The 56,883-nt window shown below is 69.9% G+C and carries 54 protein-coding genes (2 of these 54 only partly in view); 45 read left to right on the forward strand and 9 right to left on the reverse strand.

All coding sequences use genetic code 11. The features are described 5' to 3' along the window. Window positions 1–347, forward strand: the 3' portion of a protein-coding gene (locus C516_RS0110370; protein ID WP_018718319.1) for a DUF4442 domain-containing protein. Its footprint begins 145 nt before the window's first position; the window shows 347 of its 492 coding nt (coding positions 146–492); its start codon lies off the left edge, out of view; it ends in the stop codon at window positions 345–347. Further along, on the forward strand, window positions 329–1,393 hold the full coding sequence (locus C516_RS0110375) for a patatin-like phospholipase domain-containing protein (RefSeq protein ID WP_026321099.1): 1,065 nt from the start codon (window positions 329–331) through the stop codon (window positions 1,391–1,393). The genes C516_RS0110370 and C516_RS0110375 overlap by 19 nt, the downstream gene beginning before the upstream one ends. Window position 1,394: 1 nt before the next feature. Here the strand turns inward: C516_RS0110375 and dapE are convergent, their stop codons facing one another. The 5 genes from dapE to map all read right to left on the reverse strand — a co-directional run bounded on the left by dapE (window position 1,395) and on the right by map (window position 7,230). Next, a complete protein-coding gene (gene dapE / locus C516_RS0110380; RefSeq protein ID WP_018718321.1) occupies window positions 1,395–2,531 on the reverse strand; it encodes a succinyl-diaminopimelate desuccinylase in 1,137 nt (378 codons plus the stop codon). A 1-nt stretch (window position 2,532) separates the two neighbouring features. Then, a complete protein-coding gene (locus tag C516_RS0110385; protein ID WP_018718322.1) occupies window positions 2,533–2,871 on the reverse strand; it encodes an arsenate reductase in 339 nt (112 codons plus the stop codon). Beyond that, window positions 2,868–3,686, reverse strand: coding sequence for a 2,3,4,5-tetrahydropyridine-2,6-dicarboxylate N-succinyltransferase (gene dapD / locus C516_RS0110390; RefSeq protein WP_018718323.1), 819 nt, complete (start codon window positions 3,684–3,686; stop codon window positions 2,868–2,870). The genes C516_RS0110385 and dapD overlap by 4 nt, the downstream gene beginning before the upstream one ends. A 73-nt stretch (window positions 3,687–3,759) precedes the next feature. Continuing rightward, on the reverse strand, window positions 3,760–6,459 hold the full coding sequence (glnD, locus tag C516_RS0110395) for a [protein-PII] uridylyltransferase (RefSeq protein ID WP_018718324.1): 2,700 nt from the start codon (window positions 6,457–6,459) through the stop codon (window positions 3,760–3,762). A 3-nt stretch (window positions 6,460–6,462) separates the two neighbouring features. Next, window positions 6,463–7,230: a type I methionyl aminopeptidase gene (gene map, locus C516_RS0110400; RefSeq protein WP_018718325.1), complete on the reverse strand. Its 768-nt coding sequence runs from the start codon at window positions 7,228–7,230 to the stop codon at window positions 6,463–6,465. 337 nt (window positions 7,231–7,567) lie between these two features. Here map and rpsB point away from each other — a divergent pair, with 337 nt between their 5' ends. From rpsB to truD, 25 genes are all read left to right on the forward strand, one after another. Next, a complete protein-coding gene (gene rpsB, locus C516_RS0110405) occupies window positions 7,568–8,353 on the forward strand; it encodes a 30S ribosomal protein S2 (RefSeq protein WP_026321100.1) in 786 nt (261 codons plus the stop codon). A gap of 68 nt (window positions 8,354–8,421) precedes the next feature. Then, on the forward strand, window positions 8,422–9,300 hold the full coding sequence (gene tsf / locus C516_RS0110410) for a translation elongation factor Ts (RefSeq protein WP_018718327.1): 879 nt from the start codon (window positions 8,422–8,424) through the stop codon (window positions 9,298–9,300). A 53-nt stretch (window positions 9,301–9,353) separates the two neighbouring features. Next, complete coding sequence (gene pyrH / locus C516_RS0110415; RefSeq protein ID WP_018718328.1) at window positions 9,354–10,073, forward strand: UMP kinase; 720 nt, start codon at window positions 9,354–9,356, stop codon at window positions 10,071–10,073. A gap of 4 nt (window positions 10,074–10,077) precedes the next feature. Next, entirely contained in the window at window positions 10,078–10,635 is a 558-nt protein-coding gene (gene frr, locus C516_RS0110420; protein WP_018718329.1) for a ribosome recycling factor, read from the forward strand. 115 nt (window positions 10,636–10,750) lie between these two features. Continuing rightward, complete coding sequence (gene uppS / locus C516_RS0110425; RefSeq protein ID WP_018718330.1) at window positions 10,751–11,527, forward strand: polyprenyl diphosphate synthase; 777 nt, start codon at window positions 10,751–10,753, stop codon at window positions 11,525–11,527. Continuing rightward, a complete protein-coding gene (locus C516_RS19290) occupies window positions 11,520–12,368 on the forward strand; it encodes a phosphatidate cytidylyltransferase (protein ID WP_040409460.1) in 849 nt (282 codons plus the stop codon). Before uppS ends, C516_RS19290 begins: the two co-directional genes overlap by 8 nt. After that, complete coding sequence (locus C516_RS0110435) at window positions 12,361–13,548, forward strand: 1-deoxy-D-xylulose-5-phosphate reductoisomerase (protein WP_018718332.1); 1,188 nt, start codon at window positions 12,361–12,363, stop codon at window positions 13,546–13,548. Before C516_RS19290 ends, C516_RS0110435 begins: the two co-directional genes overlap by 8 nt. Continuing rightward, window positions 13,545–14,912, forward strand: coding sequence for an RIP metalloprotease RseP (gene rseP, locus C516_RS0110440; RefSeq protein ID WP_018718333.1), 1,368 nt, complete (start codon window positions 13,545–13,547; stop codon window positions 14,910–14,912). The genes C516_RS0110435 and rseP overlap by 4 nt, the downstream gene beginning before the upstream one ends. A gap of 18 nt (window positions 14,913–14,930) precedes the next feature. After that, entirely contained in the window at window positions 14,931–17,207 is a 2,277-nt protein-coding gene (gene bamA, locus C516_RS0110445) for an outer membrane protein assembly factor BamA (RefSeq protein ID WP_018718334.1), read from the forward strand. 13 nt (window positions 17,208–17,220) lie between these two features. Continuing rightward, window positions 17,221–17,760 carry an OmpH/Skp family outer membrane protein gene (locus C516_RS0110450; RefSeq protein ID WP_018718335.1) on the forward strand — a complete coding sequence of 180 codons (540 nt, stop codon included), beginning with the start codon at window positions 17,221–17,223 and terminating at the stop codon, window positions 17,758–17,760. Between the two features lie 42 nt (window positions 17,761–17,802). Next, window positions 17,803–18,837 (forward strand): UDP-3-O-(3-hydroxymyristoyl)glucosamine N-acyltransferase, encoded by a 1,035-nt coding sequence (gene lpxD, locus C516_RS0110455; RefSeq protein ID WP_018718336.1) that lies wholly within the window; start codon window positions 17,803–17,805, stop codon window positions 18,835–18,837. Further along, window positions 18,834–19,295, forward strand: a complete 462-nt coding sequence (fabZ, locus tag C516_RS0110460) for a 3-hydroxyacyl-ACP dehydratase FabZ (protein ID WP_018718337.1) — start codon at window positions 18,834–18,836, stop codon at window positions 19,293–19,295. Before lpxD ends, fabZ begins: the two co-directional genes overlap by 4 nt. After that, window positions 19,292–20,062: an acyl-ACP--UDP-N-acetylglucosamine O-acyltransferase gene (lpxA, locus tag C516_RS0110465; RefSeq protein WP_018718338.1), complete on the forward strand. Its 771-nt coding sequence runs from the start codon at window positions 19,292–19,294 to the stop codon at window positions 20,060–20,062. The genes fabZ and lpxA overlap by 4 nt, the downstream gene beginning before the upstream one ends. Window positions 20,063–20,070: 8 nt before the next feature. Beyond that, on the forward strand, window positions 20,071–21,210 hold the full coding sequence (gene lpxB / locus C516_RS0110470; RefSeq protein WP_040409461.1) for a lipid-A-disaccharide synthase: 1,140 nt from the start codon (window positions 20,071–20,073) through the stop codon (window positions 21,208–21,210). Then, the gene (locus tag C516_RS0110475; protein ID WP_018718340.1) at window positions 21,207–21,836 is read left to right on the forward strand and encodes a ribonuclease HII; all 630 of its coding nucleotides are present in this window, start codon (window positions 21,207–21,209) and stop codon (window positions 21,834–21,836) included. The genes lpxB and C516_RS0110475 overlap by 4 nt, the downstream gene beginning before the upstream one ends. Before the next feature lie 48 nt (window positions 21,837–21,884). Continuing rightward, on the forward strand, window positions 21,885–25,421 hold the full coding sequence (gene dnaE, locus C516_RS0110480; RefSeq protein ID WP_018718341.1) for a DNA polymerase III subunit alpha: 3,537 nt from the start codon (window positions 21,885–21,887) through the stop codon (window positions 25,419–25,421). Between the two features lie 111 nt (window positions 25,422–25,532). Next, entirely contained in the window at window positions 25,533–26,489 is a 957-nt protein-coding gene (locus C516_RS0110485) for an acetyl-CoA carboxylase carboxyltransferase subunit alpha (RefSeq protein WP_018718342.1), read from the forward strand. Window positions 26,490–26,493: 4 nt separating this feature from the next. Then, the gene (tilS, locus tag C516_RS19295; RefSeq protein ID WP_018718343.1) at window positions 26,494–27,792 is read left to right on the forward strand and encodes a tRNA lysidine(34) synthetase TilS; all 1,299 of its coding nucleotides are present in this window, start codon (window positions 26,494–26,496) and stop codon (window positions 27,790–27,792) included. 542 nt (window positions 27,793–28,334) lie between these two features. Further along, window positions 28,335–30,002: a CTP synthase gene (locus C516_RS0110500; protein ID WP_018718344.1), complete on the forward strand. Its 1,668-nt coding sequence runs from the start codon at window positions 28,335–28,337 to the stop codon at window positions 30,000–30,002. A 3-nt stretch (window positions 30,003–30,005) separates the two neighbouring features. Next, window positions 30,006–30,851, forward strand: coding sequence for a 3-deoxy-8-phosphooctulonate synthase (kdsA, locus tag C516_RS0110505; protein WP_018718345.1), 846 nt, complete (start codon window positions 30,006–30,008; stop codon window positions 30,849–30,851). 42 nt (window positions 30,852–30,893) lie between these two features. Next, window positions 30,894–32,186 (forward strand): phosphopyruvate hydratase, encoded by a 1,293-nt coding sequence (gene eno / locus C516_RS0110510; RefSeq protein ID WP_018718346.1) that lies wholly within the window; start codon window positions 30,894–30,896, stop codon window positions 32,184–32,186. A gap of 14 nt (window positions 32,187–32,200) precedes the next feature. Further along, window positions 32,201–32,479 (forward strand): cell division protein FtsB, encoded by a 279-nt coding sequence (ftsB, locus tag C516_RS0110515; RefSeq protein ID WP_425386807.1) that lies wholly within the window; start codon window positions 32,201–32,203, stop codon window positions 32,477–32,479. A gap of 111 nt (window positions 32,480–32,590) precedes the next feature. Continuing rightward, complete coding sequence (ispD, locus tag C516_RS0110520) at window positions 32,591–33,307, forward strand: 2-C-methyl-D-erythritol 4-phosphate cytidylyltransferase (RefSeq protein WP_245558763.1); 717 nt, start codon at window positions 32,591–32,593, stop codon at window positions 33,305–33,307. Then, window positions 33,304–33,789, forward strand: coding sequence for a 2-C-methyl-D-erythritol 2,4-cyclodiphosphate synthase (gene ispF / locus C516_RS0110525; RefSeq protein WP_018718349.1), 486 nt, complete (start codon window positions 33,304–33,306; stop codon window positions 33,787–33,789). Before ispD ends, ispF begins: the two co-directional genes overlap by 4 nt. After that, complete coding sequence (truD, locus tag C516_RS0110530; RefSeq protein WP_018718350.1) at window positions 33,779–34,849, forward strand: tRNA pseudouridine(13) synthase TruD; 1,071 nt, start codon at window positions 33,779–33,781, stop codon at window positions 34,847–34,849. Before ispF ends, truD begins: the two co-directional genes overlap by 11 nt. A 21-nt stretch (window positions 34,850–34,870) precedes the next feature. Here the strand turns inward: truD and cysB are convergent, their stop codons facing one another. Then, window positions 34,871–35,851, reverse strand: a complete 981-nt coding sequence (gene cysB / locus C516_RS0110535) for an HTH-type transcriptional regulator CysB (protein WP_018718351.1) — start codon at window positions 35,849–35,851, stop codon at window positions 34,871–34,873. 109 nt (window positions 35,852–35,960) lie between these two features. Between cysB and cobA the strand changes: the two genes are divergently transcribed. Continuing rightward, window positions 35,961–36,800 carry a uroporphyrinogen-III C-methyltransferase gene (cobA, locus tag C516_RS0110540; RefSeq protein ID WP_018718352.1) on the forward strand — a complete coding sequence of 280 codons (840 nt, stop codon included), beginning with the start codon at window positions 35,961–35,963 and terminating at the stop codon, window positions 36,798–36,800. Between the two features lie 42 nt (window positions 36,801–36,842). On the opposite strand, the gene C516_RS0110545 is transcribed toward cobA, so the two are convergent. Beyond that, window positions 36,843–37,526 (reverse strand): Bax inhibitor-1/YccA family protein, encoded by a 684-nt coding sequence (locus C516_RS0110545; RefSeq protein ID WP_018718353.1) that lies wholly within the window; start codon window positions 37,524–37,526, stop codon window positions 36,843–36,845. 142 nt (window positions 37,527–37,668) lie between these two features. Between C516_RS0110545 and C516_RS0110550 the strand changes: the two genes are divergently transcribed. The 6 genes from C516_RS0110550 to lysS all read left to right on the forward strand — a co-directional run bounded on the left by C516_RS0110550 (window position 37,669) and on the right by lysS (window position 46,722). Next, the gene (locus C516_RS0110550) at window positions 37,669–38,619 is read left to right on the forward strand and encodes a 5'-nucleotidase (RefSeq protein WP_018718354.1); all 951 of its coding nucleotides are present in this window, start codon (window positions 37,669–37,671) and stop codon (window positions 38,617–38,619) included. A 50-nt stretch (window positions 38,620–38,669) separates the two neighbouring features. Then, window positions 38,670–39,278: a bifunctional phosphoserine phosphatase/homoserine phosphotransferase ThrH gene (gene thrH, locus C516_RS0110555; protein ID WP_018718355.1), complete on the forward strand. Its 609-nt coding sequence runs from the start codon at window positions 38,670–38,672 to the stop codon at window positions 39,276–39,278. Between the two features lie 18 nt (window positions 39,279–39,296). Then, entirely contained in the window at window positions 39,297–39,869 is a 573-nt protein-coding gene (locus C516_RS0110560; RefSeq protein ID WP_018718356.1) for a metallophosphoesterase family protein, read from the forward strand. Continuing rightward, a complete protein-coding gene (gene hrpA / locus C516_RS0110565; protein ID WP_018718357.1) occupies window positions 39,866–43,783 on the forward strand; it encodes an ATP-dependent RNA helicase HrpA in 3,918 nt (1,305 codons plus the stop codon). The genes C516_RS0110560 and hrpA overlap by 4 nt, the downstream gene beginning before the upstream one ends. Before the next feature lie 92 nt (window positions 43,784–43,875). Beyond that, window positions 43,876–44,974 (forward strand): peptide chain release factor 2 gene (gene prfB, locus C516_RS0110570; protein ID WP_156831205.1). Its coding sequence is split into 2 segments (ribosomal slippage): window positions 43,876–43,950 and window positions 43,952–44,974, totalling 1,098 coding nucleotides; the frame shifts between segments, so codons are not numbered across the junction. 236 nt (window positions 44,975–45,210) lie between these two features. Further along, window positions 45,211–46,722 (forward strand): lysine--tRNA ligase, encoded by a 1,512-nt coding sequence (gene lysS / locus C516_RS0110575; protein ID WP_018718359.1) that lies wholly within the window; start codon window positions 45,211–45,213, stop codon window positions 46,720–46,722. Between the two features lie 10 nt (window positions 46,723–46,732). On the opposite strand, the gene ygfZ is transcribed toward lysS, so the two are convergent. Continuing rightward, entirely contained in the window at window positions 46,733–47,764 is a 1,032-nt protein-coding gene (gene ygfZ / locus C516_RS0110580) for a CAF17-like 4Fe-4S cluster assembly/insertion protein YgfZ (protein WP_018718360.1), read from the reverse strand. Between the two features lie 105 nt (window positions 47,765–47,869). Between ygfZ and C516_RS0110585 the strand changes: the two genes are divergently transcribed. The 7 genes from C516_RS0110585 (at window position 47,870) to C516_RS0110615 (ending at window position 52,502) form a co-directional block, all read left to right on the forward strand. Continuing rightward, entirely contained in the window at window positions 47,870–48,061 is a 192-nt protein-coding gene (locus C516_RS0110585) for a DUF1674 domain-containing protein (RefSeq protein WP_018718361.1), read from the forward strand. 353 nt (window positions 48,062–48,414) lie between these two features. Continuing rightward, window positions 48,415–48,798: a succinate dehydrogenase, cytochrome b556 subunit gene (gene sdhC / locus C516_RS0110590; protein ID WP_018718362.1), complete on the forward strand. Its 384-nt coding sequence runs from the start codon at window positions 48,415–48,417 to the stop codon at window positions 48,796–48,798. A gap of 23 nt (window positions 48,799–48,821) precedes the next feature. Continuing rightward, window positions 48,822–49,202 (forward strand): succinate dehydrogenase, hydrophobic membrane anchor protein, encoded by a 381-nt coding sequence (gene sdhD, locus C516_RS0110595; RefSeq protein WP_018718363.1) that lies wholly within the window; start codon window positions 48,822–48,824, stop codon window positions 49,200–49,202. Window positions 49,203–49,205: 3 nt separating this feature from the next. Then, complete coding sequence (gene sdhA / locus C516_RS0110600; RefSeq protein ID WP_018718364.1) at window positions 49,206–50,999, forward strand: succinate dehydrogenase flavoprotein subunit; 1,794 nt, start codon at window positions 49,206–49,208, stop codon at window positions 50,997–50,999. A 58-nt stretch (window positions 51,000–51,057) separates the two neighbouring features. Next, on the forward strand, window positions 51,058–51,834 hold the full coding sequence (locus C516_RS0110605) for a succinate dehydrogenase iron-sulfur subunit (protein ID WP_018718365.1): 777 nt from the start codon (window positions 51,058–51,060) through the stop codon (window positions 51,832–51,834). Window positions 51,835–51,844: 10 nt separating this feature from the next. Then, window positions 51,845–52,084 carry an FAD assembly factor SdhE gene (locus tag C516_RS0110610; protein ID WP_026321106.1) on the forward strand — a complete coding sequence of 80 codons (240 nt, stop codon included), beginning with the start codon at window positions 51,845–51,847 and terminating at the stop codon, window positions 52,082–52,084. Continuing rightward, complete coding sequence (locus C516_RS0110615) at window positions 52,038–52,502, forward strand: hypothetical protein (RefSeq protein WP_018718367.1); 465 nt, start codon at window positions 52,038–52,040, stop codon at window positions 52,500–52,502. Before C516_RS0110610 ends, C516_RS0110615 begins: the two co-directional genes overlap by 47 nt. On the opposite strand, the gene nadB is transcribed toward C516_RS0110615, so the two are convergent. Beyond that, window positions 52,483–54,081, reverse strand: a complete 1,599-nt coding sequence (gene nadB / locus C516_RS0110620; RefSeq protein ID WP_018718368.1) for an L-aspartate oxidase — start codon at window positions 54,079–54,081, stop codon at window positions 52,483–52,485. The two genes, C516_RS0110615 and nadB, sit on opposite strands and share 20 nt — an antisense overlap. A 223-nt stretch (window positions 54,082–54,304) precedes the next feature. On the opposite strand from nadB, the gene rpoE reads away from it, so the two are divergent. The 4 genes in view from rpoE to C516_RS20530 are tightly spaced (each overlapping or abutting the next) and all read left to right on the forward strand, a layout consistent with a single transcriptional unit that may run on beyond the window. Next, window positions 54,305–54,904 (forward strand): RNA polymerase sigma factor RpoE, encoded by a 600-nt coding sequence (rpoE, locus tag C516_RS0110625; RefSeq protein WP_018718369.1) that lies wholly within the window; start codon window positions 54,305–54,307, stop codon window positions 54,902–54,904. Then, window positions 54,897–55,535: a sigma-E factor negative regulatory protein gene (locus tag C516_RS20525; RefSeq protein WP_018718370.1), complete on the forward strand. Its 639-nt coding sequence runs from the start codon at window positions 54,897–54,899 to the stop codon at window positions 55,533–55,535. Before rpoE ends, C516_RS20525 begins: the two co-directional genes overlap by 8 nt. Beyond that, window positions 55,519–56,538 carry a MucB/RseB C-terminal domain-containing protein gene (locus C516_RS0110635; RefSeq protein ID WP_084594172.1) on the forward strand — a complete coding sequence of 340 codons (1,020 nt, stop codon included), beginning with the start codon at window positions 55,519–55,521 and terminating at the stop codon, window positions 56,536–56,538. The genes C516_RS20525 and C516_RS0110635 overlap by 17 nt, the downstream gene beginning before the upstream one ends. Continuing rightward, on the forward strand, window positions 56,535–56,883 hold the 5' portion of the coding sequence (locus C516_RS20530; RefSeq protein WP_018718372.1) for a SoxR reducing system RseC family protein. 128 nt of this gene lie beyond the right edge of the window; only the first 349 of its 477 coding nucleotides appear in the window; its start codon is at window positions 56,535–56,537; its stop codon lies beyond the right edge, outside the window. Before C516_RS0110635 ends, C516_RS20530 begins: the two co-directional genes overlap by 4 nt.

The following is a 56,883-nucleotide window of genomic DNA, read 5'->3' on the forward strand; positions in this document are numbered from 1 at the left end:
TTGGAACGCACTTCGGCGGCAGCCTGTTCGCGATGACGGATCCGTTCTACATGCTGCTGCTCCTGCACAGCCTGGGGTCGCGCTACTGGGTCTGGGACCGGAGCGCGCGGATCGACTACCGGCGCCCCGGCCGGGGGACGGTGACCGCGCGATTCGAGCTCGACGAGGCCCGGCTGGAGGCCATTCGCGCCGCCACGGCGGGCGGTGACAAGCATCTGGAGCGCTTTGAGGTGACGATTCGCGATGGTAACGGCGAGGTCGTGGCGGTGGTCGAGCGAACGCTCTACATCCGCCTCAAGCCGGACCATCGGCCCCGGGGAGGTGACGGATGGCTGAGCCGATGCTGAGGGTGATCGCGGGCGCCGCGGCGCGACGTCGGCTGCACGAGCACGGCCTCCGCGCCGCGGACGTGAGCGGGGTTACCGCGGCCTCCGGCGGCCCGAAGTGGCTGGGCATCTACGGCCTGGACGTGGCGGTGTTCACCGAATTCCTGGCCGGGGAGGGGACGCCGGTAACCCTGCTGGGGGCGTCGTCCGGGGCCTGGCGGGTGGCCTGCGCGGCGCTGCCGGACGCCCGTGAGGCGTTCGCTCGTTTCGAGCGCGCCTATCGTGGGCAGCGCTACCCCGCACGGCCGTCTCCGGCCTTCGTCACCGACATGGCCTGCCGTACCCTGTCGGCGGTGTTCGAGGGGGAGCGCGCGGGGGCCGCACTCGGCCATCCCCGGTTCCGGGTCAATCTGGTGGCCGGGCGCCTGCGCGGCATGGCGCCCGATTCGCCGTCGCGGCGTCATCGTTTGCGCCTCGGCGGCGCGGCGCTGGCGAACCTCGTGCGCCGCAACGCCCTCGGGGCCTTTGTCGAGCGCGTGGTCTTCCATGGCGGCGGCGATGGCGCCGCCGCGCGGTTCGATGACAGCCTGCCGACGCGCTACGTGCCGCTGACGCCGGAGAACGCAGACGCGGCCCTGCTCGCGTCCGGCTCCATCCCCGGGGTGATGCTGCCGGTGACGGACGTGCCCGGGGCCGGGCCGGGGGTATACTACGACGGTGGCCTGACGGACTACCACTTCGACGGCGGCTTCGATCCCGGGCCGGGACTGGTGCTGCAGCCGCACTTCTATCCACATCTGGTCCCGGGGTGGTTCGACAAGCCGCTGCGCTGGCGCCGTAACCGGGGGGCGCGCGCCTCGCGAACGGTGTTACTGGCGCCGGGCGACGCCTACCTGTCGCGACTTTACGGCGGCCGGGTGCCGGACCGGCGGGACTTCCTGAAGCTGCCGGACTATGAGCGCGAGCGGCACTGGTTCCGCGCCGTGGCCGAGAGCGAGCGACTGGCCGACGAGTTCCGCGAGCTGGTGGCGAGCGGCCGGATCGCGGAGCGCGTCGAGCCGCTGTGAGTCAGTGCCCGGGCACGAGCAGCCGCACGAGGATGCCCTCGTAGATGGCGGATAGGGCCTCCAGGTCCTCGCTGGCCACGTGCTCGTCGATCTGGTGGATGCTGCGGTTGAGTGGTCCCAGCTCGACGATCTGGGCGCCGGTCGGGGCGATGAAACGCCCGTCCGAGGTGCCGCCGGCGGTTGACGGGGTGGTCGCCCGCCCCGTCACCGCCTCGATAGCGTCCGTGGTGGCGGCGAGCAGGGGACCGGGCTCGGTCAGGAACGGCCGCGCGGAGAGCACCCACTCCAGCGCGAAGTCGATGCCGTGGTCGCCGAGGATGGCCTCGGTACGGTAGCGCAGGTCCGCTTCCGTGACCTCGTTGGAGAAGCGGAAGTTGAAGTCCACGTGAAGCTGGCCGGGAATCACGTTGGTCGCACCTGTGCCACCGCGGATGTTGGAGACTTGGAAGCTGGTGGCGGGGAAGCTGTCGTTGCCCTGGTCCCACTGCGTGTCCGCGAGCGCCGCGAGCGCCGGCGCGAATGCGTGGATCGGGTTGCGCGCGCGCTGGGGGTAGGCCACGTGGCCCTGAGTGCCGCGGACGGTGAGGTGGCCGTGGAGGCTGCCCCGGCGGCCGATCTTGATGGTGTCGGCCAGCAAGGACTCGGAGCTTGGCTCGCCGACCAGGCAGTAGTCGATGCGCTCGGCCTGCTCGCCGAGGTACTCGACCACGCGGCGGGTGCCATTGATGCCCGGGCCTTCCTCGTCGCTGGTGATCAGCAGCGCCACGCTGCCCGCATGTTCCGGGTGATGGGCGATGAAGCGCTCCACCGCTGTGACGAAGGCCGCCACACTGCCCTTCATGTCCGCGGCGCCGCGGCCGTAGAGCAGGCCTTCGTGCAGGGTCGGCTCGAACGGCGGGCTCGACCAGTCCGCCTCCGGGCCGGTGGGCACGACGTCGGTGTGCCCGGCGAAGACGAACAGCGGCGCGGCGTTGCCGCGGCGCGCCCAGAGGTTGGTGACTTCGCCGAAGACCAGGCGCTCGCAGGCGAAGCCGAGTGGGTCGAGCCGCTCGACGAGCAGGTCCTGGCAGCCGGCGTCCTCGGGGGTCACCGAGGCCCGGCGGATGAGCTCGCAGGTGAGTTCCAGGGTCTCCGACATCTCAGCCCAGTGCCTCGTAGTCATCCTGTCGATAGCCGACCAGCACGCCGCCGTCGTGCTCCAGCACGGGACGCTTGATCAGCGTGGGGTGGGCGGCCATCAGCTCGATGGCACGCCCGCGGTCCAGGCCTTCCCGGTCCACGGCGGGGTGTTCCCGCCAGGTGGTGCTGCGGCGGTTGAGCAGGCGCTCCCAGCCGACGGCGTCGGCCCAGCGGGCCAGGGCGGGGGTGTCGACGCCGTCCTCGCGGAGGTCGCGGAAGGTGAACGCCACCCCCAGCGTCTCCAGGTGGCGGCGCGCCCGGCGACAGGTGTCGCAGCTCTTCAGCCCGTGGAGGATCACGGCCGCAGGAGCTCGTTGATGCCGACCTTCTCGCGGGTGCCGGCGTCCACCTGCTTGATGATGACCGCGCAGTAGAGGCTGTGGCTGCCGTCATCCGCGGGGAGGCTGCCCGGCACCACCACCGCGCCCCGGGGCACGCGCCCGTAGAGGACCTCGCCGGTCTCGCGGTTGTAGATCTTGGTGCTCTGGCCGATGAACACGCCCATGGAGATCACCGCCCCTTCCTCGACGATCACGCCCTCGACGATCTCCGAGCGTGCGCCGATGAACACGTTGTCTTCGACGATCGTGGGGTTGGCCTGCAGCGGCTCGAGCACGCCGCCGATGCCGGCACCGCCCGAGAGGTGGACGCCCCGGCCGATCTGCGCGCATGAACCCACGGTGGCCCAGGTGTCGACCATGGTGCCCTCGCCGACGTAGGCGCCGATGTTGACGTAGGAGGGCATGAGTACGGCGCCGGGGGCGATGTAGGCGCCGCGGCGCGCGATCGCCGGCGGGACGACGCGCACGCCGGAGTCGCGCAGCTCGGTGCTGTTGTAGTCGGCGTACTTGAGGGGGACCTTGTCGAAGTAGTTGGTCACGCCGCTGCGCATGACCTGGTTGTCGTTGAGCCGGAACGACAGCAGCACGGCCTTCTTGAGCCACTCGTTGACCTGCCAGTCGTCCCCCACCTTCTCGGCGACGCGGGCCTCGCCGCGGTCGAGCATCATCAGTGCGCGATCCACCGCCGCGCGCAGCTCCGGCGCGCCGGAATCGGGGCGGATGTCGGCGCGGTTCTCGAACGCCGCCTCGATGGTGGACTTGAGCTGCTCCATTGTGCCTCCTCGTTGAATCGGGTTCGGGCCGTGCGCGACGCGCACGACCGGGATCGGAAACCGGCCCGTCGGACTAGACGCCGTCCGCGCGGGCCATGATATCGGTGTCGTCGTCGACGATCTCCAGCAGCGCGGCGCGCAGCGCCTGCTGCTCCGCGGTGGTGAGCGGTGCATTGTTCGGGCCGGTGATGAAGAACACGTCCTCGGCGCGCTCGCCGATGGTGCTGATCTTGGCGTTCTGCACCCGGATGCCGCAGCGGGCGAAGGTGTAGCCCACCTGGGCGAGCAGGCCGGGCTGGTCACCGGTGATCAGTTCCATCGCCGTGCGCTCGTTGTGCTGCTCCTCGGAGAAGTTGACCTGGCTCTCGGTGCTGAAGTGGCGTAGCCGCCGCGGCAGTGTCCGTGCCGAGGGCTCCGGCAGCCGGTCCGGGGTGGCCAGGCTGTCGGCGACGCGGCCGGCGATCTCCGCGCCCCGGTCGTGGCCGCTGATGGGATGGCCGTCGTCCTCCAGGACCAGATAGCTGTCCAGGGTGTAGCCGTTCTCCGTGGTGATGATCCGCGCATCCTGGATGTTGAGCCGCAGCTGGTCCAGCGTCGAGACCGTGAGCGCGAAGATGTTGTCGCGGTCGCGGGTGTAGACGAACACCTCCGTGCCGCCGCGGGGGCTCTCCGGGTCGATGAGCACCAGCGGGGCGTCCTCGCCGCGGTGGGCGTGGATGGCGGCGGTATGCCAGGCGATCTCCTCGGCGCTGTAGCGCAGGAAGTAGTCCGGCGTGAAGTGCCGCCAGATCGAGCGCACGGTCATGTGGTGCAGGCCCTGCTCGCGCAGCCGCCGACGTGCCTGTTGCTGGGTCTCTCGCACCAGCTCGTCGCCGTCGATAGGGTTGCCGAGGCCCCGGCGAATGGCGCGCTTGGTGAGCTCGTAGAGCTCGCGCAGCAGCGCCTCGCGCCAGGAGTTCCACAGCTTGGGGTCGGTGCCGCGGATGTCGGCCACGGTGAGCAGGTAGAGGTAGTCCAGACGGCGCTGATCGCCCACCTGCCGGGCGAACTCGTTGATTACCTGCGGGTCGGAGATGTCCTTGCGCTGGGCGGTCATGGACATCAGCAGGTGCTGGCGCACGAGCCAGCCCACGAGTCGGCTGTCGTAGCGCGACAGCCCGTGGTGGATGCAGAACTCGTAGGCCTCGCGCTCACCGAGCTCGGAGTGGTCGCCGCCGCGGCCCTTGGCGATGTCATGGAACAGCCCGGCGAGGTAGAGCAGCTCCGGCTTGGCGAGCCGGCCGGCGAGCCGGCTGCAGAACGGGAACTCGTGGGCGAACTCCGGCACGAACAGCCGCCGGAGGTTGCGCACGACCATGAGGATGTGGGTATCCACGGTGTAGACGTGGAAGAGGTCGTACTGCATGCGCCCGGTGATGCGCCCGAACGCCGGGATGTAACGGCCGAGGACCCCGTAGCTGTGCATGCGCCGCAGCTCGTGGGTGATGCCGCGGGGCTGGCGCATGATCTCCATGAACAGGCTGCGCGCGCGGAGGTCGTTGCGGAAGCGCTCGTCGATGCGGTCGCGGTGCTCGCGGATCAGCCGGATGGTGGCCGCGCGCACGCCCTTGATCTGCGGGTTCTGCTGCAGCAGCAGGAAGACCTCCAGGAGCGCGAACGGGTAGCGACGGAACACGCTCGGGTGGGTGACCTCGAGGAAGCCGCGCTTGACCTGGAAACGCTTGTTCAGCAGCCGCGGCGGCTCGTCCACGTCGGCGTAGAGGATCGCCTCCTGGTAGAGCTGGAGGAGCATCTCGTTGAGGCGGTTCAGCCGCATGATGGTGCGGTAGTAGCGCTGCATGAACTGCTCGACCGCCAGGGTGTGCTCGGCGTCCTTGTAGCCGAACTGCTCGGCCAGCCGGAGCTGGTAGTCGAACAGGATCCGGTCCTCGCGCCGGCCGGCGAGCACGTGCAGGGCGAAGCGCACGTCCCAGAGGAAGTGCTGGCCCTGCATCAGGTCCGCGTACTCCTCCTCGGTGAGGAAGTCCTTGCGCACCAGGTCGTAGAGGGTGTCGGCGTTGAGGTGGCGCTTCGCCACCCAGCCGACCATGTGGATGTCCCGCAGCCCGCCGGGGCTCTCCTTGACGTTGGGCTCCAGGTTGTAGGCGGTGTCGTGGTATTTCTGGTGCCGGTTGTTCTGCTCCTGCCACTTGGCCTCGAAGAACAGCCGGCTCGGCCAGATGTGTGCCGGGCTGGTGGCCTCTTCCATGGCCTCGTAGAGTCCGCGGTTGCCCGAGAGCAGGCGCGACTCGATGAGGTTGGTGGCGATCGTGATGTCTGCGGCGGCATTGGCCACGCACTCGGCGACGGTGCGCACGCTGTGGCCGACCTCCAGGCCGATGTCCCAGAGCGTAGTCACCAAGTCCTGGATGGCACTGTCGAAGCGCGCCGTGTCCTCGGTCTCCGGCAGGAGCACGAGCAGGTCGGTGTCCGAGCCGGGGTGGAGCTCGCCGCGCCCGTACCCGCCCACGGCGATCAGCGCGGCCTCGCTGCCGAGCGTGCCCATGGTGCGGTCCCACACCCGGCTGACCAGGCAGTCCACCACCTGCGCGCGCAGGGGCACGAGTTCCGCAGCCGGCGTGCCCTCCAGGAAGCGCGCCTCCATGGTGAGGTCCGCATCCGCCAGGGCCCGGCGGAGCAGGGGCACGGGGGCACTACCGCGGATCAGGGCGGTGTCCAGCGCCTCGATGTCGAGGAGCTGGCGGTCGTTGCGCACGGCCTCGGGCGTGATCACGGATCAGTCCTGGTAGGCGTCGCTGTGCGTGAGGATCTCGTAGCCGTCCGGCGTGACCAGGATGGTGTGCTCCCACTGCGCGGACAGGCTGTGGTCCTTGGTCACCGCGGTCCAGCCGTCCTTGAGGATGCGGCTGTCCCGGCGGCCGATATTGATCATCGGCTCGATGGTGAATGTCATCCCCTCGGCGAGCTCCATGCCCGTGCCGGGGCGGCCGTAGTGGAGCACCTGCGGGTCCTCGTGGAAGCCGCGGCCGATACCGTGACCGCAGAACTCGCGCACCACCGAGCAGCCCTCGTCCTCGGCCAGGGTCTGGATGGCGTGACCGATATCCCCCAGGCGCGCGCCCGGGCGCACTTGCTCGATGCCCGTCCACATGCAGCGCCAGGCGAGCTCGCTGATACGCCGTCCCTGGATCGTGGGCTCGCCGACGTAGAACATGCGGCTGGTGTCGCCGTGGTAGCCGTCCTTGATGACGGTGACGTCGATGTTGAGGATGTCGCCGCGCTTGAGCTTCTTCGGCCCCGGGATACCGTGGCAGATAACGTGGTTGACGGACGTGCAAACGGACTTCGGGAAGCCGCGGTAGTTCAGCGGCGCCGGGATGGCGTCCTGCTCGCTGACGATGTGGTCGTGGCAGATGCGGTCGAGCTCCTCGGTGGTCACGCCCGGGCGTACATGGGGTGTGACGACGTCGAGCACCTCTGCGGCCAGCCGGCCGGCGACGCGCATCTTCTCGATCTCTTCGGCTGTCTTAATGGTTACGGTCATTCGGAACCCTGGTGGCGTGGGCGGGTTGTCTGCGGGCGGCGACATGACGGCCCGGGCGGGCCCTCGTGGTGGCGCCGGCGGCCCGTCGTGGCGGGCCGCGCGAGCGTCCGTAGCATGACACTCGATCCTCGCTATGGTATAAATCGCGCGCTTCCAAGGCAACGGCGGCCCATGCCGGGTACCGCCTGCACGGGAGTTTTTACGTCGCCAGCGTGCGGCGGACAGCAATACCACACATGCACCGGCACATGCGGCCGGGTGTCCTGTGCCCGTCGGGGGCAGGATTGCCGCGTGAGGGTGCATGGAGGCTCAACCCGTAATCAGGAGCTGAAAGACAATGGCTAACGTAACCATGCGCGAGATGCTCGAGGCCGGCGTGCACTTCGGGCACCAGACCCGCTACTGGGATCCGAAGATGTCCCGCTACATCTTCGGCGAGCGCAACAAGATCCACATCGTCAACCTCGAGAAGACGCTGCCGCTCTACCAGGACGCGCTGAACTACATGGGTCGCCTCGCGGCCAATGGGGGGCGCATCCTGTTCGTGGGCACCAAACGCTCCGCGCGTGAGGCCGTCCGCGAGGAGGCGCAGCGCTGCAACATGCCGTTCGTGAACCACCGCTGGCTCGGCGGCATGCTCACCAACTTCCGCACCGTCAAGCGCTCCATCCGCCGCTTCAAGGATCTCCAGCAGCAGGAGAAGGACGGCACCTTCGACAAGCTCGGCAAGCGCGAGGTTCTCTCGCTGACGCGCGAGCGCGATAAGCTCGAGCGTGGCTTTGGCGGCATCGTCGACATGGACGCGCTGCCGGATGCGCTGTTCGTCATCGATGTCGGCTACGAGAACATCGCCATCAAGGAGGCGAAGAAGCTCGGTATCCCGGTCGTCGGCGTGGTGGACACCAATAACTCCCCGCGCGAGGTGGACTACGTCATCCCCGGCAACGACGATGCCTTCCGCGCTATCCGCCTGTACCTGCGTGGTGCCGCCGACGCGATCAACGATGCGCGCATGGCCACCGCCCAGCCGGCGAGCGGCGACGACGAGTTCGTCGAGGTGCGCGAGAATGCGGCCGCCGCGGCGGAGACCGGCGAGGATCAGCCGGCCCAGGGCGCCGAATAACATTGCGCGGGCCCGCCCGGCGACGGGCGGGCTACCTGTCTACCGAATACCGAATAGGGGAGTTACCCATGGCGATTTCCGCTCAACTCGTCAAGGACCTGCGCGAGCGCACGGGCGCGGGCATGATGGAGTGCAAGAAGGCCCTGGTCGAGGCCGAGGGCGACATCGAGGCCGCCGTCGAGGTGATGCGCAAGCGCGGCCTCGCCAAGGCCGACAAGAAGGCTGGCCGCGTGGCCGCCGAGGGCGCGATCATTATCGCCCAGAGCGACGATGCCCGCCGCGGCGCGATCGTGGAGATCAACTGCGAGACCGACTTCGTCGCTGCCGGCGACGATTTCAAGGGCTTCGCCGACGAGGTGGCCCAGCGCGTGCTCGAGGATGCCCCCGAGGACCTCGATGGATTGATGGCGCTCAAGCTCGCCAGCGGCGACGACGTCGAGACCGCGCAGAAGGCGCTCATCGCCAAGATCGGCGAGAACGTCCAGGTCCGCCGCTTCGCGCGCTACGAGACCTCCGGCGTGCTCGCGAGCTACCTCCATGGCAGCCGCATCGGCGTGATGGTCGAGCTCGAGGGTGGCGACGAGGACCTCGCCCGTGACCTGTGCATGCACATTGCGGCGAGCAATCCGGTTCACGTCACGCCCGACGAGGTCGACGAGGCGCTGGTCGCCAAGGAGCGCGACATCCTCGTCGAGCAGGCGAAGGATTCCGGCAAGCCCGCCGAGATCGTGGAGAAGATGGTCGAGGGCCGCCTGCGCAAGTGGCTCGGCGAGATCACCCTCGTGGGCCAGCCCTTCGTGAAGGATCCGGACCAGACCGTCGGCAAGCTGCTCGAGTCCAAGGGGGCCCGCGTGGTCCACTTCACCCGCTTCGAGGTGGGCGAGGGCAAGGAGAAGAAGCAGGAGAACTTCGCGGAAGAGGTTGCCGCCCAGGTCAAGGGTTCCTGAGGGCTGCTCGCCGGCGCGCGCGAAGACCCACCCCCCGTCAAGGAGCCCCGATCATGAGCGAGCTACGATACCGCCGCATACTGGTCAAGATCAGCGGTGAAGGCCTACTCGGCAACGAGTCCTACGGCATCGACCCGAAGGTCACGGAGAGGCTGGCCACCGAGATCAAGGAGCTCATCGCCCGGGGCGTACAGGTCGCCCTGGTGATCGGAGGGGGCAATATCTTCCGCGGCGCCGGTCTGGCCGCTGCCGGCATGGACCGCGTGACCGGCGACCACATGGGGATGCTGGCCACCGTGATGAATGCCCTCGCGCTCCAGGACGCACTGGAGCGCGGCGGGGTGTTCTCGCGGGTGATGTCCGCGATCAAGATCAACCAGGTCTGCGAGGACTACATCCGGCGGCGCGCGATCCGGCACCTGGAGAAGGGCCGGGTGGTGATCTTCGCCGCCGGCACCGGCAACCCGTTTTTCACCACCGACTCGGCGGCGAGCCTCCGGGCGGTGGAGATCAACGCGGACATCATGCTCAAGGCGACCAAGGTGGACGGGGTGTACTCCGCCGACCCGGTGGAGGAGCCCTCCGCCATCCGCTACCGCCGCCTCACCTACGATGAGGTCATCGAGCGCAAGCTCAATGTCATGGACGCCACGGCCATCGTGATGTGCCGTGACCAGAGCATGCCCATCATGGTGTTCGACATCACGCGTGCCGGCGCCCTCGCCGACGCGGTCGAGGGCCGCGACATTGGCACGATCGTCGAAAGGGGATAGGACCATGATCGACGAGATCCGGAAAGACGCCGACCAGCGCATGGCCAAGAGCGTCGAGAACCTCAACCACGACTTCCACAAGATACGCACCGGCCGTGCCCACACCAGCCTGCTCGACCACGTGACGGTCTCCTATTACGGTGCGCAGGTGCCGCTCAACCAGGTGGCGAACATCACCGCGAGCGACGCGCGCACGCTGGTGGTCACGCCCTACGAGAAGAACATGATCCAGCCGGTGGAGAAGGCGATCATGGAGTCCGATCTCGGGCTCACGCCGAACTCCGCCGGAGCGGTTATCCGTATCCCGCTGCCGCCGCTGACCGAGGAGCGGCGCAAGGACCTCATCAAGATCGTCCGCGGCGAGGCCGAGCAGGCCCGCGTGGCGATCCGCAATATCCGCCGCGACGCGAACGCCGATCTCAAGTCCCTCGCCAAGGAGAAGGAGATCACCGACGACGATCGCAAGCACGGCGAGGATGAGATCCAGAAGGTCACCGACCGGCGTATTGCGGAGGTGGACGATCTGCTGCGCGACAAGGAAGCGGAGCTCATGGAGATCTGATCCCCGGCTCGGGCGTCCCCGCCGATGCGGGCGACAGGATGCGGCGGCGGCCTCCGGCTGGCCGCCTTCCGCCGTTGCGGCGGCGCCGGCCGTCTTCCCGACCCGTGGAGAGACAATGACAGCGGCAGACCGCGAATCCCACAAGCCGGGCTCCGACGACGACGGGGCGAAACCGCGGCACATGGCCGTCATCATGGACGGCAACGGGCGATGGGCCGCAGGCCGCGGACGCCCACGCCACCAGGGGCACCGTGCCGGTGCCGAGGCCGCCCGCCGCACCGTGGAGTACTGCCTGGACCACGGTGTTCCCTGCCTGACCCTGTTCGCCTTCAGCGGCGAGAACTGGCGCCGCCCGCCGGGTGAGGTGCGCATGCTCATGGAGCTGTTCCTGCGCGCGCTGGAGCGCGAGACCGACCGGCTCGCCGAGAATGGCGTGCGCCTGCGCTTCATCGGCGACCACGAGCGCCTCGCCGGGGCGCTGCGTGAGCGCATGGCCGAGGCGGAACGTCGTACGGCGGGCAATGACGCACTGGCCGTGAACGTTGCCGTGGGCTACGGCGGCCGGTGGGACATCGCGCGGGCCGCGCGCCGGCTCGCCGCGCGGGTGGCCGAGGGCGCCCTGACGGTCGACGCCGTCGACGAACGGGCGCTCGCCGGGGAACTTTGCCTCGCCGACCTCCCAGAGCCGGACCTGTTCATTCGCACCGGCGGTGAGCGGCGTATCAGCAACTTCCTCGTCTGGCAGCTCGCCTATACCGAGCTCTACTTCTGTGACGTGCTCTGGCCGGACTTCGGCGCGGACGCCCTCGACGAGGCGCTGGCCTGGTACCGCGGCCGGCAGCGGCGTTTCGGCATGACCGCCGAGCAGCTGGGGTCATCCGGCCGTGCTTAGGACGCGCGTGCTTACCGCCGTGATCCTGGCCCCTCTGGTCGTTTGGCTGGTGTGGGGTGCGCCGTCCTGGGTGCTCGGGACGGCAGTGGTTGCGGTCATGGCCGCCGCCGGCTGGGAGTGGTCCCGGTTCGCCGGCCTCACGGCGTGCCGCGGGCGGGCGGTGTACACGCTCGCCTGCGCGCTCGCCTGCGGGCTCGCATGGGCGGCAGCCGCCGTGGTGCCCCGCGGTGGCGTCCTTGCCGGTATCACCCTGGGGTGGTGGGTGCTGCCGGTTGCACGGCTCGCCGTGTTCGCGCGCAGCCGCGGCCGGCTACCCGCTCACGACGGTTTCGACGGCCTCGCCGGCGTGGCCACGCTGGCGGCGGCGAGCGGCGCGATCATGGTGGTCGCGATGCAGGCGCCGGCCGCGCCCGTCTGGCTCACGGCCCTGCTGGTCCTGGTCTGGGGCGGCGACATCGGCGGCTATTTCGCGGGGCGCCGGTGGGGGCGCCGGCGGCTCGCCCCGACAATCAGCCCCGGGAAGACCTGGGCCGGCGTCGGCGGCGGGATGGCGCTGGGGCTGGCGGCCGCGGCGGTCGTCGCGGTCCTGGGCGATTGGATCCCCGGCGATGGCTGGCTGCCGCTCTCGCCCTGGCTCGCGGTGGCCGGGGTGGCGACCATCGCCCTGAGCATCGTCGGTGACCTCTTCGAGAGCATGCTCAAGCGCCAGCGCGGCCTGAAGGATAGCGGTCAGATGCTGCCGGGGCACGGCGGGCTGCTCGACCGCATCGACGCGCTCCTCGCGGCTGCCCCGGTAGTGGCGGTGACGGCCTTTGCGCTCGGGGGAGGCGTGCATGCGTGAGGTCATCGTCCTCGGCGCGACCGGTTCCATCGGCACCAGCGTGCTCGATGTCGTTGACCGTCATCCGGCGCGATTCCGGGTGCATACACTGACTGCCTCGCGCAATGTCGAGGCGATGGCAGCGCTGTGCCGGCACCATCGCCCCGAGGTTGCCGTTATGGCCGATCCAAAGGCGGCGCGGGCGCTGTCGCGGTTGCTGGGCGACGGCCCCGGCGCGCCGGCCGTGCGCGCCGGAGAGGCGGGCCTAGTGGCGGCGGTCCGGGACGGCCCGGCGGATACGGTGGTCTCGGCGATCGTCGGTGCCGCGGGGCTCGCGTCCACGATGGCCGCGGTCGAGCGGGGTTGCCGGGTGCTGCTCGCCAACAAGGAGTCCCTGGTGGTCGCCGGTCCGCTGCTGCTGGAGGCGGCACGCCGGGGGGGTGCCGAGCTGCTGCCGGTGGACAGCGAGCACAACGCCATCTACCAGTGCCTGCCGCCGTCGTACGGTCGCGACGGTGTCACGGGAAGTGGGGTGCGGCGGGTGCTGCTCACCGCCTCCGGCGGACCGTTCCGCACCCGGGCTCCGGAGAGCCTGTCGCGGGTCACGCCGGAGGAGGCCTGCGCCCATCCCAACTGGGACATGGGGCGCAAGATCTCGGTGGATTCGGCGACCATGATGAACAAGGGCCTGGAGTACATCGAGGCCTGTCTGCTCTTCGGCCTGGAACCGTCGGCGGTGGAAGTGGTCATTCACCCACAGAGCGTCGTGCACTCGCTCGTGGAGTACGTCGACGGCTCCGTGCTGGCACAGCTCGGCAATCCGGACATGCGCACCCCGATCGCGCACGCCCTGGCGGCGCCCGAGCGGATCGCCGCGGGGGTCGCACCGCTGGATCTCTTCGCCGTCGCCCGGCTGGAGTTCGAGCGGCCGGACCCCGCGCGCTTTCCCTGCCTAGGCCTGGCGGTGGCGGCGTTGCGGGAGGGCGGTACGGCACCAGCGGTGCTCAATGCGGCCAACGAGGTGGCCGTGGCGGCGTTTCTTTCGCACCGGCTTGGCTTCATGGCGATCGCGGACGTGGTCGAATCGACCCTGGCCGCGGTGCCGTCGGAACCGGTGACCTCGCTAGAACAGGTAATGGCGACGGATGCGCGTGCGCGCTGCGCCGCCGAGGCGACTATCGGCCGTGGAGGGCGACGATGAGCGTGCTCACCAGTATTATTGCCTTCGCCGTGGCCCTGGGCCTTCTGGTCACGGTCCACGAGTTCGGTCATTTCTGGGTGGCACGGCGCCTGGGGGTGAAGGTGCTGCGCTTCTCCGTGGGCTTTGGCCGCATTCTCTGGCGCCATGAGGGCCGTGACGGCACCGAGTACGCGATCTCGGCGATTCCCCTGGGCGGCTACGTCAAGATGCTCGATGAGCGCGAGGGCGAGGTCCCCGACGAGGACCGTCACCGCGCGTTCAACCGCCAGCCGCTGTGGGTGCGCAACGCCATTCTCGTCGCCGGGCCGGGCTTTAATTTCGTCTTTGCCGTGCTCGCCTACTGGGCAATCTTCGTCACCGGTACCACGGCGATGAAGCCGGTGATCGGCCAGGTGGAGCCGGACACGCCCGCCGCCGCGGCAGGCCTGCAGTCCGGCCAGCGCATCGTCTCCGTGGGCGGCGAGGCCACGCGTACCTGGGACGATGTGCTCATGCAGATCCTCTCCCAGGGGCCAGGGAACCCGGACCTGAAGGTCACCACGCTCGTGGGCGAGGACGGCCCGCGCCAGAGTCACAGCCTGAACGTCGCGGCGATCGGGCCAGTCGGGAAGAATCCGGACATTCTCGCCGCGCTGGGCATGCAGCCCTGGCGCCCGCGTATCGAACCCGTTATCGACTCGGTCATGCCCGACGGGCCCGCCGCCCGGGCGGGGCTGCAGCCGGGCGACCGCATCGAGGCGGTGGATGGCACGCCCATACCCGACTGGGCGAAGCTGGTCGACTACGTCCGTGCCCGGCCCGGCGAGTCCGTGACGCTGACGCTCGCGCGCGGCGGCGAGCGTCGCAAGGTGGCGGTAACCCTGGCCCGGGTGGACGGCGCCCAGGGACCGATCGGCCGCCTCGGCGTCTCGCCGCGTTTCGACCGCGGCGCCCTCGAGCGCATGCAGCAGACGATACAGTACGGACCGCTCGCCGCCGTGGGGGCTGCCGCGGGTGAGACCTGGCGCGCGAGTGCGCTCACCGTGAAGATGCTCGGGCAGATGATCACCGGGGAGGCCTCGGTGAAGAACTTGAGCGGGCCTATCAATATCGCTCAGTATGCGGGGCAATCCGCTCAGCTGGGTGTGGTACCGTTTCTGCGGTTTCTCGCTATCGTGAGCATCAGCCTGGGGGTGCTGAACCTGCTGCCGGTGCCGGTGCTCGACGGGGGGCACCTGATGTTCAACGCCATCGAGTGGGTGCAGGGGCGGCCGCTGTCGGAGGCCGCGCAGGCCGTTGGGCAGCAGGTGGGGCTCGCCCTGCTCGGGCTGCTGATGGCGGTGGCCTTCTACAACGACATTGCCCGATTGTTCGGGCCGAGCTGATAGGGAATCGACGAGCGAATGCGTAAATCGCTACTTGCACTGGCGCTTGCCGCGGTGATGGGGCAGGCCGCCGCCATGGAGCCGTTCCAGGTGGACGACATTCGCGTCGAGGGGTTGCGTCGCATCTCGGCGGGCACGGTGTTCAACTACCTGCCCGTCGACGTGGGGGACAGGGTGACCGGATCGCAGGTCGCCTCGGCCATCCGTTCGCTCTATGACACGGGGTTCTTCCAAGACGTGACGCTGCGCCGCGATGGCAACGTCCTCGTCGTCGATGTCGTCGAGCGTCCCGCGATCGCACGTATCGAGCTCCACGGTAACAACGAGATGGGCGATGAGGACCTGCTCAAGGCCCTCAAGGGTGCGGGCCTGGCCAAGGGCAAGACCCTGGATCGGTCGCTGCTTGCGCAAGTGCAGCGCGAGCTGCGTCAACAGTACTTCTCCCTCGGCTATTATGACGTTGAGGTCGAGAGCACCGTCTCCCCGCTGCCGCGCAACCGCGTCAGCGTCCGGTTGGACGTGAAAGAGGGTGAGCCTGCCGCGGTCCAGGAGATCCAGTTCGTCGGTAACGCGAACTTCGACGACGAGACCCTGCGGGACATCTTCCAGATGGGTCCGGTGCCCTGGTACCGTCTCTTCTCGAACGCCGACCGCTATTCGCGTCAACGCCTGGCCGGCGACTTGGAGCGCCTGCGCTCCTACTACCAGGATCGCGGGTTCGTGAATTTCACCATTACCTCGACCCAGGTCTCCATCAGCCCGGATCGGCGGCGCATCCACGTTACCGTGAACCTTGACGAGGGCGAGCAGTTCCGCGTCGGCGAGGTGGGGCTCGCCGGCGATCCGATCTATCCGGAAGAGACACTGCGCAAGCTCGTCGAGCTCGAGCCAGGCGAGCTCTATGCCCGCTCCCAGGTGGTCTCCACTGCGGAGGCGCTGCGTGAGAAGCTCGGCGAGCGCGGCTACGCGTTCGCGAACATCAATCCCGTGCCCAAGGTCAACGAGGACGAGGGAACCGTCGATATCACCATCTATGTGGATCCGGCGCAGCGGGTGTACGTCCGCCAGATCAACATCAGCGGCAACGAGACCACCCGGGACAACGTCATCCGCCGTGAGCTGCGTCAGTACGAGGGCGCCTGGCTGTCCACCGAGGACGTCTCCGAGTCCCGCAACCGTCTCAACCGCCTCGGTTTCTTCGACGACGTCTCGATCGAGACGCCGCGGGTGTCCGGCAGTCGCGACCAGGTGGATGTCGACGTGTCCGTCAAGGAGCGCCTGTCCGGCAGCATCAAGGCCGGTATCGGCTACGGCACGTCCCAGGGGCTGCTGCTGAACTTCGGCGTTCAGCAGGACAACGTCTTCGGTTCCGGCGACCGGCTGGCGTTCAATGCCAATAACGACAGCTCCAACACCGTCTATCGCCTGTCGTACCTCGACCGTTTCTACACGACCTCCGGCATCGACCGGAACGTCAGCCTCGCCTATCGCGATACCGACGCCAGCGAGGCGGACCTCTCCGATTACGGTGTCAAGAGCATCACCGGCACCTACGGGTATAACCTGCCGGTGTCGAGCAACGACACCATCGGCGCGGACCTGGAGGTCGAGAACCTGGATCTGACCCTCAACGACGAGCCCACGGATATCCAGCAGTCCTTCGTCAATGACTACGGCAAGCAGAACACCACCTACCGGGTGGCGCTTTCGTGGACCCACGACACGCGCAATCGCGCAGTCTTCCCCTCCGAGGGCAGTCAGCAGACCGCGAGCCTGACCGCGGCGATCCCCGGCAGCGAGCTCGAGTACTACAAGGCCAGCTACAGCCATCGTCGTTACCAGGCCCTTGCCGACTGGCTCACCCTGGCCCTGGAGGGCTCGGTGGCGTACGGCGATGGCTACGGTACGAACAGCCGGCTCCCGTTCTTCGAGAACTATTTCGCCGGTGGCATATCCACCGTCCGCGGCTTCGACGGCAACTCGCTGGGCCCGCGGGACGAGAACGACGATCCCATCGGCGGCAACGCCCGGGTGCTGGGTACCGCGGAGCTGCGTTTCCCGCCGCCCGGCAGCGAGGACAGCAGCTTCCGGTTCACCACGTTCGTGGACGCGGGTCAGGTGTATTACACCTATGACGAGAATGTGGACCTCGGGAACCTGCGCTATTCGGCGGGTCTCGGCATGATCTGGTATTCGCCGCTGGGACCGCTGACGATGAGCGTGGCGCGGCCGCTTAATGAAGAGTCCAATGATGATAAGCAGTTCTTCCAGTTCTCTCTGGGCACGTTCTTCTAGGCCGGCGCCGGCCATGCGGCACCGCCGTGTGACGGGCGCGGTACTGGTCACGGCGCTTGCCGCCGGGCTGGCGTTCGCGCTGCCGGCGGGGGCGGCGGAGATCAAGATCGGGTTCGTCAATCCGGCCAAGGTCTCCAACAACGCCCCGCAGGCGGATGCGGCCCGGCGCAAGCTCGAGAAGGAGTTTGCGCCCCGCGACCAGGAGATCGTGTCGATGCAGGAGAAGCTCCGTTCGCTGGAGCAGCGCCTGCAGGACAACGCCTCGATGAGCGAGTCGGACCGCCAGTCGCTGCAGCGACAGATCGTCTCGTTGCGCCGTGATATCCAGCGCACCCAGGAGGCGTTCCGCGAGGACTTCAACATGCGTCGCAACGAGGAGCTCGGCGAGCTCCAGCGGCGCATCCTCCAGACGGTGAGCGACTACGCCAAGCGTCAGGACTACGACCTGGTCGTCAGTGACGGTGTGATCTACGCCAGCGACGCGGTGGATATCACGGACCGCATCATCGAGCGCCTCCGCAAGGAGTTCGAGCGCAACCAGCAGGGCGGATGACGCCGCCCGGGCAAAGGGACTTTCGTGAACGCGAGCAGCTCAATGACGCTCCGCGAGCTGGCCGAGGCGACCGGCTGCGGCCTGCGGGGCGACGGCGACATACGCATCGACCGGGTGGCGTCGCTGGGGAATGCCGGACCGGGGGCGATCGGCTTCTTCACCGGCGACCGCCACCGTGACGAGCTCGCGGATACGCGCGCCTCGGCGGTAATCCTGCGCGAGGATGCGGCGGGGCTGGTTTCCGCTGCGTTGATCGCCGACAATCCGCACCTGATGTTCGCGCGGGCGGCGCGGCTGCTGCACCCCGAGCGCGAACGGCCGGCGGGCATCCATCCGCAGGCCTGCGTGGCGCCGGAGGCACAGGTGGATGCCAGCGCCCATGTCGCCGCCGGTGCGGTGGTGGAGGCGGGCGCCGTGATCGGGCCGCGTTGCGTGATCGCGGCGAACGCCGTGGTCGGCGCGGCCAGTGTGCTCGGCGCGGACTGCCGGATCATGTCGGCGGCGGTGATCTACCCTGACTGCCGCCTCGGTGATCGCGTGATCGTGCACGGCGGCGCGGTGATCGGCGCCGACGGCTTCGGCTTCGCCCGCGACGGCGAGCGCTGGGAAAAGGTGCCCCAGTTGGGGCGGGTGATCCTCGGCGACGACGTCGAGATCGGCGCCAACTCCACCGTCGATCGCGGCGCGCTGGATGACACCGTCATCGCCGAGGGCGTGAAGATCGACAACCTCGTGCAGGTGGCGCACAACTGCCACGTGGGGGCGCATTCCGTGATGGCCGGCTGCTCCGCGGTGGCGGGCAGCACCCACATTGGCCGTGGGGTGACGGTGGCTGGGGGGGCCGGCATCAACGGGCACCTCCACATCGCCGACGGCACCGTGGTGATGGGCATGGCCCGCGTCACCCACGACATACGCAACGCGGACGTCTACGCGTCGGGCACGCCCATGGCTACGGCACGGGAGTGGCGCCGCAATGCAGCGCGTTTCAACCAGCTCGACGCCATGGCACGGCGCCTGCGCGAGCTAGAGCGGCGCCTGGCGGCGTCGGAACCGGACGAACGGAAGGACTCATGACACACAGCGACACTGCGGCGGGGATGGACTGCCACGAGATCAAGAACTACCTCCCGCACCGATATCCGTTCCTGCTCGTCGACCGGGTGCGCGAGTGCGTGCCCGGCGAGTCGATCGAGGCGATCAAGAACGTCACCGTCAACGAGCCCTTCTTCCAGGGCCACTTCCCGCAGCGCGCGGTGATGCCCGGAGTGCTCATCCTGGAGGCCCTGGCCCAGGCCTGCGGGCTGCTGGCATTCCGCACCCAGCAGGTCACGCCCGACGACTCCAAGCTCTTCTATCTCGTCGGCATCGACAAGGCGAAGTTCAAGCGCCCGGTGGAGCCCGGTGACTGCCTGACGCTGGAGGCGCGGTTCAACCGCAACATGCGCGGGATCTGGATGTTCGCCGTGGAGGCCCGGGTGGACGGTGCGGTCGCCGCCAGCGCCGAGATCCGCTGCACGATGAGGGAAGTGTGAGCGATATCCATCCCACGGCGGTGATCGATCCCTCGGCGCGTATCGCCGAGGGCGTGACGGTCGGGGCGTACAGCATCGTCGGTGCGGAGGTCAGCATCGATGCCGGGACCTGGGTCGGCCCCCACGTGGTGATCCATGGGCCGACGCGCATCGGCCGGGACAACCGCATCTTCCAGTTCGCCTCCGTCGGCGAGGAGCCCCAGGACAAGAAGTTCTCGGGCGAGCACTCGACCCTCGAGATCGGCCACGGCAATACGATCCGCGAGTTCGTCACGATCAACCGGGGCACCCGGGAAGGTGGCGGTGTCACGCGCGTGGGCGACGACAATTGGATCATGGCATACTGCCACATCGCCCATGACTGTCTCATCGGAAGCCATGTCGTCTTCGCCAACAACGCCTCGCTCGCCGGTCACGTCGAGGTCGGCGATCATGTCATCCTCGGCGGCTACGCCCTGGTGCATCAGTTCTGCCGTCTCGGCACCCATGGCTTCCTCGCCTTCGGGGCCCATGTCGACCGGGACGTGCCGCCGTTCGTGATGGCCGCGGGCCAGCGGGCCACGCCCCGGGGCCTGAACGTCGAGGGCCTGCGTCGCCACGACTTCTCCCGGGACGCGGTGCGCGCGCTCAAGGCCGCCTACCGCACGCTCTACCGCAAGGGGCTACGCGCCGAGGACGCCGTTGCCGCGCTGGAGGGGGCTTCCGAGCCGGCGGTCGCGACCCTGGCCGGGTTCGTGCGCGACAGCCGCCGCGGCATCATCCGCTAGTGCCCGCCATGCAGCGCGTGGCGTTGGTGGCGGGCGAGCTCTCGGGGGACCTGCTCGGAGCCGGGCTGATGCGTGCGCTCGCACGCCGTCACCCCGGGGTCCGGTTCGAGGGCATCGGCGGCCCGGCGATGGCGGCGGAGGGGCTGGAGAGCCTCTATCCGCTGGAGACGCTCTCCGTGATGGGGCTGGTCGAGGTGCTGCGTCACCTGCCGCGGCTGCTTGCGGTGCGCCGGGACCTCGTCCGGCGCCTGAGTGCCGATCCGCCGGACGTGTTCATCGGCATCGATTCCCCGGACTTCAATCTCGGGCTCGCTCGCCGGCTGCGACAGCGCGGGGTGCGCACCGTGCACTACGTCAGTCCCTCGGTGTGGGCGTGGCGGCAGGGGCGCGTGCGCGGCATCGCCCGGTCGGTGGACCGCATGCTTACGCTGCTGCCCTTCGAGGCCGAGTTCTACCGGGCGCACGAGGTGCCGGTGAGCTTCGTCGGCCATCCGGCGGCGGACCGCTTCCCGATGGAGACCGATACTGCGGGCTACCGTGCGGCCCTCGGCGTGGACGCCGACGCCACCGTGCTCGCGGTGCTGCCGGGCAGCCGGATGGGGGAGCTCGAACGCCTGGGCACGCTGTTCGCACAGGCGGTGGAACGGCTGCGTCGGGCGCGCCCGGGACTCACCGTGCTCGCGCCCATGGCGACCCCGGCACTCGCGGCCCGTTTCCGGGAGGTACTGGACAAGGTCGGTGTCGCTGACGCCGTGCGTCTCGTCGAGGGCGACGCGGCGACCGTCATGGGGGCGGCGGATGTGGTGCTCACCGCCTCCGGCACGGCGACCCTGGAGGCCATGCTGCTCAAGCGCCCGATGGTCGTCGCCTACCGGGTCGCCCCGGCGACGGCCTGGCTGGTGCGCCGCCTCGGACTGGTGAGTACGCGGCATTTCTCGCTGCCCAACCTGCTCGCCGGGGAGGCCGTGGTGCCGGAGTACATCCAGGAGGCAGCGACGCCCGGGGCCCTGGCCGCCGCGGTGACCGGCTGGCTGGACGACCCGGCCGCCGCCGCGGCGCTCGGCGAGCGTTTCCGCGCCTTCCACGAGACGCTGTGCCGTGGCGCCGACGAGCGCGCGGCGGATGCCGTGGAGGCGACGCTGGCATGAGCGGCCAGGCCGGTTTCGAGTTCGCCGGCGCCGCCGCCCGGCCCGCCGGGGTCGACGAGGTCGGGCGCGGCCCGCTCGCTGGGCCGGTGGTGGCCGCCGCGGTGATCCTGGCCCCGGCGGGGATCGCCGGCATGGCCGATTCCAAGAGCCTCACCGCCCGGCGGCGGGAGATGCTCGCCGAGCGCATCCGCGGCGAGGCCCTGGCCTGGGGGCTCGGTCGCGCCGAGGTCGAGGAGATCGACACGCTCAACATCCGCGAGGCGACCTTCCTGGCCATGCGCCGCGCCTTGGCGGCGCTGTCGCCACCGGCGGATTTCGCGCTGGTGGACGGTCGTGATTGCCCGCCGCTCGGCTGCCCGGCGGAGCCGGTGGTGGGCGGCGACGCCAGCGTCCCCGCCATCGCTGCGGCCTCCATCCTTGCCAAGCAGGCGCGGGACGCGGAGATGGTGGCGCTGGACGAGGCCCATCCCGGCTACGGCTTCGCCCGGCACAAGGGCTATGGCACCCGCGAGCACCTCGCCGCACTGGCCCGCCTCGGGCCCTGTGCGCTGCACCGCCACTCGTTTCGCCCGGTCCGCGAGGCGGCGGAACGATTGGTCGGCGACGCCGCCGGCAGTACACTCTGAGGGCTGCGTCTGCCCCGCATCACATGCCCCAACGAGGTCGACCGACCGATGACTGCGCGCTTCATACACCTGCACCTGCACACCGAGTTCTCGCTCATCGACGGCGTGGTCCGCATCAAACCGCTGATGGCCGCCTGTGCGAGCGCCGGGATGCCGGCGGTGGCCATCACCGACCAAGGCAACCTCTTCGGCATGGTGAAGTTCTACCAGGCGGCGCTGGCGGCCGGGGTCAAGCCGATCATCGGTGCCGACATCCGCATCGCGGACCCGGCGTCGCCGCAGGGCAGCGCTCGGGCGACGCTGTTGTGCGCCACGGACGCCGGCTACGGCTCGCTCACGCGGATCCTCACCGAGAGCTATCTCCACGGCCAGGACAGTGGCATCCCCCTGGTGGAGCGCGATTGGCTGGCGCGCTGGTCGCAGGGTCTGATCGTGCTCTCCGGCGCCCGCGAGGGCGACGTCGGGCGCTCACTGCTTGCCGGTCATGCCGGTGAGGCGCGGGAGCGGCTGGCCTTCTGGCAGAAGCACTTTCCCGGGCGTTACTACCTGGAGCTGCAACGCACCGGCCGTCCCGGCGACGAGGACCACGTCCACGCCGCGGTGGACCTCGCCGCCGAGACCGGTACGCCGGTGGTGGCAACCAACGATGTGCGCTTCCTGGAGGCGGGGGACTTCGAGGCCCACGAGGCCCGCGTGTGCATCCACGAGGGCCGGACCCTCGATGACAAGCGCCGGCCCCGACACTACAGCCCGGAGCAGTATCTGCGCACGCCGCAGGAGATGGCCGAGCGGTTCGCCGATATCCCCGAGGCCGTCGAGAACACCGTCGAGATCGCCCGGCGCTGCAACCTGACGCTGACCCTCGATCAGAACGTCCTCCCGGAGTTCCCGGTACCCGAGGGCATGAGCATCGACGAGTACCTCACGGTCGAGGCGCGGCAGGGGCTGGAGCGGCGCCTGGAGCGCATCATCAGCGCGGACGACCCGGAGCCGGCGGCGACCCGGGAGCGCTACGAGTCGCGGCTGCAGCATGAACTCGGCGTGATCGAGCAGATGGGCTTCCCCGGCTACTTCCTCATCGTCGCCGACTTTATCCGCTGGGCGAAGGACAACGACATCCCGGTGGGACCGGGGCGCGGCTCCGGTGCCGGCTCCCTGGTGGCCTACGCGCTGGACATCACCGACCTCGACCCCCTGCGTTACGATCTGCTCTTCGAGCGCTTCCTCAACCCCGAGCGTGTGTCCATGCCCGACTTCGACGTCGACTTCTGCATGGAGAAGCGCGACGCGGTGATCGAGTACGTCGCCGAGAAGTACGGCCGTGACAAGGTCTCGCAGATCGCCACCCACGGCACTATGGCCGCACGCGCGGTGGTGCGCGATGTCGGCCGCGTCCTCGGCCATCCCTACGGCTACGTGGACCGCATCGCCAAGCTCGTGCCCTTCGAGCTGGGCATGACCCTCGACAAGGCGCTGGAGCAGGAGGAGGACCTCAGGAACCTCTACCACGACGATGAGGAGGTCCAGACCCTCATCGACATGGCACGCAAGCTCGAGGGGATGTCGCGCAACGTCGGCAAGCACGCCGGCGGCGTGGTGATCGCGCCCTCCGCGCTCACCGACTTCGCCCCGCTGTACTGCGAGCCCGGTGGCGGCGGCCTCGCCACCCAGTACGACAAGGACGACGTCGAGGCCGTGGGCCTGGTGAAGTTCGATTTCCTCGGCCTGCGCACGCTGACCATCATCGATTGGACGGTGAAGGCGGTGAACGCCATCCGCGCCGAGCGCGGCGAGGAGGCGCTGGATATCTCCGCCATCCCGCTCAACGATCGCGAGAGCTTCGAGCTGCTCAAGGCGTGCCGGACCACGGCGGTCTTCCAGCTCGAATCCCGGGGCATGAAGGACCTCATCCGGCGGCTGCAGCCGGACAGCTTCGAGGACATCGTCGCGCTGGTGGCGCTATTCCGCCCCGGCCCCCTGCAGTCCGGCATGGTCGAGGACTTCATCGACCGCAAGCATGGACGCACGCCGGTGGCGTACCCCACCGCGGAGCTCCACCACGACGACCTGGAGCCGATCCTCAAGCCCACCTACGGCGTCATCCTCTACCAGGAGCAGGTCCAGCGTATCGCCCAGGTGCTCGCCGGCTACAGCCTGGGCGGCGCGGATTTGCTGCGCCGGGCCATGGGCAAGAAGAAGCCCGCCGAGATGGCGAAGCAGCGCGAGCTGTTCATGGCGGGGGCGACCGAGCGCGGGCTGTCCCACGACCACGCCGAGGCGATCTTCGACCTGATGGAGAAGTTCGCCGGCTACGGCTTCAACAAGTCCCACTCCGCCGCCTACGCCCTGCTCTCCTACCAGACCGCGTGGCTCAAGGCCCACGAGCCGGCGCCGTTCATGGCGGCGGTGCTGTCCTCGGACATGGACAACACCGACAAGGTGGTGACCTTCATCGAGGAATGCCGCTCCATGGGCCTGTCTGTGGAGCCGCCGGACGTCAACCGCTCGGACTGGATGTTTCGGGCCCGCGACGAGCGCACCATCGTCTACGGTCTCGGCGCGGTAAAGGGTGTCGGCCACGCCGCCATCGAGGGCCTGATTGCGGAACGCGAGGCCAACGGCCCCTTCGAGGACCTCTTCGACCTGTGCGCCCGCGTCGACCTGCGGCGCCTGAACAAGCGCGTGATCGAGGCGTTGATCCGCTCCGGCAGCCTGGACAGCATCTGCGAAAACCGCGCGACGGCGATGCACTACCTCCCCGAGGCGCTGCGGGCCGCGGAGCAGACCAGCCGCAACGCCGCCACCGGCCAGGATGACCTCTTCGGCCTCGGCGGCTCCGGCGGAGACAGCGGGGCCGCGGTGGCCGTTCCGCGTCCGCCGCAGCCGGAGTGGGAGGAACGGGAGCGCCTCGCCGCGGAGAAGGAGATCCTGGGGCTCTATCTCACCGGCCACCCCATCGAGCAGTACGAGCCGGACATTCGCTGTTTCGTCACCGGCCGGCTCAACCAGCTCGCCACCGGCAATGGGATGAGCACCGCGGGCAACGGTGGAGGAGGCGGGCGCCGACGCTCCGGGGAAAACCGCGTCACGGTGGCCGGGCTGCTGGTGGGCATGCGCGTGCGCGTGACCCAGTCCGGCGGGCGCCTGGCCGCGCTCTCCCTTGACGACCGCACCGCGCGGCTGGAGGCGGTGCTGTTTCCCGAGGCCTATGAGCGCTTCCGTCACCTGCTGGTCAAGGATGCGCTGCTGATAGTACAGGGCGATCTCGGCTACGACGAGTTCAGCGACGGCTACCGTGTCTCCGCGGAGACGGTCATGGACATCGGCGAGGCCCGCGAGCGTTTCGCCCGCCGGCTGGTGCTCGGTGTCGACGCCGCCGGCGCGGGCAACGGCTTCGTGCCGGCCCTGCGGGACACCCTGAGTGCCTACCGCGACGGCAATTGCCCTGTGGTGGTGGACTATCAGGGCAACGACGCCCGGGCTGTGATCCGGCTCGGCGAGCGATGGCGTGTGCGGCCTACCGACGAGCTGCTTCGCCGGCTCGGTGGTTTGACGGGCGAGGGTGCCGTCCGCGTGGAGTATTGAGCCACGGTGCCGCAGGGCATGGCGATGCTGTGAATCGCCATGCCTCCGCCGCCGGCGCTGGCGTGTTATAGTCGTGCGCCTTGTGTCGGCAGTGTTGCGGAACGGGCAGCGATGAGTCTGAATTTTCTCGAATTCGAGCGTCCCATTGCAGAACTCGAGGCCAAGATCGACGAGCTGCGCTACGTCGGCGACGATGCCGATGTGAACATCAGCGAGGAGATCGCGCGGCTGCAGGCGAAGAGCCGGCAGCTCACCGAGCAGATCTTCTCCAGTCTCACCCCCTGGCAGATCGCCCAGCTCGCCCGTCATCCGCAGCGTCCCTACACCCTCGACTACGCCGAGCGGCTGTTCACCGATTTCGAAGAGCTTCACGGCGACCGCAGCTTCGCCGACGATCCCGCCATCGTCGGCGGTCTCGCGCGCTATCGCGGCGAGCCGGTGATGGTGATCGGCCAGCAGAAGGGCCGTGACACCCGCGAGAAGATCCGCCGCAACTTCGGCATGCCGCGGCCGGAGGGCTACCGCAAGGCCGAGCGTCTCATGGAGATGGCCGAGCGGTTCCGCATGCCGGTGCTCACCTTCATCGACACCCCGGGAGCGTACCCCGGCGTGGACGCCGAAGAGCGCGGCCAGAGCGAGGCCATTGCGCACAACCTGCAGGTGATGTCGCGGCTGCGCACGCCCATCGTGTGCACCGTCATCGGCGAGGGCGGCTCCGGCGGCGCGCTCGCCATCGGTGTGGGCGATCGCGTGCTGATGCTCCAGTACAGCACCTACTCGGTGATCTCCCCGGAGGGCTGCGCCTCCATCCTGTGGAAGGACTCCGAGCAGGCCCCCGCCGCCGCCGAGGCCATGGGCATCAACGCTGAACGCCTGCGTGAGCTCGGCCTGGTGGACGAGGTGATCACCGAGCCGCTGGGCGGCGTCCACCGGGACTGGAGCGCCGCCGCCCAGGCCCTCGACGGCGTGCTCCACGAGCAGCTCACCGCGCTGCGGGCGCTGTCCACCGAGGACCTGGTGGCGCAGCGCTACGAGCGGCTCATGGGGCTGGGCCGCTTCCGCGAGTGATCCCGTGACCCCCCTCGGGCCGGACGTCTTCGCCGAGGCGGTCCGCCGGCTCGTCGGGGAGTGCCCCCTCCACCTGGCCGTCAGCGGCGGCCGCGACTCCATCGTTCTGCTGGACCTCGCCGCCCGGGCCGGCGTCGCCGCCGGCGTGGTCCACGTCGACCACGGTCTGGCGGCGGACAGCGCCGCCTGGGCCCGTTTCTGTGCGGCGGCGGCGGAACGCCGCGGGCTCGCCTTCCATAGTTGCCGCGTCGGGGTCGTGCCGGGCGGCGATCTCGAGGCCCGGGCCCGGGCCGCCCGCTACGACGCCTTCCAGCGCCTGCTCCCCGGGGGCGCGGTGGTGGCCACGGCCCACCACGCCGACGACCAGGCGGAGACCGTCCTGCTCCGGCTGCTCCGCGGCAGCGGCGTCGAGGGCCTGACCGGGATCGCGCCGTCGCGGCGCCTCGGCCCGCTCACCCTGATCCGTCCCCTGCTGGCCTGGCCCCGGGACGCCATTGACAGCTATGCCCGGGAGCACCGGCTGGAGTGGGTCGACGATCCCGACAACGCCGAGCTCACGCGGGACCGCAACTACCTCCGCCACACCATCCTGCCGCGGCTCGCGGCGCGCTGGCCCGGCGTCGACGTCCGCCTGGGACGCCTCGCCGGGCACGCCCGGGAGGCCCGGGCGCTGGCGGCCTGGGCGGCGGAGCGCCTGGGGCTCGACGCGGGGCCGGCCCCCCTGGACGGGCTCGCGGAGGCGCCCGATTCCGTCGCGCACGCGGCCCTCCGGGCGTGGCTGCGCGACGCCGGCATGCGCCCGCCGCCGGAGGCCCGCCTGCGTCAGGGGCTGCGGGATCTGCTGGCTGCCGCCGCGGACCGCGAGCCGGTCCTTGCCTGGGACGCGGGGGAGCTCCGTCGTCACCGTGGCCGGCTGTTCCGCCTGCCGGCGCCGGTGCCCGACGGACCGGCGGGGCGGCTGGACTGGGAGGCGGCCGGGCATGGTCTCTCGCCGGAGATACGCGAGTCGCTGCGGTGTGGCGTCGCGGCACCGGGCGAGCGCCTGCGCCTCGTCCCCGACGGGCCGCGCCGGCGTGTCTCGGAGCTCTACCGCGAGCGCGGCCTGGCGCCCTGGGAGCGGCGCTGGTGGCCGGTACTGCGCCTTGACGACGTGCTCGTGGCGGTGCCGGGCATCGGTGTCGCTGCCGGCTATGCCGTGCCGCAGGGCGTGCGGCCGGTCTGGCACCCGGCGCTGCCCGTCGGCACGGACGTGACCGCCGGGTGGGCGGCAATGGCCGGCGCGGGGCGTGCCCCGCGTCATTGACAGCGTACGGTGCCGGCGTAGATTGGACCTGTAGCCGTGGCCGTGACGGCACCGGGGGGGAGGCCGGGGCGGCCGCCGGGCAGCCGGTAACGCAGCAATACCGATCCGGTAACCCGACCATGGGCTGGTAGGCAGGGGGTGCCAGGGATGTGCATCGAAGCGCGTTGTCCGGGAGGCGGGGCGGGCCCCGCCGACGGCCGCCGTCGCCACCCGTTGCCGCCTCCGTCATGGTATCCGGACCGGCACGGGGGTGGGCCATGTCCATGAGCCGTTTCGTGATCGCTGTCGCCATTGCCGGTATCGCGGTCGCGGTGGTGGCGGGGGGCGCGCTGCTCGCGCTGTGACCCGGCCGCCGCCGTCGGTGCGCCGGGGCCGCCCGGGTGCCGGCTGTCCAACGGCGATTGCGTGCACTGCACAACCGCCCGGCGGGGAAGGGGTGGCCGGGCGCGGGCGGATTGTCTGACCCCGGGGGTTCTGATAACTTTCCCGCCATCCCGGACCGGTTCGTGCCGGCTCTTTCCTCCTCGGTTTTCGAAGGCTCTATGACGCGATTTATCTTCATCACCGGCGGCGTCGTCTCCTCGCTCGGCAAGGGGATTGCGGCGGCCTCGCTGGGTAGCGTGCTGCAGGCCCGCGGGCTGTCGGTGACCATGGTCAAGCTCGACCCGTACATCAACGTGGACCCGGGCACCATGAGCCCCTTCCAGCACGGCGAGGTCTACGTCACCGACGACGGTGCCGAGACCGACCTGGACCTGGGGCACTACGAGCGCTTCCTGCGCACGCGCATGACGCGCAACAACAACTACACCACCGGCCGGATCTACGAATCGGTGATCCGCAAGGAGCGCCAGGGCGATTACCTCGGCGGCACCGTGCAGGTCATCCCGCACATCACCGACGAGATCAAGCGCAGCATCGAGCAGGGTGCGGACGCCGCGGACGTTGCGCTGGTCGAGATCGGTGGCACGGTGGGCGACATCGAGTCGCTGCCTTTCCTGGAGGCGATTCGCCAGATGGGCTCCGAGCTCGGCTCCGAGCGCTGCCTGTTCGTGCACCTTACCCTGGTGCCGTTCGTCGGCGCGGCGGGCGAGATGAAGACCAAGCCGACCCAGCACTCCGTCAAGGAGCTGCGCTCCATCGGTATCCAGCCGGACATCCTGCTGTGCCGGGCGGCCCGCCCGATCCCGGAGGAGGAGCGCCGCAAGATCGCACTGTTCACCAACGTCGCGCCGCCGGCGGTGATCTCGGTGCTCGACGTGGACAACATCTACAAGGTGCCCGAGGCCCTGCACGGCCAGGGGCTGGATAATATCGTCGCCGACAGGTTCGGCCTCGAGCTGCCGCCGGCCAACCTCTCCGACTGGCATCGGGTCGTGGACGTGATGGCCCACCCGGAGGGCGAGGTCACCATCGCCATGGTCGGCAAGTACACGAACCTCGCCGATGCGTACATGTCCCTCAACGAGGCGCTGCGTCACGCCACGGTGCAGACCCGCAACCGCGTGAACATCCGCTACGTGGACTCCGAGGAGATCGAGCGCGAGGGCACGGATATGCTCGCCGATGTCGATGCGGTGCTCGTACCCGGTGGCTTCGGCGAGCGCGGTGTCGAGGGCAAGATCGCCGCCGCGGGCTACGCCCGCACCCAGGGCATCCCGTATCTCGGCATCTGTCTGGGCATGCAGGTGGCGGTGATCGAGTTCGCGCGCAACGCCGCGGGCCTGGAAGGTGCGCACAGCACCGAGTTCCTCACTCACCCGCAGCACCCGGTGATCGGCCTGATCACCGAGTGGATGAACGAGGCCGGACTCACCGAGATGCGTGACGAGAACTCCGACCTCGGCGGCACCATGCGCCTGGGGGCACAGTCGGTGCGCCTGCTGCGCGACTCGCTGATCCACGACATCTACGGCAAGGATGTCATCCGCGAGCGCCACCGCCACCGCTACGAGTTCAACAACCGCTACGCCCGGACCCTCGAGGAGGCGGGCCTGCGCCTGTCCGGCTGGTCCAGCCACAACGAGCTGGTGGAGTGCGTGGAGCTACCCTCACATCCGTGGTTCGTTGCATCCCAGTTCCACCCGGAGTTCACCTCCACGCCGAGGGACGGACATCCGCTGTTCACCAGCTTTATCCGCGCGGCGGCACGTCACCGCGACGCCCGCACCGCGGGTGCCGAGGCAGCGTCGGCGCACGGGGAGGTCTGAGATATGGCCGGTTTCGAGCTCTGCGGCTTCCCGGTCGGCCTGGACCGGCCGCTGTTTCTCATCGCCGGGCCCTGCGTGGTCGAGTCCGAGGCGATGGCGCTGGAGAGCGCGGCCGAGCTTAAGGCCATCACCGATGAGCTCGGCATCCCGTTCATCTACAAGTCCTCGTTCGACAAGGCCAACCGCTCCTCCCACGAGAGCTATCGCGGCCCGGGCATGGACGAGGGCCTGCGCATCCTCGCGCGGGTGCGCGAGGAGGTGGGCGTGCCGGTGCTTACCGATGTCCACGAGGATACCCCGCTCGAGGCCGTCGCCGGGGTGGTGGATGTGCTCCAGACGCCGGCGTTCCTGTGCCGGCAGACGAACTTCATCCAGCGCGTCGCCGACCAGGGCCTGCCCGTGAACATCAAGAAGGGCCAGTTCCTGGCGCCGTGGGACATGGCCAACGTGGTCTCCAAGGCCCGCGCCACCGGCAACGAGCGCATCATGGCCTGCGAGCGCGGCGTCTCCTTCGGCTACAACAACCTCATCTCGGACATGCGTGCGCTCGCGGTGATGCGCGACAGCGGGGCGCCGGTGGTCTTCGACGCGACCCACTCGGTCCAGCTCCCTGGCGGCCAGGGCAAGGCCTCCGGCGGCCAGCGGGAGTTCGTGCCGCTGCTCGCCCGCGCGGCGGTGGCCGCCGGCGTGGCGGGGGTGTTCATGGAGACCCACCCGGACCCGGAGCGTGCGCTCTCCGACGGACCCAACGCGTGGCCGCTGCCCCGCATGCGCGAGCTGCTGGTCACGCTCAAGGCACTGGACACGCAGGTCAAGGCGGACGGTTTCATTGAGTCCGACCTCGGCTGATACGTCCCAATCATCGAAAGCACCAGGAGGAAACACGACGGCATGGCGAGCATCAAGGCGATCAAGGCGCGCGAGATCCTCGACTCCCGGGGCAACCCCACCGTCGAGGCCGATGTGCTGCTCGACAGCGGCGCCTTCGGGCGGGCCGCCGTTCCCTCCGGCGCCTCCACCGGCGCACGGGAGGCCGTGGAGCTGCGTGACGGCGACGCCGCGCGCTACCTCGGCAAGGGTGTCACCCACGCGGTGAGCAACGTGAACACCGTCATCCGCGAGGCCCTGGTGGGCATGGACGCGGACGATCAGCGCGCCCTCGACGAGCGCCTCATCGAGCTCGACGGCACGGACAACAAGGGCCGGCTCGGTGCCAACGCCCTGCTTGCCGTGTCGCTGGCGAGCGCCCGCGCCGCCGCGGGCGATCACGAGCGTTCGCTCTTCCGCCACCTTGCGCCGGAGGGCGAGCACCTGCTGCCGGTACCGATGATGAACATCCTCAACGGCGGTGCCCACGCCAACAACAGCGTGGACATCCAGGAGTTCATGATCATGCCCGCCGGCTTCGCCCGTTTCAGCGAGGCGCTGCGCTGCGGTACCGAGATCTTTCACGCGCTGAAGAAGATCCTCGGCGAGCGCGGTCTGTCCACCGCGGTGGGCGACGAGGGCGGCTTCGCCCCGAACCTGCCGTCCAACGAGGCTGCCATCGAAGTGCTGCTGGAGGCCGTGGACCGGGCCGGCTACACCGCCGGAGAGCAGGTCTGGATCGCCCTCGACGCGGCGAGCTCGGAGTTCTGCGAGGACGGCGTCTATCGCCTGGAATCGGAGGGCCGCAGCTTCTCCGGCGAGGAGTTCGCCGAGGTCCTGGCCGGCTGGGTCGAGAAGTACCCGATCGTGTCCATCGAGGACGGCATGTCCGAGGACGACTGGGAGGGCTGGCAGCGGCTCACCGAGCGTGTCGGCGACCGGGTCCAGCTCGTGGGCGACGACCTCTTCGTGACCAACACGCGCATCCTGCGCGAGGGCATCGACCGGGGCGTGGCCAACTCCATCCTGATCAAGTTCAACCAGATCGGCACCCTCACCGAGACCCTCGACGCCATCGACATGGCGGCGGATGCGGGCTATACAGCAGTGGTATCCCATCGCTCGGGGGAGACGGAGGACACCACCATCGCCGATCTCGCCGTGGCCAGCACGGCCACCCAGATCAAGACCGGCTCGCTGTGCCGTTCCGACCGGGTGGCGAAGTACAACCAGCTCCTGCGCATTGAGGAGGAGCTGGGGGACCGTGCGCGCTATGCCGGGCGTGACGCCTTCCCGAACCTGCCCGGGCTGGGCTGACGATGGTCCGGGGCGTGCTGCTCGCCTTGCTCCTTGCGCTGGTCGCCGGACTGCAGTTTCGCCTGTGGTTCGGCGATGGCGGCGTTACGGAGGTGATGCACCTGCGTGACCGGGTGGCGGAGCAGCGCGCCGAGAACGAACGCCTCGCGGAGCGCAACCGCGCCCTCGAGGCGGACGTCGCCGACCTCAAGGACGGGCTCGATGCGGTCGGGGAGCGGGCCCGACGCGAGCTCGGCATGGTCGGCGAGGGCGAGACCTTCTTCCAGGTGACCGGCGGGCGTGACCGACGGTAACCCGCCTAACCCGCCGAATCGTCCCGGAATGACTCCACGCCGCGGCCCCGCCGGCACGGGCCGTCCGGCGGCGGCGCACTCGCCGGCCCGGGCTCCCGTCGGGGGATGCCGGTGACGTATCGGGCTCGACCCCTGTGGGCCGCGGTCCCGGCCGCGGGGCGGGGCAGCCGTTACGGCGGCGGGCGCCCCAAGCAGTACGAGCGCCTCGCGGGGCGTGCCGTCCTCGACTGGAGCGTCTCGGCGCTGATCGGCCTCGACGAGATCGCCGGCGTCGCGGTCGCACTGGCCGACGACGATACGGACTGGGCGACGTTGGCCGTGGCCAGCGACCCCCGCGTGTACCGCTGCCGGGGCGGGCGTGAGCGCAGCGACTCCGTACGGGCCGCCCTGGAGGCGCTGCTCGCCGCCGGTGCCTCGCCGGATGACCGCGTGCTCGTCCACGACGCGGCGCGCCCGGCGGTCTCCACGGCGGCCCTGCAGCGACTGATCCAGCAGGCGGACCCCCGGGACGGCGGACTGCTGGCCCTCCCCGTCGCCGACACCCTCAAGCGCGGCGAGGCCGGGTACAGCACCGGCACTGTCGACCGCAGCGGCCTGTGGGCCGCACAGACGCCCCAGCTCTTTCCCCTGGGCGCCCTGCGTACTGCCCTGGAAGCGGCCGTGGCCGAGGGCGTCGTGCCCACCGATGAGGCCTCGGCGATGGAGCGTACCGGCGCGCACCCGGCGCTGGTGCCGGGGGAGCCCGGCAATATCAAGCTCACACGCACGGCGGACCGGGAGTTGCTGGCCGCCGTGCTCGCCGCCCGCCAGGAGGGGCGTGAAACATGAATCTGCGTATCGGCCAGGGTCTGGACGCTCACCGCTTCCGGGATGGCGGCCGCCTGGTGCTCGGCGGCGTCACCATCCCCCACGATCAGGGCCTGGAGGCGCATTCGGACGGCGACTGCCTGCTGCACGCCGTCACTGATGCGCTGTTCGGTGCCATCGGTGCGGGCGACATCGGCGGCCATTTCCCGGACGACGACCCGCGCTGGGCCGGCGCGGACAGCCGTGATCTGCTCCGCCACGCCGTGGCGCTAGCCGCGGCGGACGGGTGGCGGGCGGTCAACGTGGACGCCACGATCGTCGCCCAACGTCCACGTCTCGCGGCGCACCTCCCGCGTATGCGCGAGCACGTCGCCGCGGACCTGGGTATCGCCGTGGCGGCGGCGAACATCAAGGCGACCACGACCGAGCGCATGGGCTTCACCGGCCGTGGTGAGGGGATCGCCGCCACCGCCGTGATCCTGGTGACCGGCGATGAGCGCTGAGACCGCCGGGCCGGTGCCTACCGACCCCACCGAACCGGTCCCGGCCGCCGGACCGCCGCTGGGCACCGCCCGGATACGCGGTCGGCCGGAGGACTTCCAGGTCCGCGAGATCCCGCTGGTTGCCCCGGACGGCGACGGGGAGCACTGGCTTGTGGAGATCCGCAAGCGCGGCCTGACCACCGCGGAGGCTGTCCGGCGCCTGGCCCGGGCCTTCGATTGCCCGCCCCGGGCGATCAGCCACGCGGGCCTCAAGGACCGGCACGCGCTCACCACCCAGTGGCTCAGCATCCACGCCCCCGCTGTCCCGCCGGCCGTCGGGCCGGTGGAGGACGGTCTCGACGTGATCAGTGCGGGGCGCCACCGGCGCAAGCTGCGCGTGGGCACGCTGGCGGGGAACCGGTTCCGCATTCGCCTGACGGACGTCACCGCCCCCCGCCGGTCGCTGGACGCCCGCCTGGCGACGGTGGCGCGCAGCGGCGTGCCCAATTACTTCGGTCCCCAGCGCTTCGGGCGCGACGGCGGCAATCTCGCGCAGGCGCTGGCCTGGCACCGCGGGGAGGGCCGACGGCTGAACCGGTCGGTTCAGGGCCTGCTGCTCTCGGCGGTACGCGCCGAGGCGTTCAACCGCGTGCTGCGCCGGCGGGTGGAGTCCGGCTGCTGGGACCGGGCGCTGCCCGGGGACCAGATGATCCTGGACGGGCGCGGCAGCCTGTTCGCCGCCGGGCGTGAGGGCGCGGCGGGGCTCGTGCACCGGCTGGCCCTGCAGACCATCCATCCCACCGGTCCGCTACCGGGTACCGGCGGGGCGACCGTGGAGGCCGAGGCGGCGGCACTGGAGACCGACGCGCTTGCTGGCATGGCGCCCCTGCTCGCACTCCTGGAGGCCCGGCGGATGCGCGCCGCGCGCCGGGCGTTGCGGCTGCGCGTGGCGGCGCTGTCGTGGCACTGGGAGGGGCCGGCGGAGCTGGTCGTCGCCTTCCGGCTGCCGCCGGGCAGCTACGCCACCACGGTGCTCGCCGAGTGCCTCCGGCTCACGGAGGCGGAGCCGGTCGCGGAGTAGCAGAGTGCCGGTGCCCGCCCTTCAGCGCTTGGCCAGATGCGGGGTGAGCTCGGCGTTCAGGGCGGCGCGGTCCTCCGGCGAGCGCGCGGCGACCGCGCGGTCGACCACCTCCCGGGTCAGATGGGGCGCGAAGGCCTCGATGAAGTCGTACATGTAGCCGCGCAGGTAGGTCCCCCGCCGGAAGCCGATGCTGGTGACGCTGGGCTCGAAGAGCTCGCTGGCGTCCAGGGCGACGAGGCCGCGGTCGCGCTCCGGGTCGAAGGCCATGGAGGCCATGATGCCTACGCCGAGACCGAGACCGACGTAGGTCTTGATCACCTCGGAGTCAGTGGCGGTGAACACCACCTCCGGCTCCAGGCCGCGGTCGCTGAAGGCCTGGTCCAGCTTGGAGCGGCCGGTGAAGCCGAACACGTAGGTCACCAGCGGGTAATCGGCCACCGCCTCCAGGCTCAGCCGCGGCACGCTGCACAAGGGGTGGCCCTCGGGCACGATGATGCTGCGGTTCCAGCGGTAGCAGGGCATCATCACCAGGTCCTCGAAGAGCTCCAGTGCCTCCGTGGCAATGGCGAAGTCGACGTTGCCGCGGGCCGCCATCTCGGCGATCTGCATGGGCGTGCCCTGGTGCATGTGCAGGCTGACGTTGGGGTAGCGCGGCCGGAAGGTGTTCACCACCGGGGGCAGGGCGTGCCGGGCCTGGGTGTGGGTGGTGGCGATGGACAGGCTGCCCCGGGACTCGTCCACGTGTTCCTGGGCGATGGCGTTGATATTGCGCACCTCCTGGAGCACGCGCTGGGCGACGTCCAGGATCTCGCCGCCCGCCGGGGTGACGTGGCTGAGGTGTTTGCCGCTGCGCGCGAAGATCTGCACGCCGAGCTCATCCTCCAGCAGCCGGATCTGCTTGCTGACGCCGGGCTGTGAGGTATACAGGGCCTCGGCCGCCGCGGAGACGTTCAGCCCGCGCCGGGAGACCTCGCAGATGTAGCGGAGCTGGTTGAGCTTCATGGCACATACCCAAAATAATAGAATGATCTAATTTTAATCGACTATATTCTTTTTTCAAATATGCGTCAGGCGCTAGGGTAGGGGCATCCGAAACAGACGGGGGCCGCCTGTGACCGATCAAGACCCGACCCTGACCTTTGCCCCCGCCGGGTACGGTGGCCGTACCGGCGCCGTCAGCCTGGTGGGCGCCGGCCCCGGCGATCCGGATCTGCTGACCCTGCGCGGTTACCGCCGCCTGCGCGCGGCGGACGTGGTGCTCCATGACCGCCTCGTCGCCGCCGAGATCGTCGCACTGGCGCCGGCCTCGGCCCAGCGGATCTACGTGGGCAAGCAGCGGGATCGTCATCCGGTGCCCCAGTCGCGCATCAACGCGCTGCTGATCGACTACGCGCGGCGAGGTCTGCGCGTGGTGCGCCTGAAGGGCGGCGATCCGTTCATCTTCGGCCGCGGCGGCGAGGAGCTGGAGGAGCTCATGGCCGCCGGCGTGCCGTTCGAGGTCGTTCCCGGGGTCACCGCGGCGAGCGGCTGTGCCGCTTACGCAGGTATCCCTCTCACCCACCGGGACCACGCCCAGTCCTGTGTGTTCGTCACCGGGCACCGTAAGGCCAACGGCGAGCTGGCGCTGGATTTCGACCAGCTCGCACGTCCGCAGCAGACGGTCGTGTTCTACATGGGGCTGGCCGGGATTGACCGCCTGGTGGCCGGTCTGCTCGCGCACGGTGCACCGTCGGAGCGGCCGGCGGCGGTGGTCCAGCAGGGTACGACGGCAGCGCAGCGCGTGGTCGCTGGGCGGCTGGACGCGCTGCCGGGGCTGGTCCGCGATGCGGGCCTGCGGGCGCCGACGCTCATCGTGGTGGGGGAGGTGGTCCGGCTGCGTGAACGACTGGCCTGGTTCGATCCGGCGACGGCGGAGAATGCGGTCGCCGGCTGGTCGACGGCGCAGGGGTAGGAGGTCGCCGGGCCCCGCGGCGGGGGCCCGGCCGTACGGCGCTCAGTCCTCGCCGGCGAAGAAGCCGAGGAGCTGGAGCAGGCTGGTGAACAGGTTGAACAGCGCCACGTACAGCGTGACCGTCGCCATGATGTAGTTGGTCTCGCCGCCGTGGATCATCTCGCTGGTCTGATAGAGGATCAGCCCGCACATCAGCAGCATGAACGCCGCGCTCACCGCCAGCGACAGCGCCGGCAGAGAGAAGAACATCGCACCCAGGCTGGCGAAGAACGCCACCAGGATCCCCGCGAACAGGAATCCGCGCAGGAAGCTGAAGTCCTTCTGCGTGCTCAGCGCATAGCCGGAGAGGCCGAGGAAGATTGCCCCCGTGCCGCCCAGGGCGGTGAGCACCAGCTCCGTGCCGTTGCTGAACGTGTGCACGTAGAGGTTGAGGATCGGTCCCAGGGTGTAGCCCATGAAGCCGGTCAGCGCGAAGACGGCTGCCAGGCCCCACACGCTGTTGCGCAGCGCGTTGGTCAGGAAGAGCAGGCCGAAGTAGCCCACCAGGACCACGATGAAGTTCAGCGGCGGCGCGTTGGTGGCCATTGCCATTCCGGCGGTCACCGCGCTGAACAGCAGTGTCATCGACAGCAGCAGATAGGTGTTGCGGATGACCGCGTTGGTGGCCAGCGCCGACGCGTCCGTTCCGGCGCGGTTCATCGGCGTGACACGAGAGTTCTCGGACATGGGTGGATAGCCTCCTGGTTGTCGTGTCCGTTCGGTCGCAGTATGCCATTCCCCGGCGGGAAGCCATATAGGCATTCCCGCTCCTGATAGACTGCATGATGACGCCGGGGTTCCCCGGTACACGGTTGACCAGGAGGGCGGTATGCCGGTGACGCTGGAAGCGGAGTTGGTGGTGGCGATCTCCTCGCGCACGCTGTTCGATCTCGAGGACAGCCACGCGGTGTTCGAGCGTGAGGGCGTGGAGCCCTATTCGGCCTATCAGATCGAGCGCGAGGGCGAGATCCTGGACCCGGGGGTGGCCTTTCCGCTGGTGCGCAAGCTCCTGCGCCTGAACGAGGGCCGCGAGCGGCCGCTGGTGGAGGTGATCCTGCTCTCGCGCAACAGCGCGGACACCGGTCTGCGCATCTTCAACTCCATCGAGCACCACGGCCTGGGGATCACCCGCGCGGCATTCACCAACGGCTCCCCGCCGTGGCGCTACGTCGAGCCCTTCGGTGCGGACCTGTTCCTCTCCGCGGACGCCGGCGACGTCGCCGAGGCCCTGCGTGCCGGCTGTGCGGCCGCCGCGCTGGGGCCCGGCGCGGTGGCGCGGGCGCCGGTGGACGACGAGATCCGCATCGCCTTCGACGGCGACGCCGTGCTGTTCTCCGACGAGGCCGAGCGGGTGTTCCGGGAGCAGGGCCTGGACGCGTTCCAGGCCGCGGAGCGCAGCGCCGCCCGCGACCCGCTCTCCGGCGGACCGTTCAAGGGCTTCCTGCAGGCGCTGCAGCGCATCCAGGCCGCTTTCCCGTTCGCCGCCTCGCCGATCCGCACGGCGCTGGTCACGGCCCGCGGCGCGCCGGCCCACGAGCGGGTGATCCGGACCCTGCGGGCCTGGGAGATCCGCATCGACGAGGCGCTGTTCCTCGGTGGGATGGACAAGACGCCGTTCCTGAAGGCCTTCGGGGCGGATATCTTCTTCGATGACCAGCACGGCCACGTCGAACGGGCCTCGGGGGCGGTGGCTACCGGGCACGTGCCCCACGGTGTGGCCAATGAGCCGGAGGCCGGCGATGGTGCGGCGCGCCTTGAAGGCGGGGGGCAAAACCCTTAAGTTTGCCGCCTTTGCGCCACGGGGCGCGGGATGCGCCGGAGGAAAACACCGTGAAGATCGTCTGCCTCGACCTGGAGGGCGTGCTGGTCCCGGAGATCTGGATCGACTTCGCCGAGCTCACCGGCATCGACGAGCTGCGAGCGACCACCCGGGACGTGCCGGATTACGATGAGCTGATGCGTTTCCGCCTGGACGTGCTGGCGCGCAACGGCCTCGGACTGCCCGACATCGAGCGGGTGATCGCGGACATGGCCCCGCTGGAGGGCGCACGCGCCTTTCTCGACGAACTGCGTGAGCGCTACCAGGTCGTGATCCTTTCGGACACCTTCTACGAGTTCGCGCGCCCGCTGATGCGCCAGCTCGGCTGGCCGACGCTGTTCTGCCACGAGCTCGGCGTGGCCGGGGACGGCCGCATCACCGATTACCGGCTGCGCCTGGCGGATCACAAACGCCGCTCAGTGGAGGCCTTCCGCGGGCTGAACTTCCGTACCGTGGCCGCCGGTGATTCGTACAATGACACCTCCATGCTCGGTGCCGCCCACGCCGGTATCCTGTTCCGGCCGCCGCAGAACGTGATCGACGAGTTCCCGCAGTTCCCGGTGGCCACGGATTACGACGGGCTCGCCGGGAACATCCACCAGGCCCTGGCGACGGACTGAGTCCGCGACCGAGGCGACATGCGTGTAGCCCTGCTGTCCGACACCCACGGATTCGTGGATCCGCGGATCGCCGAGCGGGTGACGGAGTGCGACATCGCCGTGCACGCCGGCGACATCGGCGGCGCGGACGTGCTCCTCTCGCTCCAGCCCCGCGAGGAGCTGGTCGCGATCCGCGGCAACAACGACACGCCGGAGCGCTGGTCCGAGGGGGAGCGCCACGTCCTCGACACGCTCCCGGCCGAGACCGCCCTGGACCTGCCCGGTGGCCGGCTGGTCGTCCTCCACGGTGACGACAGCGGCACCCTGGCCCAGCGCGGGCGGCGCTACCGCCGCCGGTTCCATGACGCGGCGGCGGTGGTGTTCGGCCATAGTCACCGCCTGTCCACGGACCTCGACGAGCACCCCTGGCTGCTCAATCCCGGAGCGGCGGGGCGCACGCGCACCAACGGCGGTCCGTCCATGCTGGTGCTGACCTGCGGCGACGACGGGCCGTGGCGGGTGGAGCCGCTGCGTTTCGATCCCGGGCGCTACCCGTCCCTGCGCCGCCGGGAGCGGCCTGCCCGGGAGACCGGGGACGACGAGTCCGAATGAGCGGGCGACGTCGCCGGAGCGCCGCGCCGCCCGCCACCGGTGCACTCGCCGAGCGGGTGGGGGCGCTGCGCACGCGGATCGTTGAGGCGGCGCCGGTGCCGTGGCGGGCCGCGCTCACGCGGCGTCTCGGCGGCATCGAGCGGCGTCTGAGCCGCGGCCGGCACCCGGAACGCGGGCTCAAGGCACTGGAGGCGGACGTGGAGCGCCTCGTGCGCCGGCACAACGCCCGTGCCGCCGGTACGCTGCGTCCGGATTTCGACCTCGATCTCCCGGTCATCGAGCGCCGGGACGATATCGCCGAGGCCATCGGGCAGCACCAGGTGGTGGTGGTCTGCGGCGAGACCGGCTCCGGCAAGAGCACCCAGCTGCCCAAGATCTGCCTTGACCTCGGCCGCGGTGTGACCGGCATGATCGCGCACACCCAGCCGCGGCGCATCGCCGCGCGCAGCCTGGCCGCCCGGGTCGCCGAGGAATGCGGCACCGAGGTCGGGGCCGGGGTCGGCTACAAGATCCGTTTCAGTGACCATGTCGCCGACGGCACCCGGGTGAAGCTCGCCACCGACGGCATGCTCCTCGCCGAGACCCAGGGCGACCCGGACCTCGCCGACTACGACACGATCATCATCGACGAGGCCCACGAGCGCAGCCTCAACATCGACTTCCTGCTCGGCTACCTGAAAAACCTCCTGCCCCGGCGGCCGGACCTGAAGGTCATCATCACCTCGGCCACGATCGACCCGGAGCGTTTCTCCCGGCACTTCGGTGATGCGCCGATCATCAACGTCTCCGGGCGGACCTACCCGGTGGAGGTGCGCTATCGCCCCCTCGCCAGCGAGGACGAGGACGAGCGCGACCGCAGTCTCCAGCAGGGCATCCTCGATGCCGTCGACGAGCTCGCCCGCGACGGACCAGGGGACGTGCTGGTATTCCTGCCGAGCGAACGCGACATTCGCGAGACCGCGGAGGCACTGCGCAAGCACCATCCCACCGGTACCGAGATCCTGCCGCTGTTCGGCCGGCTCTCCGCGGCAGAGCAGCAGCGCGTGTTCGCCCCCCACGGCGGGCGGCGGGTGGTGCTCGCGACCAACGTCGCCGAGACCTCGCTGACCGTGCCCGGCATCCGCTACGTCGTCGACAGCGGCCTGGTGCGCCTGAGCCGCTACAGCTACCGCACCAAGGTCCAGCGCCTGCCCATTGAACCGATCTCCCAGGCAAGCGCGGACCAGCGCGCCGGGCGCTGCGGGCGTGTCGCCGCCGGCGTGTGCATCCGCCTCTACGGCCAGGATGACTACCAGTCCCGGCCCGAGTTCACCGACCCGGAGATCCTGCGGACCAACCTTGCCTCGGTGATCCTGCAGATGAAGTACCTCCGGCTCGGCGACATCGACGCCTTCCCCTTCGTCGAGCCGCCGGACCCGCGCTACGTCCGCGACGGACTGCGGCTGCTCCGCGAACTCGGTGCGCTGGACGACGCCGAGGCGCTCACCGAGCTGGGCCGGCGTATCGCGCGGCTGCCCATCGACCCGCGGATCGCCCGCATCCTGCTCGCCGGCGAGGACCACGGCTGCCTGCGCGAGGTGCTGATCCTCGCCGCCGCGCTATCCGTGCAGGACCCGCGCGAGCGCCCCGTGGAGGCCCGGGAGGCCGCGGACGAGGCGCACCGGCGCTGGCAGGACAAGCGCTCGGACTTCCTCGCGATGGTGCGGCTGTGGGACGACTTTCACGAGCAGGCGCGCCACCTCTCCCAGCGCAAGCTGCGCGCCTGGTGCCGCGAGCACTTCCTCTCGTACCTGCGCATGCGCGAGTGGCGGGACGTCCACCGCCAGCTGCGGGACCTGCTCAAGGGCGGCGGCGGGCGCGAGAACGAGCAGCCGGCGGACTACCAGCCCCTGCACGAGGCCCTGCTCACCGGGCTGGTGTCCAATGTGGCCCTGCGCGGGGAGGACGGCGGCTATACCGGCCCGCGCGGCCTGTCGTTGGCGATCTTCCCGGGCTCCGGGCTCGCACGGCGGCGGCCCAAATGGATCGTCGCCGCCGAGCTGGTGGAGACGGCGCGGGTGTTCGCGCGCACCGTCGCGGAGGTGCGTCCGGAGTGGGTCGAGTCCGTCGCCGCGCACCTCGTCAGCCGCCAGTACTACGAGCCCTTCTGGCAGGAGCGCCGCCGGCGGGTGGCGGGCTACGAGGATGTCACCCTCTACGGCCTGCCGCTTGCCAGCCGCCGCAAGATCAACTTCGCCCGCGTGGACCCCGCCGCCGCGCGGGGGGTGTTCATCGACGAGGCCCTGGTCCGCGGCCGCCTCGACAGCCATGCCCCGTGCCTGGCCCACAACCGCGAGGTGATCGAGGCTGTGGAGGCGCTGGAGGCGAAGTCCCGCCGCCGCGACGTGCTCGTCGACGAATCGGTGCTCCGCGCCTTCTACGATGAGCGCCTGCCGGCGGAGGTGGTGGACGGCCCGAGCTTCGAGCGCTGGGTGCGCCGGGACGGCAATGACGAGCGCCTGCGCATGAGCCGCGAGCAGCTCATGGAGCGCGAGGCCGGGGAGGTCACCGGCGCGGATTACCCGGACCACCTCGATGTCAACGGTGTGCAGCTGCCGCTCGCCTACCAGTTCGAGCCGGGCCACGACGACGACGGCGTCACCGTGATCGTGCCCGTGGCCGCGCTCAACCAGCTCGACGCCGACCGCCTGGAGTGGCTGGTCCCCGGCCTGGTGGAGGAGAAGGCCGCCACCCTGATCCGGGCCCTGCCCAAGGCGCTGCGCAAGAACTTCGTGCCGGCGCCGGACTTCGCCCGCGCGGTGCTGGACCGCGTCCCGGCGGGGGAGGGCGCGCTCACGGAGGTCCTGTGCCGCGAGCTCGAGCGCATGACCGGGGTCGCCATACCGCTGGACGCCTGGGACACCGCCGAGCTGCCGCGGCACCTGTTCATGAACGTGCGCGTGGTCGACGCGGATGGCCGGGTCCTCGACGAGGGCCGCGACCTTGCCGCCCTCAAGGCGCGCCTGGCCGGCGAGGCGAGCGCGTCCTTCGCCGGGCCGCAGACGGCCGACCGGGAGCGCGAGGGCCTGCGCCGGTGGGAGGTGGGCGACCTGCAGGACCATGTCACCCTGGAGCAGAACGGCGTCACCCTGCGTGGCTATCCGGCGCTGGTGGACGAGGGCGAGACCGTCGCCCTGCGCCTGCTCGATGCCCCGGAGGCGGCGGAGCATGCCCACCGCGCCGGCGTGCGCCGACTGCTCATGCTGAGCCTGCCGGACCAGACCCGGCACCTGCGCCGCGCGCTACCCGGCATCGACCGCCTGTGCCTGCTCTATCACCGTATCGGCACCTGCGATGCGCTCAGGGCCGACATTCTCCAGGCGGTCTTCGACCGGGTGTTTCTGGGCGACTCGGTGCCGCGCACCCGGGCGGATTTCGAGGCCCGGCTGCGCGGGCACCGCAGTGAGCTGGTCCCCGCCGCGGAGGCGCTGACCGCCACCGTGGGCACGGTGCTGGAACGCCACCACGCGATCCGCAAGCGCACCGGGGGGTCGGTATCGCTGGCCATGGTCAACGCCCTGTCGGACATCCGTGAGCAGCTCGACGGGCTCGTCTATCCCGGCTTCGTCAGCGCCACGCCGGCGGATCGCCTGGAGGAGCTGCCCCGCTACCTCGCCGGCATCGAGCGCCGCCTGGACCGACTGGAGCGCGAGCCGGGCCGTGACGCCGAGCCCCATCGCGCCGTGCGGCGCTGGTGGGAGCGTTACCTGGAACGCCGCGCCCAGCACGAGCGCAAGGGCGTAAACGATCCGGCACTGGCGCATTTCCGCTGGCTCGTGGAGGAGTACCGCATCTCGCAGTTCGCCCAGGACCTGGGCACCCGCGAGCGGGTCTCCGAGCGCCGCCTCGCCGAGGCCTGGGACGAGGTCCGCTGAGTGGCCTGACGGGCGCGCGCACGCTGATGTAGAATCAGCCGTTTTGCACCGGCGCCCCGACGGGCGCGGACGGAAAGGGGATCGCCTCAGCGATGGCCGAGATCAACACCATCAACCATACCCTCGAGGACCTCCAGGGACGCGCCGAGTCCCTTAGGGGGTATCTTTGACTACGATAACCGCAGGGAACGTCTCGAAGAGGTAACCCGGGAGCTCGAGAACCCGGACGTGTGGAACGACCCCGAGCGTGCGCAGAACCTGAACAAGGAGCGCGCCCGCCTCGTCGATATCGTCACCACGCTGGACCGGCTGCTCTCGGGCCTCACCGATGCCGGCGAGCTCGTGGAGATGGCCCGCGAGGAGGGCGACGAGGACACCCTGGCCTCGGTGGAGGCGGACCTCGAGCGCTACCGCGCGGACGTCGAGTCGCTGGAGTTCCAGCGGATGTTCTCCGGCGAGATGGACGACCGCAACGCCTTCCTGGACATCCAGGCCGGCTCCGGCGGCACCGAGGCCCAGGACTGGGCCAACATGCTGCTGCGCATGTATCTGCGCTGGTTCGAGCGCCGCGGCTTCAGCGCCGAGATCATCGAGCTCTCCGAGGGCGACGTCGCCGGGATCAAGAGCGCCACCGTAAAGGTCGAGGGGGATCACGCCTTCGGCTGGCTGCGTACCGAGACCGGTGTGCACCGGCTGGTGCGCAAGTCGCCGTTCGACTCCGGCAACCGGCGTCACACCTCGTTCGCGGCGGTGTTCGTCTCCCCGGAGATCGACGAGGACGTCGCCATCGACGTCGATCCCTCGGACCTGCGCGTCGATGTCTACCGCGCCAGCGGTGCCGGCGGCCAGCACGTCAACCGCACGGAGTCGGCGGTGCGTATCACCCACCTCCCCACGGGGATCGTGGTTCAGTGTCAGAACAGCCGCTCCCAGCACGCCAACCGCGCCACGGCGATGAACCAGCTCCGCGCCCGGCTCTACGAGCTGGAGATGCAGAAGCAGCGCGAGAAGGCGGAGCAGGTCGAGGACAGCAAGTCGGACATCGGCTGGGGCAGCCAGATCCGCAACTACGTGCTCGACCAGTCGCGGATCAAGGACCTGCGTACCGCCGTGGAGGTGGGTAACACCCAGGCCGTGCTGGACGGCGATCTCGACCAGTTCATCGAGGCGAGTCTCAAGGCCGGGCTCTGAGGGGCGCGCCGTGATCGCCGGTACGGGGGCGGGGCACTGCCCGGGCCGGAACGACCGGGTGGGGGTGGCAGGCCGGTCACGGACACGCTGTGAACACGTCCCTGTACGCCCGACGATGGCCGTCCCTGACCGCCGTCGATCCGGGACCGGCCCACCGCGCCCGCGGTCGGCGGCAACCGGCGCGTTTCAACGAAATCGCACTTTTAACAACGGATTAATCGGACTTTCCAGACGCCATGTCCACACCTGAACAGACCGACGAGAACAAGCTCATCGCCGAGCGCCGGCGCAAGCTCGCCGACTGGCGGGAGACGGGCCACGCCTTCCCCAACGACTTCCGGCCGGACGCGGAGGCGGGTCGGCTGCAGGCGGACTACGCCGACGCCGAGCGCTGGGATGCGGACGCCCTGGCGGCGGCGAACGTGCGGGTGCGCGTCGCCGGGCGGCTGATGGCCAAGCGGGTGATGGGCAAGGCGAGCTTCACCCACGTCCAGGACATGAGCGGGCGCATCCAGCTGTTCCTGCGCCGGGACGACCTCCCGGAGGGCGGGTACGCGGCGTTCAAGGGCTGGGATCTGGGCGACATCGTCGGTGCCGAGGGCGTGCTCATGCGCACCAAGACCGGCGAGCTCTCGGTGCGCTGCGACGATGTCCGGCTGCTCACGAAGTCCCTGCGCCCGCTGCCGGAGAAGTACCACGGCCTCACCGACACCGAGGCTCGCTACCGCCAGCGCTACGTCGACCTGATCATGAACGAGGGCTCGCGCGAGACCTTCAAGCTGCGCAGCCGGATCGTCCAGTACATCCGCGAGGCGTTCAACGCGCGAGGGTTCCTCGAGGTCGAGACCCCGATGATGCAGCCGATCCCGGGCGGGGCGACGGCGCGGCCTTTCGTCACCCATCACAATGCCCTCGACCGGGACCTCTACCTGCGCATCGCCCCGGAGCTTTACCTCAAGCGCCTGGTGGTCGGCGGCCTCGAGCGGGTCTACGAGATCAACCGCAACTTCCGTAACGAGGGGGTGTCCACGCGGCACAACCCCGAGTTCACGATGCTCGAGTTCTACCAGGCCTACGCCGACCACAACGACCTCATGGACCTCACCGAGGTCCTGCTGCGCGGCCTCGCACAGGACGTGCTCGGCGATGAGCGGGTGACCTACCAGGGCGAGACCTTCGACTTCGGTGCACGCTTCCCGCGGCTGTCGGTGCGCCAGGCGCTGCTCGACTACAACGACGACCTGGATGCGGCCACCGTGGACGACCGCCAGACCCTGGGTGCCTACGCCGGGCGGCACGGGCTGGAGGTCGAGGCCGGTTGGGGGCTCGGCAAGCTCCAGATCGAGCTCTTCGAGGCGACGGTGGAGGAGCGGCTGCACGGGCCGCTGTTCATCGTGGACTATCCCAAGGAGGTCTCGCCGCTGGCCCGCCCGAAGGACGATGACCCGTTCGTCACCGAGCGCTTCGAGCTGTTCGTCGGCGGCCGCGAGATCGCCAACGGGTTCTCCGAGCTCAACGACGCCGAGGATCAGGCCGAGCGTTTCCGCGCCCAGGCCGCGGCCAAGGAGGCCGGTGACGACGAGGCCATGTTCTACGATGCAGACTTCATCCGCGCGCTGGAGTACGGCCTGCCGCCGACCGCGGGCGAGGGCATCGGTATCGACCGCCTGGTCATGCTGCTCACCGACTCCCCTTCGATCCGCGACGTCCTGCTCTTCCCGGCGATGCGCCCGCAGGCCGTGGAGTAACGGCCCGGGTTCAGCCGGCGTCTGCCGGCGGCGTGCCCGGGGCGGCGTACGGGAGTTCGAGCAGCGCCACCGGCCCGCCCCCGATGTGCGGCGTGGCGTTGGCGGCGGCGTCGATGCGCAGCACGGCTAGGCCCTCGAACACCGCCTCGCCGGATGCTGAGGCGGAGACGATCTCGCCCAGGGTGCCGCCGTCGGCGTCGGTCACGGTGGCGCCCGGCTCCGGGGGCCGCCCGGCGCCGCCGAGGCGGTAGAGCCGGCGTTTGAGCTGGCCGAGGTAGTGCATCCGCGCCACCACCTCCTGGCCCGGGTAACAGCCCTTGTCGTAGGCGAGCCCGCGCAGCGGCTCCAGGTTGAGCATCTGGGGGACGAAGCGCTCGGCGGTGGCGTCGACGATCTCCGGCAGACCGGCACGGATGTCGAGCAGCCGCCAGATGGACGGACCCACCGCCGGGAGCGCCCGCGTGATCGCGTCCCAGACCGCACCCGCCTCGTCGGCGGGCACGAGCAGTAGCCAGCGCGGCTCCGGGTCGGGCAGGCGCACGGCGGTGAGGTCGCCGGCCCGTGTGACCGCGTCCACGGCACCGGGCGGTGTCCCCGCGAGCTCGGACAGCGGCGCGGACGCGGGGGCGCCCGCGAGCCCGATGACCGCCGTCTCCGCGCCGATGTCCTCCAGGGTGACCCGGGCGCGGAGGACGAACATCCGCAGGCGCTTGAGCACCGCGGGCACCCGTTCCGCGGCGGTGAGCAGGATGAACCCCTCGTCCGTGCGGATGACGCGGAACAGCGCCAGCACCCGGCCCTTGGCGGTGCACCAGCCGGCGAGCCGGGATTGGCCGGGGTCCATGTCCTCGATCGCGTTGGTGAGCTGTGCCTGCAGGAAGGCGGGGGCGTCCTCGCCGGTCACGCGAATCACACCGGTGCCGGGCAGTGGCGCGGCGACGCCGCCCTCGGCGACGTGGCGAGCCTCGTCCGACACCGGTGCCAGGTGTCCGTCCCCGCCGGTGCCGAGTTCCTGTAAAATTGCGGTCCATGAGTCGGTCATAGGGTGAACCTTCCGGGCGTATCGCGATCCCGTCTTTGGAGGTGAATCCGGATTGAGAGGCATTCTCCCACGTCCGGGGCCGAGGGCAAAAAGCAGGAGGCAGCCATGAGCGAGAACGAACGCGAGCCCGAGCAGGCGAGCGCCGAGCAGCCGGTGGAGGGCGACGACCGCGGCACGGCGGAGCGCCGGCGCGAGCGTCCCGGCGAGGCCTGGCCCGAGGAGATCGGCGGTCCCCGCGGGCCGGAGCCCACCCGCTACGGCGACTGGGAGAGCAACGGGCGCTGTAGCGACTTCTAGTCACCTGCCCGGCGCGCCGGCGGAGCCGCCGGGACGGGAGGTCCGTGGGGGCCGGGGCCCGCACATCCGCGGAATCCCTTCGGGGCGAGACGGGTGCCGTGCGGCGCGCGCGGCATGAGCCCGACGGCTGAATCGCGAGCGACGTGGCCCGGGCGACGGGCATGCGCGTTGCGCCGCAACGGTGCATGGGGGCATGCTTTCGGCCGGTTATTATTTTCCTTTTTTATCAAAAGGATGCAGGTTGTTTTTGAGGCGTGTTGCAGCGCAAGACACTTGCAAGCGCAGGCGCGGAAGTATAGTTTTAGCGCCGGCATCGAGTGAACTACCCAAAAGAATGAAGCGGAGCGAGTTTCATGCAGTCCGATAATCGGCCGCTTTCTCCCCACCTCCAGATCTACCGGCTGCCGTTCACGGCGCTGACGTCGATCAGTCACCGCATCTCGGGCGTGCTGCTCTGCGTCGGTGCGCTGGTTCTCGTTTACTGGCTGACCGCGCTGGCCGGTGGTCCGCGCAGCTACGCCACCGCCAATGCCGTGCTCGGCAACGGCTTCGTGCAGCTGCTCATGTTCGTGTGGACCTTCGTGCTCTTCTATCACCTGTGCAACGGCATCCGGCACCTGTTCTGGGATGCGGGCTACGGGTTCGAGCTCGAGACCGCGCGCAAGAGCGGCATGGCGGCAATCGTGGCGGCCGGCGTGCTTACGCTGGTGGCGTGGATCATCGCGCTGAGCGTGTGAACGCGAGCGGCGAGGGGGTAGACATGCAGTTTCGTACACCGATCAAGCAGGCGCGCGGGCTCGGCTCGGCGCATCACGGCGCCACCCACTGGTGGTTCCAGCGGCTCACGGCCATCGCGCTCGTTCCGCTCATGCTCTGGTTCATCGTGGGGGTCGCGACGGTCAGCAGCGGAGGCTATCTCGCCGCGGTCGCGTGGCTGAGCGCGCCGTTCAACGCCGCGCTCATGGCGCTGGTGGTCGGGCTCGTGTTCTGGCACGGGGCCATGGGGATCCAGGTGGTCCTCGAGGATTACGTGGGCTGTGAGGCGCTGCGCCAGGCGCTGATCGTGCTCGTGAAATTCGTCGCGGTGGTGCTCGGCGCGGTCGGCATCATTTCGGTACTGCGCGTCGCGGTGGGAGGCTGATTCATGGCGGGCGATTACGAGATTATCGACCATACCTACGACGTCGTCGTGGTGGGCGCCGGCGGCGCCGGCCTGCGCGCGACCTTCGGTATGGCCGAGAAGGGACTCAACACGGCCTGCGTGACCAAGGTCTTCCCGACCCGCAGCCACACCGTGGCCGCCCAGGGCGGCGTGAGCGCCGCACTCGGCAACATGGGCGAGGACGACTGGCGCTGGCACGCCTACGACACCATCAAGGGCTCCGACTGGCTCGGTGACCAGGACGCCATCGAGTACATGTGCCGCGAGGCCATCCCGTCCATCGTCGAGCTCGAGCACTACGGCGTGCCGTTCTCCCGCACCGAGGAGGGCCGCATCTACCAACGCCCCTTCGGCGGCATGACCACGCACTTCGGCGAGGGCCGTGCCCAGCGCACCTGTGCCGCGGCGGACCGTACCGGTCACGCCATCCTGCACACCCTCTACCAGCAGTCGCTCAAGCATCAGGCGGAGTTCTACATCGAGTTCTTTGCCATCGACCTGATCATGGACGAGGACGGTGCCTGCCGCGGCGTCATCGCCCTGGAGCTCGCCACCGGCAAGATCCACCGCTTCCGCGCCCACGTGGTGGTGCTCGCCACCGGCGGTTACGGGCGGACGTACTTTTCCTGCACCTCCGCGCACACCTGCACCGGCGACGGCGCCGGCATGGTCCTGCGCGCCGGTCTGCCGGTCCAGGACATGGAGTTCATCCAGTTCCATCCCACCGGTATCTACGGCGCGGGTTGCCTGATCACCGAGGGCGTGCGCGGCGAGGGCGGCTACCTCACGAACTCCGACGGCGAGCGCTTCATGGAGCGCTACGCCCCCAATGCCAAGGACCTCGCTTCCCGCGACGTGGTCAGCCGCTCCATGACGGTGGAGATCCGCGAGGGCCGCGGCGTGGGCCCGGAGCAGGACCACATCCACCTGCATCTGGAGCACCTCGGCCCGGAGGTCATCAACGAGCGCCTGCCCGGCATCGCCGAGACCGCGCGCATCTTCGCGGGCGTCGACGTGACCAAGGAGCCGATCCCGGTGCTGCCCACCGTCCACTACAACATGGGCGGCATCCCGACGAACTACCGCGGCGAGGTCGTCGCCCCCCGCGACGGCGATCCGGACGCGGTCGTGCCGGGGCTCATGGCCATCGGTGAGGCGGGCTGCGTGTCCGTGCACGGTGCCAATCGCCTGGGCTCGAACTCGCTGCTCGACCTGGTGGTCTTCGGCCGCTCGGCGGCGATCCGTGCCGCGGAGCTGGTCGACGAGGCCGGCGCGAACCACCGTCCGCTGCCCGCCGACAGCGCCGAGCCGGCGCTGGCGCGGCTCGACCGACTGCGCAACGCCAACGGCTCGGAGCCGACGGCGCGCATCCGCGACCGCATGCAGCGGACGATGCAGAACTACGCCGCCGTGTTCCGTACCGGTGAGACGCTGGAGGAGGGCTGCAAGCGGATCGAGGAGATCTACGCGTCGTTCGAGAACGTCAGCGTCTCCGACCGCTCGCTCATCTGGAACACCGATCTGGTGGAGACGATGGAGCTGGAGAACCTCCTCGCCAACGCGGTCACCTCCGTGCAGTCCGCGCGCAACCGCACCGAGAGCCGCGGGGCGCACGCCCGCGAGGACCACTCGGAGCGGGACGACGAGAACTGGATGAAGCACACCGTCACCTGGATGGACCGCAGCGGCAACGTGACCATCGACTACCGTCCGGTGCACATGAATACGCTGACCGACGAGATGGAGGTCATTCCGCCGAAGAAGCGGGTCTACTGAACGGCCCGCCCCCTCGCGGTTTCCAACCCGGTCAAGCGTCAGCGAAGAGGTTCACGAGATGGCGAAGTTCAGCCTGCCGGCCAATTCCCGCGTCACCGACGGCGTCACCCATCGCGCCGAGGGCGGGGGCAACATCAAGCGTTTCAAGGTCTACCGCTGGGATCCGGACAGCGGCGAGAATCCGCGGCTCGACACCTACGAGGTGGACATGGGCAGCTGCGGGCCGATGGTTCTCGACGCGCTCATCAAGATCAAGAACGAGATCGATCCCACGCTCACGTTCCGGCGCTCCTGCCGCGAGGGCATCTGCGGCTCCTGCGCGATGAACATCGACGGGCAGAACACGCTGGCCTGCACCAAGGGCATCGACGAGATCAAGGGCGACGTGCGGATCTACCCGCTGCCGTCGATGGCAGTGGTCAAGGACCTGATCCCCGATCTCACCCATTTCTATGCCCAGTACGCCTCCATCCAGCCTTGGATGAAGACGCAGAGCCCGGCGCCGCCGGATCACGAGCGGCTGCAGTCCAAGGAGGACCGTGCCGAGCTGGACGGCCTCTACGAGTGCATCCTCTGCGCCTGCTGTTCCACCTCCTGCCCGAGCTACTGGTGGAACCCGGACCGCTACCTCGGGCCGGCGGTCCTCCTGCAGGCGTACCGCTGGATCGCCGACAGCCGTGACGAGGCCACCGGCGAGCGGCTCGACGAGCTGGAGGACCCCTTCAAGCTCTACCGCTGCCACACGATCATGAACTGTACCTCGGTGTGCCCCAAGGGCCTGAACCCGGCCAAGGCCATCGCCGAGATCAAGAAGCTCATGGTCGAGCGCCGCTGAGGCCGGGCCGGTGTCAGAGGTCTCGCGACTGCGCTGGCGCTGCCGGCGCGGTACCAAGGAACTGGACTTTTTGCTGGAACGGTTCGTCAGCCGTCGCTACGACGCGCTCGACGAGGACGGGCGCCGGGCCTTCGAGCAGTTGCTCGATCAGGAGGACGATGCGCTGGCGGACTGGCTGCTGACCGGCGCGAGCGAGCCCACGGATGGGTCCCTCCGCGATATCGTCCGCCGCGTCCGCGACGGCGTTTGAGACGGCGCTGACCCGCTCCCTGTGGGTCAGCGCCGTACTCACCGGTACCTACGGTGCCGGTCTCGTTCCCCTGTTTCTCCTGACGGACTGGTCCTGGACGGCGCGCGCAGTCTGGTTCGCCGTGCTCGGTGCGGGTCTTGCGCGAGGACTCTATCACCACGGGGTACCCGGTCGGGGGCGCGTGCCGCTGGCGTTGCGTCTGCCCGGCGAGGACCGGCTGGACCTGGTCGCCGCCGGCGGTATCCGGCGGGTGCGGCTGGTGGCGTCACACCGGGCCGGCCCGCTGCTCGTGGTGCACTGGGCCGCAGGGGTGCGGCGCGGCTGCTGCGTGCTTGGCCGCGACGGAGTCGCCGACTGGCGCGGCCTCTGCCGGGCGCTGCGCGCCGCGGAGGCGGCGGTCAGCGGTAGCCGGGCGTAAGTACGGTGGGCGCCGGATCCGCGGAGGGTTCCGGGTGGTCCCGGGTGAAGTGCAGCCCCCGGCTCTCGCGCCGGGCGGTGGCGCTGCGCACGATCAGCTCGGCGACCACCGCCAGGTTGCGCAGCTCGATGAGATCCGGCGTGACCCGGAAATTGCGGTAGTACTCCGCGATCTCCCGGGCGAGGAGGTCGACGCGGTGGCGGGCCCGTTCCAGACGCTTGTCCGTGCGCACGATGCCGACGTAGTCCCACATGAACCGCCGGATCTCGTCCCAGTTGTGGCTGACCACGACCTGCTCGTCGGAGTCGGTCACCAGGCTCTCGTCCCACGGCGGCACCGCCGGCGCCCGGCCGCTCCGCGCGGCGCAGTCCGCCGGGATGACCTCGGCGGCGCTCATGCCGTAGACCAGGCATTCCAGCAGCGAGTTGCTGGCCAGGCGGTTGGCCCCGTGCAGCCCGGTGTAGCTGCACTCGCCGATGGCGTGGAGACCGGGCAGGTCGGTACGCCCGTGGCGGTCGACCACGACCCCGCCGCAGGTGTAATGGGCGGCAGGAACCACCGGGATCGGCTCGCGGGTCATGTCGATGCCGAACTCCAGGCAGCGGGCGTGGATGGTGGGGAAGTGCCCGCGGATGAACGCCGCGTCCCGGTGGCTGATGTCCAGGTAGACGCAGTCCACGCCCAGGCGTTTCATCTCGTGGTCGATGGCCCGGGCAACCACGTCCCGCGGCGCGAGCTCGGCGCGCTCGTCAAAGTGCGGCATGAATCGCTCGCCGTCGGGCAGGCGCAGGACAGCGCCCTCACCGCGCACGGCCTCGCTGATCAGGAACGACTTCGCCCGGGGATGATAGAGGCAGGTGGGATGGAACTGATTGAATTCCATGTTCGCGACCCGGCAGCCGGCGCGCCACGCCATGGCGATACCGTCGCCGGTTGCCCCATCCGGGTTGCTGGTATAGAGATAGACCTTGCTCGCGCCGCCGGTGGCGAGCACCACTGTATGCGCCGGCAGAGTACGCACGCGCCCGCTCCGCCGGTCGAGCACATAGGCCCCGTGGCAGCGCGGCTCGCCGCCGGTGTGGCGCTCGGTGATCAGCTCCACCGCCATGGTGTGCTCGAGGACGGTGACGTTCTCCCGGGCGCGGACGGCGCCCTCCAGGGTCGTCTCCACCGCGCGCCCCGTGGCGTCCGCGGCGTGGACGATGCGGCGATGGCTGTGACCGCCCTCGCGGTGGAGGTGGAGATCGGCGGCTTCGCCTTCGGCGCGGGAAAAGGGGACCTCGGCATCGACGAGCCAGCGGATGGCCGCCGGTGCGTGCTCGGCGACGAAGCGTGCGGTGGCCTCCTCGGTGAGCCCGGCGCCGGCGGTGAGCGTATCGCGGACATGGTCGTCCACCGAGTCGGCGGCGTCGAGCACCGCCGAGATCCCGCCCTGGGCGTAGAGGCTGGAGCCCTCGGTCAGCGGTCCCTTGGCGATCATGGCGATACGCAGTGCCGCGGGCAGACGCAGGGCGAGGGTGAGGCCGGCGACGCCGGTGCCGACGATGAGGACGTCATAGGGCGCGGTGGTATCGGTCATCGAGTTGCACCTGTTCTCGGCTATCGGCTACGCTCACGACGCCATCCGGATCACGACCGTCCGAGGCGCCCGCGCGGGCCCGAAGAGCCTAGCACGGCAGGGGCGCCGGCTGCTGTGTGGCGGGGGCGTTCCACTACCGCGACGAAGCACACGAACTATCCATGACGCGTATTGTCTACCGCACTGAGCAATGGCCGGCGTCACGTCCCGAGGGTCGCCGTTAATGGCAGACTCGGAATCGGACGCGGCGCTGGTCGAGCGGGTCAAGGCCGGCGACAAGCAGGCCTTCAACGTGCTGGTGCTCAAGTACCAGCACAAGCTGATCAAGCTGATCTCGCGGTATGTGCATGACCAGTCCGAGGCAATGGATGTGGCGCAGGAGGCCTTCATCAAGGCCTATCGTGCGTTGCCGCGCTTTCGTGGCGACAGCAGCTTCTATACCTGGCTTTACCGCATCGGCATCAACACGGCCAAGAATCATCTCGTCGCCATGGGGCGCAGGCCGCCGGACAGCGACGTGGACGTGCAGGACGCCGAGCGGTTTGATGTGGATTCCTCGCTCAAGGATCAGGAGTCCCCGGAGGCGCTGGCCCGCAGGGACGAGATCCAGCAGACAGTGCTCGACGCGATCGAGGCGCTGCCTGAAGACCTGCGTACGGCGGTGACCCTGCGGGAGTTCGAGGGTCTGACTTACGAGGAGATCGCGCAGGCGATGGACTGCCCGATCGGGACCGTGCGCTCGCGGATCTTCCGCGCACGGGAGGCAATAGACCGGCGGCTCAAGCCGCTGCTGTCGGAGGCGACGGGTGACGGGTATGAGTGAACACGTGAACGAACAGCTCTCGGCGCTGGCCGATGACGAGCTGCCCGGCGAGGAGATGCCCCTACTGCTGCGGCGCCTCGGCCGGGATCCGGAGCTCGTGGATCGCCTGGGCCGTTACTACACCACGAGGGCCGCCGTGCACGGCGATCTCGGACTGGCGGCGGACGGGGCCTTCGCGGACCGGGTTGCCGCGGCGCTGGACGCCGAGCCCGCACTGGATCCGGCGGAGGCCGAGGCCCCGGTCCATCCCGAGCCCGCCGCGCACCGGCGCCGCGTGCTGCGCTTCGCCCGTCCGGTGGCGGGAGCGGCGATCGCCGCCTCCGTTGCCGTGCTCGCCGTCGGTCTCTGGCCGTCGGGTCCGGGGGAGCGCGGCAACGGCCCGGCGGCAACGGCGGTGACCGCCAGTGCGCCCTCCGCGGGCGGCGGCAACGGCCTCGCCGAAAGGGTCTCCGTGGACGAGGGTCCGGCGACCGCCGACTCCGTTGAGCGTGTCACCTGGCAGGGGCTCGATCCCACCGTACAGCGCCGGCTCAACGGTTATCTGGTCAATCATTCCGGTAATGCCGTCGGCGCCGGGGCCGGCGGTATGCTGAACTACGCACGCATCGCCGGGCATGCGCGTGCCGAATAGCGGGGCACGACGCTGGCTTGGTGCGGTGCTGGTGGTGGTCGCGGCGGTCACCGCACAGGCCGCCGCGGCGGATGCGCGCAGTGCCCACCAGTGGCTGCAGCGCATGGTCTCGGCGATGCAGGAGACCGATTACACCGGGGTGTTCGTCTACCGTCAGGGGGCATCCACGCCGGAGTCGATGCGCATCGTGCACCGTGGCGGTGAGGCCGCCGACGAGGTGGAGGAACGGCTCCACTCCCTCGACGGCGTCGCCCGGGAGATCATCCGCGACGGCAACCGCGTGACCTGCATCCTCCCCGACAGCCGCAGTGTGATGGTGGATCACCGCCAGGTGCGTAACCCGCTCACCAGCGTGCTGCCGGCGGATACCGACTCCATCGGCCGTTACTACCGTCTGGATACCGGCGGTGTGACCCGGGTCGCCGGGCGCGAGGCCCAGCGCATCCGCATCGAGGCCGCCGACGACTACCGTTACGGCTACCGTTTCTGGATCGACACCGGCACCGGCGTGATGTTGCGGGCGGACCTGGTCCACGGCGACGACACCCTGGAACAGGTGGTGTTCACCGAGATCCAGTTCCCCGACGATATCCCCGACAAGCTCCTCGAGCCCCACCTCAGCGGTCGGGATTTCACCTGGTACAAGGCCGATCCTGACGGCGAAGAGCACGACGGGCAGAAGAAGGTATTCGAGCCGGACTGGCACCTCGGCTTCATCCCGGGCGGCTTTGCCCTGCGGCTGAGCGAGCGCCGGCATATGCCCACGGGGATCGAGGGGCCGGTGGAGCACCGGATGTACTCCGACGGCCTCGCCGCCGTGTCCGTGTACGTCAGTCATCTCGACAGCAAGCTGCCGCGGTTCGAGGGGCTCTCGCGGATGGGGGCGTTCAGCGCCTTCGGCCGCGTGAGTGACGAGCGGCAGGTCGTGGTGGTCGGCGAGGTCCCGCCCAGGGCGGTCATGGAGATCGCCCGTTCGTTCGCGCCGGGTGCGCCGTCGAAGTGATCCGCGAGCCCGTGCGCGTCGTCGCGGTGGAGCCGGGGGCGATCCGCGTGCGCGGCGAGCCCGGCGCGGTCTGCCACGGCTGCGCGGCCCACGGCGGTTGTGGCGTGAGAAGCCTGGCAACCTATCTGGCCGGACGCACCCGCGCACTGCGTATCGCCACGCGACGCCCCACGGAAGTGGGCGAACGCCTGATGATCGGCGTCGAGGAGGGCGCACTGGTGGGCGCCTCCGTGGCGGCCTATCTGGTACCCTTGGTGCTCATGATTGCTGCGGCCATCGCCGGCCGGACCGCCGCCCTCGGACTGGAGCTGCCCGCGGACGCCGGTGCGCTGGCGGGTATGGCCA

Origin of the sequence: Arhodomonas aquaeolei DSM 8974 (assembly GCF_000374645.1) — a bacterium.
Taxonomy (GTDB): Bacteria; Pseudomonadota; Gammaproteobacteria; order Nitrococcales; family Nitrococcaceae; genus Arhodomonas; species Arhodomonas aquaeolei.

Bases quoted from the DNA above. Each gene is read 5' to 3' on its own strand.
- frr (WP_018718329.1), top strand. From the start codon at position 10,078: ATGATCGACGAGATCCGGAAAGACGCCGACCAGCGCATGGCCAAGAGC.
- C516_RS0110435 (WP_018718332.1), top strand. From the start codon at position 12,361: ATGCGTGAGGTCATCGTCCTCGGCGCGACCGGTTCCATCGGCACCAGC.
- C516_RS0110550 (WP_018718354.1), top strand. From the start codon at position 37,669: ATGCCGGTGACGCTGGAAGCGGAGTTGGTGGTGGCGATCTCCTCGCGC.
- dapE (WP_018718321.1), bottom strand. From the start codon at position 2,531: ATGTCGGAGACCCTGGAACTCACCTGCGAGCTCATCCGCCGGGCCTCG.
- C516_RS0110605 (WP_018718365.1), top strand. From the start codon at position 51,058: ATGGCGAAGTTCAGCCTGCCGGCCAATTCCCGCGTCACCGACGGCGTC.
- C516_RS0110560 (WP_018718356.1), top strand. From the start codon at position 39,297: ATGCGTGTAGCCCTGCTGTCCGACACCCACGGATTCGTGGATCCGCGG.
- C516_RS0110450 (WP_018718335.1), top strand. From the start codon at position 17,221: ATGCGGCACCGCCGTGTGACGGGCGCGGTACTGGTCACGGCGCTTGCC.
- dapD (WP_018718323.1), bottom strand. From the start codon at position 3,686: ATGGAGCAGCTCAAGTCCACCATCGAGGCGGCGTTCGAGAACCGCGCC.
- truD (WP_018718350.1), top strand. From the start codon at position 33,779: ATGAGCGCTGAGACCGCCGGGCCGGTGCCTACCGACCCCACCGAACCG.
- sdhA (WP_018718364.1), top strand. From the start codon at position 49,206: ATGGCGGGCGATTACGAGATTATCGACCATACCTACGACGTCGTCGTG.
- C516_RS20525 (WP_018718370.1), top strand. From the start codon at position 54,897: ATGAGTGAACACGTGAACGAACAGCTCTCGGCGCTGGCCGATGACGAG.
- lpxB (WP_040409461.1), top strand. From the start codon at position 20,071: ATGCAGCGCGTGGCGTTGGTGGCGGGCGAGCTCTCGGGGGACCTGCTC.
- lpxD (WP_018718336.1), top strand. From the start codon at position 17,803: ATGACGCTCCGCGAGCTGGCCGAGGCGACCGGCTGCGGCCTGCGGGGC.
- ispF (WP_018718349.1), top strand. From the start codon at position 33,304: ATGAATCTGCGTATCGGCCAGGGTCTGGACGCTCACCGCTTCCGGGAT.
- fabZ (WP_018718337.1), top strand. From the start codon at position 18,834: ATGACACACAGCGACACTGCGGCGGGGATGGACTGCCACGAGATCAAG.
- map (WP_018718325.1), bottom strand. From the start codon at position 7,230: ATGACCGTAACCATTAAGACAGCCGAAGAGATCGAGAAGATGCGCGTC.
- C516_RS0110545 (WP_018718353.1), bottom strand. From the start codon at position 37,526: ATGTCCGAGAACTCTCGTGTCACGCCGATGAACCGCGCCGGAACGGAC.
- C516_RS0110615 (WP_018718367.1), top strand. From the start codon at position 52,038: ATGGGTCCCTCCGCGATATCGTCCGCCGCGTCCGCGACGGCGTTTGAG.
- C516_RS0110635 (WP_084594172.1), top strand. From the start codon at position 55,519: ATGCGCGTGCCGAATAGCGGGGCACGACGCTGGCTTGGTGCGGTGCTG.
- bamA (WP_018718334.1), top strand. From the start codon at position 14,931: ATGCGTAAATCGCTACTTGCACTGGCGCTTGCCGCGGTGATGGGGCAG.
- kdsA (WP_018718345.1), top strand. From the start codon at position 30,006: ATGGCCGGTTTCGAGCTCTGCGGCTTCCCGGTCGGCCTGGACCGGCCG.
- sdhC (WP_018718362.1), top strand. From the start codon at position 48,415: ATGCAGTCCGATAATCGGCCGCTTTCTCCCCACCTCCAGATCTACCGG.
- dnaE (WP_018718341.1), top strand. From the start codon at position 21,885: ATGACTGCGCGCTTCATACACCTGCACCTGCACACCGAGTTCTCGCTC.
- ygfZ (WP_018718360.1), bottom strand. From the start codon at position 47,764: ATGACCGACTCATGGACCGCAATTTTACAGGAACTCGGCACCGGCGGG.
- rpoE (WP_018718369.1), top strand. From the start codon at position 54,305: ATGGCAGACTCGGAATCGGACGCGGCGCTGGTCGAGCGGGTCAAGGCC.
- sdhD (WP_018718363.1), top strand. From the start codon at position 48,822: ATGCAGTTTCGTACACCGATCAAGCAGGCGCGCGGGCTCGGCTCGGCG.
- lysS (WP_018718359.1), top strand. From the start codon at position 45,211: ATGTCCACACCTGAACAGACCGACGAGAACAAGCTCATCGCCGAGCGC.
- nadB (WP_018718368.1), bottom strand. From the start codon at position 54,081: ATGACCGATACCACCGCGCCCTATGACGTCCTCATCGTCGGCACCGGC.
- rseP (WP_018718333.1), top strand. From the start codon at position 13,545: ATGAGCGTGCTCACCAGTATTATTGCCTTCGCCGTGGCCCTGGGCCTT.
- uppS (WP_018718330.1), top strand. From the start codon at position 10,751: ATGACAGCGGCAGACCGCGAATCCCACAAGCCGGGCTCCGACGACGAC.
- C516_RS0110500 (WP_018718344.1), top strand. From the start codon at position 28,335: ATGACGCGATTTATCTTCATCACCGGCGGCGTCGTCTCCTCGCTCGGC.
- tsf (WP_018718327.1), top strand. From the start codon at position 8,422: ATGGCGATTTCCGCTCAACTCGTCAAGGACCTGCGCGAGCGCACGGGC.
- pyrH (WP_018718328.1), top strand. From the start codon at position 9,354: ATGAGCGAGCTACGATACCGCCGCATACTGGTCAAGATCAGCGGTGAA.
- C516_RS0110585 (WP_018718361.1), top strand. From the start codon at position 47,870: ATGAGCGAGAACGAACGCGAGCCCGAGCAGGCGAGCGCCGAGCAGCCG.
- cysB (WP_018718351.1), bottom strand. From the start codon at position 35,851: ATGAAGCTCAACCAGCTCCGCTACATCTGCGAGGTCTCCCGGCGCGGG.
- C516_RS0110485 (WP_018718342.1), top strand. From the start codon at position 25,533: ATGAGTCTGAATTTTCTCGAATTCGAGCGTCCCATTGCAGAACTCGAG.
- eno (WP_018718346.1), top strand. From the start codon at position 30,894: ATGGCGAGCATCAAGGCGATCAAGGCGCGCGAGATCCTCGACTCCCGG.
- C516_RS0110375 (WP_026321099.1), top strand. From the start codon at position 329: ATGGCTGAGCCGATGCTGAGGGTGATCGCGGGCGCCGCGGCGCGACGT.
- rpsB (WP_026321100.1), top strand. From the start codon at position 7,568: ATGGCTAACGTAACCATGCGCGAGATGCTCGAGGCCGGCGTGCACTTC.
- hrpA (WP_018718357.1), top strand. From the start codon at position 39,866: ATGAGCGGGCGACGTCGCCGGAGCGCCGCGCCGCCCGCCACCGGTGCA.
- C516_RS0110475 (WP_018718340.1), top strand. From the start codon at position 21,207: ATGAGCGGCCAGGCCGGTTTCGAGTTCGCCGGCGCCGCCGCCCGGCCC.